Origin of the sequence: Aeromonas sp. s8, from assembly GCF_040907785.1 — a bacterium.
In the GTDB taxonomy this organism is placed as follows: Bacteria; Pseudomonadota; Gammaproteobacteria; order Enterobacterales; family Aeromonadaceae; genus Aeromonas; species Aeromonas veronii.
On the sequence record NZ_JBFOCL010000019.1, the window covers coordinates 113,653 to 160,650 of the forward strand.

Genomic DNA, 46,998 nt, shown 5'->3' on the forward strand with positions numbered 1-46,998 from the left:
GTGGGGCTCGGTTCGCAGAACAGAGTCTTGTGCAACGGCATCAAGAGATTGTTGATGTCATGCGCCTGCCCGGCATCGCCGGCCAGCGCAGCACGACACATGTCGGCCATCTGGGCCGCTGCAATATTGGTGGTGACCGAAATCACGCCATCGCCACCTTGCAGCATAAAATCACAACCAGTGGCATCGTCGCCACTGTAGAGAGCAAACTCCGGCCCGCACAGCTCGCGCAGCAGCGGGGTACGGCTCAAATCGCCGGTTGCCTCTTTCAAACCGATAATGCCGGGAACCTTGGCCAGACGGGCCACGGTCTCCGGTTTGAGATCGCAACAGGTACGACCGGGCACATTATAAAGAATTTGGGGCAGACCACTAGCCTCGGCGATCGCACAATAGTGGCGATAGAGACCTTCCTGAGTGGGCTTGTTGTAGTAAGGAGTCACCGAGAGGCCCGCCACCACGCCGGTTTTGGCCAGTCGCTTTGCCAATTCAATGGCATGGGCAGTATTGTTGGAGCCGCAACCGGCGATGACGGGAATGCGTCCGGCGGCATACTCAACGGTCTTTTCAACGACGGCAATATGCTCCTGCTCGCTCAGGGTCACCGACTCCCCCGTGGTCCCCACCGCAACAATGGCGCTGGTCCCGGCGCTGACATGATAGTCGACCAGTTTGGCCAGACTGGCCCAATCGACTTCACCTGAAGCCAGCATGGGGGTAACGAGCGCAACAATACTACCGCGTAACATGGACTTTTCTCCCGATTTTCAGGGGCGTAATGGTAAAGCTGACCCCTTTGAAAAACAAGGGAGAGAGGGGGCAAGCCGTGATACCATCCGGAACAAAAAGTAATGGACGAAAGTCGGCAGCGTCCCTCAGGGAGTGGTCATCAGGGCCGGAGGGTGGCTTGCCAGCGCGGCTTTCGCAACGAAATAACGGACGAGAGAAGATTTATGACTCACTACCTGGTCGTAACGGCCATCGGCACGGACAGGCCTGGCATCGTCAATGAAGTGACCCGCCACGTCAGTGGCTGTGGTTGCAACATTGTAGACAGCCGCCTTGGCATCTTCGGCAATGAATTTACCTTTATCATGCTGCTCTCGGGCGACTGGAACAGCATGATGCAACTCGAAATCAGCCTGCCCCTGCGTAGCCAGGAGTGGGATCTCATCACCATGATGAAACGCACCGAGCGCCACCAGTCCCTGCAGTATGACGTCCGCGCCAGTGCCGACCTGTTGATCCGCGACGAGCCAGGCATCGTAAGCCAGTGCACCCAGTTCTTCAGCGAACATGGCTGGAACATTCAGGCGATGCAATCCATGACCCTGGAGCAGCAGCCGTTCAACCTGCTGAAGATCAGTTTTCAGCTCAATCTGGCTAGAGAAGGTGAAGTGGAAGGTTCGCAAACCGCCTTCGCCGAATTCTGTCGTCAACTGGGTGCCGAATCGTTCGAGTTTATCGTCAATCGCAAACACGCCTGAGGGCGTTTTACCCGAGGAGACCCCATGCAACCACTACAAGCTGGCAGCCCCGCCCCCGATTTCTCCCTGCCCGACCAGAATGGCAATCAGGTCAGCCTCGCTGGCCTGCGCGGCAAGAAAGTGCTGGTCTATTTCTACCCCAAGGCGATGACCCCCGGCTGCACCACCCAGGCCTGCAGCCTGCGCGATGTGAACGCCGAGCTGGCCGCCCTCAATGTGGTGGTGCTTGGCATCAGCCCGGATCCGGCCAAACGGCTGAAAAAGTTCGAAGAGCGGGACCAGCTCAACTTCACCCTGCTGGCTGATGAAGACCACGCTGTCGCCGATGCCTTTGGCGTCTGGGGCCCGAAGAAGTTCATGGGCAAGGAGTATGACGGCATTCACCGTCAGAGCTTCCTGATCGATGAAGAGGGCAAGATTGCCCACCACTTCGACAAGTTCAAAACCAGCGGTCACCACCAGGTGGTACTGGATTTCCTCAAGGGATAACCCTCCCCTGCGTCATTGAAAGGCCTGCCATGCAGGCCTTTTTTGTCTGGTCAGCCGCCCCTTGCCAACGGATTTTTCTCACCAACTCCCCCGCCCAGATCAAAAAATTCATTTTATATATGGGTTAACGTGACCCCAGAATCATCTTCCAGCGAGATATCCCATGAACATGAGCAACACTGAGCGTTTGATCCTGAGCAACCAGTACGAAATTCTGGCGAAACTCAACCCGGAGAAAGCGGACGTCTACCAGCGCGCCAGCACCATCATCGAGCGCGGCTACTGCCTGCAGATCCTCGAGCTGGAGAAGAGCTTCGGCCATCTGGATCTGGCGACCTGCCAGGAGGTGATCGACACCCTTGAGCTGCACCACGCACTGGCCATCTCATGGGGTAATCTGGATGCCGCCGATCAGGGCGAGATCAATGCCAGTCGGCTGGAGTTCAACGGCTACAGCCGCAGCCAGGAGCGTGAACTGGCTGACTACGTCTGCTTCCTGCTGGAGGTGGACAAGCGCTTCCCCGAGCTCAAGTGCCCGTGCGACGAGCTCTCCAGCGACATCGCCATGCGCGACAAATACCAGCGGATGCTGCAGGTGTGGCGTCAGTGCCCGCGTCAGTACAAGCTCTCCATACAAGAGATCCGCAAAGTGCTGGCTGCCTGATGGCAGGCCACCAGACAACAAAAAGGCGCCACTGGCGCCTTTTTGTATCTGAAACGGGTTATTCGTAGAGAAAGGATTTATCGAGCTGCTGGAAGGCGGCCTTGAGGGTATCGGCCAATTCTTCATAGCGCGGTTGTGACACCAGCTGACGACGGCCACCCTGCTCGTTCATCTTGCCGTTGATCTCCCGATACCAGCTCGCCAGCGACGGGGGTAAGCGGGTGTCGGCACGCTGGCCGAGCCAGTAGTAACCCTGCAGCGGCAAACTGAGCAAAAACAGCACCGAGGTGATGACGGAAGGCCAGTAGTGCAGCTCGCCAAACTGGAACTGCAGCATCACGCTCAGCACCGCCAGCGCGGGAATCACCTTGAGGGCGAACTCAGTCGCCTTGATCACCCGATTTTCAGGAAACATCGAATTGAGCTCGGGACGGCGCGGCCAAAGCGTCATATAATGGCGGCCTTGCTGTAACTTAGTTCCAAAAATGTTCATGCTCATACTACCTCCGAGCGCTTTTTGAACGTACTAACGGCAAAACCTCGACAAAATTTGATGCAAAGTAACAAAGGTTGAGGATGACTTTGTTATTTTTCAACAATCGGGTTATCCTTTGTACGCCCATTTTTGCGTCAAAAGCTTCTTGCTATTGACCTGTCAGGGACGTCTGGATTTCGGGTCTTGTATCACTATACAAGGGGCAAGCAACAGATTGCCAACCCTCATAAGGATAAGTTGAAAGTTTTTGGCCGCACCGCGTCCAACGCATCCGCCTACACAACCCAATCTGCGATAGGATTTATTCATGAGTAAGCTGGTTCTTGTTCTTAACTGTGGCAGCTCTTCCCTGAAGTTTGCCGTCATTGACGCAACCACCGGTGATGACCTGCTGTCCGGCCTGGCCGAGTGCTTCAACCTCGACGACGCCCGCATCAAGTGGAAACTGAATGGCGAGAAAGGCAGTGCCGATCTGGGCGCGGGTGCCGCTCACCAGGAAGCGCTGGACTTCATCGTCAACAAGATCCTGCCGCTCAATCCGGAACTGTCCAAGAACCTGATCGCCATCGGTCACCGTGTTGTTCACGGTGGCGAGCGCTTCACCTCTTCCGTTGTCATCTGCGAAGACGTGATCGCCGGCATCGAAGCCGCCGTTCCGTACGCACCGCTGCACAACCCGGCTCACCTGATCGGTATCCGTGAAGCTCGCCGCGTATTCCCGGCGCTGGCTGACAAGAACGTGGCCGTATTCGATACCGCGTTCCACCAGACCATGCCGGAAGAAGCCTTCCTGTACGCCCTGCCGTACAAACTCTACAAAGAGAACGGCATCCGTCGCTACGGCGCTCACGGCACCAGCCACTACTACATCAGCCTGGAGGCTGCCAAGCAGCTGAACAAGCCGGTTGAAGAGCTGAACATCATCAACTGCCACCTGGGCAACGGCGGTTCCGTCTGCGCCATCAAGAACGGCAAATCTGTTGATACCTCCATGGGTCTGACCCCGCTGGAAGGCCTGGTGATGGGTACCCGCTCAGGCGATCTGGACCCGGCCATCATCTTCTTCCTGCACGACAAGCTGGGCATGAGCGTTGCTGATATCAACACCATGCTGACCAAAGAGTCCGGCCTGCAGGGTCTGACCGAAGTGACCTCCGACTGCCGTTTTGTTGAAGACAACTACGACAGCAAAGAAGAAGCCAAGCGTGCTATGGACGTTTACTGCTATCGCCTGGCCAAGTACATCGGCGCCTACGCTGCCGCCATGGACGGTCGTCTGGACGCCGTTGTTTTCACCGGTGGTATCGGTGAAAACTCCGCCCCGATCCGTGAAATCACCCTGAACAAGCTGGGTCTGCTGGGCTTTGACGTCGATCACGACGCCAACCTGAAGGCTCGTTTCGGCAAGGGTGGCGAGATCACCAAGGCTGGTTCTACCAAGGCCCTGGTTATCCCGACCAACGAAGAGTGGGTTATCGCCCACGACGCGCTGGAACTGGTCGGCGCTTAATTGACGCAGTAACTCGAGGCCGCCCACAGGGCGGCCTTTTCCTGATCCCAAAAAATGAACAAGGGGTATAAAGTGGCACGCACTATTATGCTTATCCCGGTCGGCACTGGTGTCGGCGTAACTTCCGTGAGTCTTGGCGTTGTTCGCGCCATGGAGCGTCACGGTGTCAATGTCAGCTTCTTCAAACCGGTTGCCCAGCCGCGTCCGGGTGAAACCGGTGCCGAGCGCTCAACCGCCGTTATCCGCGCTGCTGCCAACATCAATCCGCCCGAGCCCTTCACCCTCTCCTACGCCGAGAACATGATCAGCTCCAGCAACACCGACATCCTGCTGGAAGAGATCGTTGCCCGCTTCGAAGAGCACGTGAAATCCAGTGGTGCCGAAGTGCTGGTTGTCGAAGGTATGGTGCCGACCGACAAGCAGCCCTTTGCCAACAAGCTGAACTACGACGTCGCCAAGGCGCTGGACGCTGACATGGTATTCGTGACCCACCCGGGCCATGACTCCAGCCAGAAGCTGAAAGAGCGCATTGAGCTGGCCTGCTCCAACTTCGGTGGTGTCAACAACCCCCGTATCGTTGGTTGCGTAATCAACAAGGTTGGCGCACCGGTTGACGAGCATGGCGTAACCCGCCCTGACCTGACCGAGATGTTCGAAGCCCATCACCACGCTTCTGACGCTGCCCACAACCTGGAAGTGCTGCAAGTGTTTGGCAAGAGCCCGCTGCGCATCCTGGGTTGCATCCCCTGGAACACCCAGCTGATCGCCCCGCGCGCCAAGGATCTCGCCAAGCATCTGGCTGCCAAGATCCTGCACAAGGGTGAGCTGGACAGCCGCCGCCTGCAGACCGTGACCTTCTGTGCCCGCTCCATCCACAACATGGTTGAGCACTTCCGTCCGGGCAGCCTGCTGGTGACCTCCGGCGACCGCTCTGACGTTATCGTCTCCGCCTGCCTCTCCGCCATGAACGGCGTCAAGCTGGGCGCCCTGCTGCTGACCGGTAACTATCATCCGGAGCCGCAGGTCATGGCGCTGTGCCAACAGGCCATGGCCACCGGCCTGCCGATCATGATGACCGGTACCAACACCTGGCAGACCGCCGTCAGCCTGCAGAACTTCAACGTCGATATTCCGGAAGATGACCGCGAGCGTATCGAGCTGGTACAGGACTACGTCGCTGGCCACATCGACAAGCACTGGATCGAGTCGCTGACTGTCAGTTCTACCCGTTCCCGTCGTCTGAGCCCGCCGGCGTTCCGTTATCAGCTGACCGAGCTGGCCCGTCAGGCCAACAAGCGTGTCGTGCTGCCGGAAGGCGACGAGCCGCGCACCATCAAGGCTGCAGCCATCTGTGCCGAGCGTGGCATTGCCCGTCCGGTGCTGCTGGGTAACCCGGAAGAGATCCGTCGTGTTGCCGAACAGCAGGGTGTGGTTCTGACCGATCGCGTCGAGATCATCGATCCGGCCGTTGTACGCGAGCGCTATGTGCCGCGTCTGGTCGAGCTGCGCAAGAACAAGGGCATGACCGAAGTGGTTGCCCGCGAGCAGCTGGAAGACAACGTGGTACTGGGTACCATGATGCTGGAACGCAACGAAGTTGACGGCCTGGTATCCGGCGCGGTGCACACCACTGCCAACACCATCCGTCCGCCGATGCAGATCATCAAGACCGCTCCGGGCTCTTCCCTGATCTCCTCCATCTTCTTCATGCTGCTGCCTGACCAGGTGCTGGTCTACGGTGACTGCGCGATCAACCCGGATCCGACTGCCGAGCAGCTGGCCGAGATCGCCATCCAGTCCGCCGACTCTGCTGCCGCGTTCGGCATCGAGCCGCGCGTCGCCATGATCTCCTACTCCACCGGTACCTCTGGCGCTGGTGCCGATGTAGAGAAAGTGCGTGAAGCGACCGAGCTGGCCAAAGCCAAGCGCCCCGACCTCATCATCGACGGCCCGCTGCAGTACGACGCGGCCATCATGGAGAACGTGGCCAAGTCCAAGGCACCGAACTCACCGGTTGCCGGTAAAGCTACCGTGTTCGTCTTCCCTGACCTGAATACCGGTAACACCACCTACAAGGCGGTGCAGCGTTCCGCTGACCTGGTCTCCATCGGCCCGATGCTGCAAGGCATGCGTAAGCCGGTCAACGACCTCTCCCGTGGCGCCCTGGTTGACGACATCGTCTACACCATCGCCCTGACCGGTATCCAGGCTGCCCAGGCTGACGAACAAGCCTAATCAGTGCCTGTCTGAAAAAACCGATCACAAAGGCTGCTCACCCCAGGTGAGCAGCCTTTTTTATTGGTTCTCTTTTGAAGACCAGTGAAACATGCCATCAGTGCAGTGTTGCACAGAATAATGCAATGTGATGTGCCAGAAATGTCTCGAGCGTAGCGCCGCGGGAAAGCGTGCCCACCACCTTTATGATGCATCTAAAATAGATTCAAGATCATACGGTTGGATTTATGAGGGCATTCGTAGTGAAGCGCTTATAGCAAATATTTCGCCATCGGCATGAGGATTTGACCTGTTAGAAATAGCAGTGAAAAAGACCCGTTCGATACGCTATTCATCAATGTGCCACTCGGCAATATCCACATCATGGAGGAATGGAAATGCTGATGAAGAAGCTCTCTGCTGTCATGCTGCTGGCCTGCTTGCCCCTGTTCAGCCAACCCGTGCTGGCCGCAGATAAGGCAACGCCCAAACCAACAACCACGACCGCGGTCGCCAAGGAGTCCGGCAAGCTGAATATCAATACGGCCACCCTTGCCGAACTCACCAGCCTGAAAGGGATTGGTGACAAGAAGGCACAAGCCATCGTCGACTATCGGGAAAAACAGGGAAAGTTCACCTCGGTCGATCAGCTGGCAGATGTCAATGGCATTGGCCCGGCCACGCTGGAAGCCAACCGTGACATGATCATCGTCAAATAACGTCCGAGCTCTGCATATACGAATGGGGTAGCCTGTGGCTGCCCCATTTTTCTTGGAGTATCATGGCCGCACTTTAATCCCGCTGGATAGTTTTCCATGAAAAAGACTCCTCTGACAGTTCGCAAGGCCGTGCTCCCGGTAGCCGGTCTGGGTACCCGTATGCTGCCAGCCACCAAGGCCATCCCGAAAGAGATGTTGCCGGTGGTCGACAAACCGCTGATCCAGTACGTAGTGCGCGAAGCCATCGCCGCCGGGATCAAGGAGATCGTGCTGGTCACCCACTCGAGCAAGAACTCCATCGAAAACCACTTCGACAAGAGTTTCGAACTGGAGGCGACCCTCGAGAAGCGAGTCAAGCGTCAGCTGCTGGAAGAGGTGCAACAGATCTGCCCGAAAGACGTCACCATCATGCACGTCCGCCAGGGGGAGGCCAAAGGTCTGGGCCACGCTGTGTTGTGTGCCCGTCCGCTGATCGGTGACAACCCGTTTGCCGTGCTGCTGCCGGATGTGCTGATCGACGACGTTGCCAGCAACCCCAAGCAGGACAACCTGGCCGAGATGGTGCACATGTACGAAGAGAACCAGATCAGCCAGATCATGGTGGAAGCGGTTCCGGAGAGCGAAGTGGACAAGTATGGCATCGCCGACATCAAGGGCGAGGCCCTGAGCGAGGGGATGTCCCTGCCGATGCAGGCCATTGTCGAGAAGCCGCCCCGTGACGAAGCCCCCTCCAATCTGGCGGTGGTGGGTCGTTACGTCCTCTCCTCCAATATCTGGCCGCTGCTGGAGAAGACCCCGGCCGGTGCCGGTGACGAGATCCAGCTGACCGATGCCATCGCCATGCTGATGGAGCAGGAGCAGGTCAACGCCTACTTCATGAAGGGCAAGAGCCACGATTGCGGCAGCAAGCTGGGCTACATGAAAGCCAATGTGGAATATGGTGTGCGCCATCACGAGCTGAATGGTGAATTCATCGGCTGGCTGAAGCAGTTCGTCAAGCAGTTGTAATCGCTGATAAATCTGTTTTTTATAGACGTATTTAAGGGGCATCAAATGATGCTCCTTTTTCATTTTTGCAACAAAAAATCAATCAAGAGTAAATAAACTCTCAGCAAATCATAATGTTGTAATTTATTCACACATGCTCTATAAGGATTGAGGCGTGTTTCTCGCCCTTGCATAAAAAACTCAAAAAAATATAAGACACAGGTGGAAGTTCCAATGAATAACCCGTCAAAAGGGACCTTTTTAGGTCACCCTAAAGGGCTTTTTTTGCTCTTTAGTACCGAACTGTGGGAGAGATTCTCCTATTACGGCATGCGTGCCGTACTGGTGCTCTATCTGACCGACCTGACTGCCAATGGCGGTCTGGGCTGGAGTCAGGCAGATGCCCTCAAACTCTACGGTATCTATACCGGTCTGGTTTATATCACTCCGCTGATCGGCGGCTGGCTGGCTGACACCTTCCTGGGTCAACGTCGCGCCATCCTGATTGGTGCCGTGCTGATGGCCGCAGGTCAGTTCACTCTGGCACTGCCCCACGCCATGTTCCCGGATATGGTCAACACCATGTTCTACGCGGGCCTCGCGCTGCTGATCGTGGGTAACGGCCTGTTCAAACCGAACATCTCCACCATGGTGGGTGACCTCTATGAAGAGGGCGATCACCGCCGTGATGGTGCTTTCACCATCTTCTACATGGGTATCAACCTGGGTTCCCTGCTGGCAGGCGTGATCTGTGGTGCTGCCGCTACGGCCTACGGCTGGCAAGCAGCCTTCGTCGGCGCCGGTATCGGTATGCTGCTCTCTCTGGTGATCCAGGCCACCATGGCCCAGCGTTTCCTGGGTGACATAGGTCGCGTCACTGCCGCCCAGCGCGCAGCCGCCCTGCGTACTACCGAGCAGAAAGCACCGCTGACCAAGCAGGAAGTGGATCGCATCAAGGTTATTCTGGTACTGGGTCTGTTCACCATCATCTTCTGGGCCGGTTTCGAGCAGGCTGGTGGTCTGATGAACCTCTACACCCAGGAGTATACCGACCGCATGATCGGCAGCTTCGAAGTGCCGACCGCCTGGTTCCAGTCCCTGAACCCCTTCTTCATCATCACTCTGGCACCGGTCGTTGCGGCCATCTGGATCAAGCTCGGCAAGAAAGAGCCGAACTCTCCGGTGAAATTCGCCATGGGTCTGCTGTTCCTGGCTATCGGCTTCCTGTTCATGGTCGGTGCCGTGCTGCAGCAGGGTGGTGACAACACCGTCAAGACCTCCATGTTCTGGCTGGTTGGCGCATACCTGTTCCACACCCTGGGCGAGCTCTGCCTCTCCCCGATCGGCCTCTCCATGGTGACCAAACTGGCTCCGCTGCGTCTGGCTTCCCTGATGATGGGTGCCTGGTTTGGCTTCGTTGCCCTGGCTAACTACGCTGCGGGCTTTATCGGCTCCTTCGTGGGTGAAGCCGGTCCGATCGCCATCTTCGGTGGCATCGCCCTGGCTGCAGTACTGAGCGCCCTGATCCTGCTGACCATGGCCAACCGTCTGGTTTACTGGATGCACGGTGCCGAAGGCCCGGCCAAAGAGCCGCAAGCTCAAGAGAAGAAACTGCAATCCGCCACCGTCTAAACGGTCAGGATTGTAAACAATAAACAGGGCGCCCATCGGCGCCCTGTTTGTTTTAGCTTATTGTCATGCGGCATCAGTGATGACGAACCTGCACATCCAGCGAGCCGCCGCTGTCGCTGCGAAACTGCAGGGCGAACGGTTCATGCCAGCTGCGTTTGTGCAGGGCGTAGTGGCTACTGCGCATCAGGCCAAGGGGCAAGCCGCCGGAGCGCATCAACCAGTGGGGAGAGGTGAGCCCGGCGTTGGCAAACACCAACCCATCATGCTGATCAAACAGCAGCGCCGCCATGGCAAAAGAGTGGCGAAGCCCGGATGCCATCAACTGATGGTTGAGGTAGTCGAGCAACCGGTGCGGCTGGCTCAGCAACCGGCTCTCGTTCTGCTGAAACTGGCGGTAGGGGACATTCATCAAGGATCGCACCAGCGCACCACAAAATGCCGCATCCGCCCCCATGATCGGCAGCTCCATCACCAGCACCAGCAGCTTGTCTTCCACCTTGAAGGTATCGGGAATAAACAACTGCCCCAGCCCCTTGAACGTGACCTGCCAGGGGCCCCACTCCTGCAAGCCCGGCGGCTTGAGCCCCGCCAGCAGGCGGCTGGCTGCCTTGTCGTGGGCACTGAAATAGTCGATGTGATCCATCAGCTCCAGTTGTTGCGCCCGGTTGGCGCTGCCGTTGAGACACTGTTCGATACTGCGCTCGACCAGCGCGTAATCCTCGAGGGGTTTGAGCAGATAGTCCCGCGCACCGGCACGCAAGGCACTGGCGACCGCCTCCATGGTGCTCTGGGCCGAAATGACGATAACCGGAATATGGGGATAGCGCGCAGAGAGGCAGGCGATCACCTCGTGGCCATCCATATTGGGCATATTGAGATCGCAGAGCACCACATCGGGATGGTAGAGGGCCGCCGCCGATAGCCCCTCAATACCATCTTCGGCCTGAAAGACCGTTGCCCCGTCACGTGCGAGGTAACTCACTAACGAGTGGCGAAAAACGGCCTCGTCCTCCACCACCAGGATCCGTAGCCCGGCTTTTGACATCTTGATAAAGCTCTTATTAGTCAATTGGTTATTTAGGTATTAAGACTAGCTCAAAAGTGTGGTCAGCGCGGAAACCCTGCGTCAAAAGTAGACCTCGATCATACGATGGCATCAAGAGAACCCCATCCGCCCGCGCAGCTCTATTCGCTCGGGTGGCCCCACGACTACGACCGCCATCCGAATTGTGCAAGTGGGCGCCATAAGGGATAATGCCCCCCACTCCAGCTCGTGAAGAAGACCATGACCCCAGCCGAATACAGCGCCCTTGCCCACCCAAGATTGTCCCATCCGGCTCGCAGTCTCTACACCCTGCAGCTGCGCCGACTGGTGCTGGAAAATCAGGCTGCCCGGCTCAACTATCCCGAGCTGGGTCGGGCGCTGGCAGTGGTCGATCCGGGTGATCCCTGCGGCTTCTCGTTTCAGGTCAATGCCCGCCAGCTCACCGAGCTGTTCGATGAACTGATGGAGGCGGGCCTGCTGCAGGTCGAGGCTCAGCCCGAGAGTGAGCACTATCATCAGTGCCCGTTCCAGTTGCCGCTGCTGACCCAGAAATTGCGCAGCCCGCTGCCGGAGCGCCCCTTCCAGATGCATCTGCAATGGCGTCCGGACGAAGAGCTGCCCGCCCTCGCCCGTCTGTGCGGGGTGATCGATGCCAGCTATAGCGAAGAGGATCTGGGGGAGTTTATCGCCTACTGGCTGGGGCGCCCCGAGGTGTTCGACTCCCAGCATCAATGGATGCTCAAGTTTATTCGCGCCCTCAAGACCCGCCGCTATACCCGTCGCAAACCGATGGAGGTGCAGGGCTACCAGCAGGTGACGCCGGCCCCGGCAGAGTCGGGCCCCAGCAAACGGGCCCAACAGATGATTGAAGAGGCCAAGCGACTGGCCCAACAGCAGACGCAAGAACCCGCAGCGCAGCAGGAGCCGGATAATGATTGATAGCGGCCCCCGCCTGCAGGCAGAATCAACCCCTTGTCTACCCATCCCTGATCGAGCAGAAGGAGCATTCCATGACTGACCCGCAAGATCCCCTGCGCCAGGAGCTGGAAGAGATCGAAGCCAAGCGCCAGAAGATCGCCAAGGCCAAGCAGGATCACCGTATTCACGACCCGGAATTGAGCCGCCATGTGGGTGGCCTGCTGGAGCGCATTCGTCGCCTGCAACAAGAGACCGGCGGCGGTCAGTATGACTACGAGACCCTGCGCAAGGAGTACGATGCCAAGGCCAACGCCGAGGTGCGCGAGCTGCAGAAGGCAGCCCGTCAGGAGCGGATCCAGAAGCTGATCGCCCAGGCCGACCTCAACCCCGACTGGGTATTTGACAAGATGGATGCCGGTGACCCGGCGCTGCAATATCCCATCGAGACCGCCCGTTACTTTATCAGCGGTTTCGAGCACTGGGAGAAGAGCGGTGGCGGCTGCATGCTGATCTACGGCGACTACGGCACCGGCAAGTCGACCCTGGCGGGGGCGGTTGCGCATGAGCTGATCGCCCGTCACCAGAAATCGGTGATCTTCCAGCAGTGGGCCTCCATCGTCGATCGGCTGTTCTTCAACGTCATCCCCGACCAGGATGAGCGCAACCAGTACCGCCGCGCGCTGGAAGAGGTGGATCTGCTGATCATCGATGAGGTATCGGCCAACCGCGCCAAGATGGCGGAGAGTCAGTCCAGCTTCCTCGGCCACCTGCTGCGCCGCCGTCGCAACCTGTCAAAGAGCGTCATCATCATCACCAACCACACGCCCCAGAGCCTGCATCAGGCGATCGGTGATTTCAGCTATGAAGCGATCAAGGCATTCAATCCGGTGGATATCCACCTGAGCGGTCCCAGCCGTCGCCCCAGCATCGGCAACTACAACGGCTGATGCCTCTCAAAGAGTGCCAGTCGCTGGCGGCTCGCACTCTCTCCTCCCTGCCAGCTCACAAATAGAAACAACTCTCATTTACAGCAGGCGAACAAGCCACTAGGCTAGCCCCTTTTGCCAAGGGAACTCAGCTATGCCAACCACACTGATTTTCGGAGCCAGCCGCGGGCTGGGCCGCGCCTTTACTCATCACGCCCTGAACCAAGGGCACCGGGTCGTTGCGCTGGTGCGCAGCCCCGAGATGGCCATGGCACTGGGGGAGCTGGGAGTTGAGGTGATCGAAGGGGATGCGCTGGATCCGGCTGCGGTGCAGCAGGCATGCGCCCGGGCAGGGCAAGATGCACAGGTCGTCTCTACCCTCGGCAGCTTCCGTCAAGCCGCGCCGGTAGACTATCAGGGCAACCGCCATGTGATCGATGCCATGGATCAGGCAGGCCTGAAACGGCTGCTGCTGGTCACCTCCCTCGGCTGCGGCGACAGCTGGCAATATCTGCCTGAGCGGGCACGCGCCGCCTTCGGTCATGAAGTGCGTCTCAAGAGTCTGGCTGAGAGCTGGCTGCAGACCAGCGCCCTTGCATGGACCATTCTGCGCCCGGCGGGCCTGCAGGATGGCGACGCCACCGGCCGTGCCGAACTGAGTCAGGGCAAGGAAGTACACGGACTGGTGCGCCGCGCCGATGTGGCTGCCCAAGGACTGCGTCTGCTGGCGGATGAGACGGCGGTGGGGCAGATCTACGCCATCGGGGATCCCACGCTCCAGCGTGGCTAAAGCAGCAGTAAAACCGCTTAACCCCACCACATAACAAAACGGTCAGCCCAAGGGCTGACCGTTTTCGCTATACCGCTCACGCCATCTTGCTCGCGCTTGCACCATCCCGCTTAACCGGCGGTGGTCTCACTCTGTACGACCGGCTGACTGGCCACCGGCAGTGACTGCTGCCGCCAACGCAGCAGCAGGCAGGCCAGCGCGCCGTAGAGCAGCGCCAGTCCCCACAGCTGCCACCAGTAACGGGAAACCTGCGAAAAGTCGGCCCCCATCTGGTTGAGGCGCAGAAAACCCTCGATGGCGGGGATAGTGGGCACCCACTGAGCCAGCCAGTTGAGGGGCGCCGGGATCAGCTCCAGCGGCCAGATAAAGCCCGCCAGAAAGACCAGCGGCAGGGAGGAGATCAACACCACCTGAGTCGGCAGATCCCGCCGGGTAAAGATCGCCCCCAGCACAATACCGAACCAGCAGGTCGCCAGCAGGAACGGCAGGGCGAACAGCCACAGCTCCAGCGGATCGGCATGACGGGCGATGTTGTAGTGATCGAAGCAGAAGCCGAGGAAGTAGCTCACCGGCAGCAGGAACAACCCAGCCAGCACCAGAGTTCTGGCCAGCAGCAGCGGCAACACAGGCGCACTTTGCCAATAACCGTGCTCGCCGCGACAGCTACGCTGGTTCTGGGTCGCCCCCAAGATCCCCGCCCCCATCAGCAACACCTGATGGAGGATCAGCACGAATACCGCCGGCACCACGTAATTCACATAGCCCATGGTGGGGTTGAACACCGGTACCACGTTGAGGGCCACCGCGTTCCAGCCCATGGCCGCTTGCGGCAGTGCCTCGCCATGGCTCAGCAGCCGCGCCACCTTCACCTGCGCAGCGAGAGTGCCACCGGCCTGCGCCAACCCCTCGGCAATGGTGCCGTAGACCAGAAAGTAGGAGGCATCACCGGCATAGCTCAGGGTGACGATCTTGCCCAGCATCAGATCCCGATAGAAGTGGTTGGGGATATGCAGGATGCCGCTCGCCTCCCCGGCCATCATCAGCTGGCGCGCCTCGGCCAGCGAATTGCCCCGCGCCACCAGCTTCACCTGCGGCGTGGCATCGGCCATAAACTCCAGCTGACGGGACAACTGACTGCCATCGTCGTTGACCACCACCACCGCCTCTTCCCGCGGCAGCTGATGCAGATAGGGCTGGGGATAGAGAAACGAGTAGAAGATCACCCCGCCAAACAGGGTCAGCATGATGGCGCGATCCGCCAGCAGGGTGCGCAGCTCTAGGCGCAACAGATCGACAAATCCCAACATCACTCAGGTTCCTTCTCGGCGACGGCCACTGCGGCAGATTGACGGGCCAGCTCGGCCTGCTGCTTGTAACGGCGCACCACCAGCAGCAGGGGGAGCAGGAACAGCAGCAGCGCCCCCAATTGCGGCAGAGCGGATGCGAGGGGCAAACCATAGTTGCTCTGGCCAATCTGCAGCTCCACATAGTGAGAGACCGGCAACAGGCTGCGCCAGAAGCGGGCGAAATCCCCCATGGCGCTCACCGGAAAGGTGACCCCCATAAAGGCAAAACCGGGCGCCGTGTAAGCCCCCGCCAGCGACAGGGCGCGGGCCGGATCCCGAATGATGCCGTAAAAGAAGGCCCCCATGGTAACGCAGGCGGCCGAGGCGAGCCCCAGACCCACCACCAGCACCAGCCAGCTGCCGTGCATGGGGTAGGAGAAGCCCTTGAACAGCAGCAGCGTCCAGACTATCCCCCAACCCCAGCCAATCAGCACGTGGGGCAGCAGGGTGCGCCAGAGGCCAAACCAGACCCCGCGAGTGGTCCAGTCCAGCCCCAGCCGATCATTACGGGCCAGTGCATTGAGGCCGAACAGCACCACCAGGATCTGCCACACCGCAGGCAGAATGGCACTCAGCAGAAATTGGGCATAGCTGGAGTTGAGGTTATAGAGCGCAGTGACCTGACTGCTGATAGGCACCGACTGTCCGAGTGCACCGGGCAGCGCCTTGCCATCGGCCATCGCCTCCAGCACGCCCACCTGACCATTGAGAGTCCCTACCACCTGCGCCAGCGCCGAGTTGACCAGCTTGGCGATCAGGATGAACTGGCCGTTGTTGAATACCGTCACCTGCGGCTGGGTGCCCTGACGGGCATCCCGCTCCAGATGGTTGGGGATCACCACCAGCGCATAAATGTCGCCACCGCGCAGAGCACGCGCCCCGGCATCGATGGAGTCAAACTGTTGCGCGACCTTGAGCCCAGCCGAGCCATCCAGCGAGAAGGCAAGCTGGCGCGAGAGCACGCTTCGGTCGAGATCCACCAGCCCCACCTTGAGGTCGCGGGCCAATCCTGCCGAGAAGATCCAGCAGAGGATCCCCATCAGCAGCAGCGGCACCCAGCTCATCAGGGCACGGCTGAAGGGATCCTGCCACAGCAGCCGAAATTCACGTCCCATCAGAGTTCAACCAGCACACTCATGCCAACCCGCAGCCCCTCAACCGGTTGCAGCGGGCGAGCCTCCACCTGGAAGCTCTTCATATCGAAGCCCTGACGGGTATCGGTGGCACGCCAGGTGGCGAAATCCCCCATCACGGCCACATGGGTCACCTTGAAGCGCACGGTCTGATCGCCAAGGCCCGGGATGCGGGCATCAAACTCGGTACCGACCGGGAAGCGGGGCAGCAGATCCTCGCGCACGTGGAACTGGGCCCAGGCATCGCTCATGTCGAGCAGGGTCACCACCGGGAAACCTTGTGGCGCCAGCTCGCCGCTGCGCAGCAACACCTGACTCACTTCACCATTGTGGGGGCTGGTGATGCGGGTATCGGCCAGATAGGCCTCTACCTCAGCAACCGAACCCGCCGCCATCTTGGCCTTCTCGCGGGCGGCGATCTTGGTCTCTTCCCGCGCCCCTTCCAACGCCATCTGGTACTGCTGCCACGCCATCCCTTCGCTGTAGCGGGCGGCTTGCCAGGCAGTCCAGGCCTCGTCGCGTTTTTGCAGGGGCATTACGCCGTCGCGGTACAGGCTGGCCACCCGCTCATAGGTCTTGCCACGCAGTTGGGCGGCAGCCTTGGCTTTTTGCCACTGATCCTTGGCAGCGGCGATCTGCTGGGCACGAGCACCCTTCTCCGCCTCTTGCGCCAGCGCACCCGCAGCAGCTTCACCCGCCTTGGCCTGGCTCAGCTTGGCTTCAATCTCGGGGCTCGCCAGGGTAAAGACCAGCTGATCCTTGGTCAGCTGATCGCCCTTTTTCACCAACACTTCGTCGATGCGGCCCGGCACCTTGGAGGAGACCGAATATTGCTGCGCTTCAATCTGCCCTTGCAGATGCACCGGCTCGGGCTGATAGGCGAGCCAGAAGCGCCAGCCGAGCCAGACCACCAGGATCACCAGCGCCAGCGGCAACAACAGCGGTTTACCCTGGCTCATCTTCTTTTTGATGGGGGGATGGCTCATCACTTCACCTCGACAAACGGGCGACCCTTGGTGGTCGAAACAGACATGAAAAAAGGAACAGACAGGGCCGGGATCATGAGTTCACCTCGATCACCTGACCATGCTGATATTGATTGAAACTGTTCATCTGGCCGGAGAGCGCCAGCAGGCGGGCCAGCGATACCACATATTGATAGGCCGCCGCCGCACGTTGGGTCTTGACCCCCGCCAGCTGGTTTTGGGCATCCACCACATCAAGGGAGGTAGAGAGTCCCTGCCCGAAGGCCTTGTCCCGCAGCAGCACGTTCTCCTCTGCCAACGCCTGGGTGGAAGAGAGGGATTGATACTCCTCCAGCCCCTGCGCCGCTTCGCGCCAGGTCTTCTCTACCAGCAACTCCAGATCCTGACGGGTCTTGGCTTGCAGCAGATTGACTTGCAGCTCGGCACTCTTGGCGGCCTGCACCGTCTCGGAGCGGCCATCACGGCTCACCAGCGGCATGCTGACCCCCACCCCCACCAGCCAGTCCGGCGCGGTCTTGGAGGCGAGCGAATCATCTTCATAGAGGTTGTAGTTGCCGAACAGGAACACCTCAGGGGCATATTTGCCCTGCTCGACCCGGATCATCCCCTTGGCCTGCTCCTTCTTGGCACTGAGCAGCTTGAGACCGGGGTGCACCTCCAGGGTCTGGCTCACCAACCCCTCAAGGCGCGGCAGCTCCTTGTTGACGAACAGGCCGCTGCCCGGCTGGGCATTCGGCAACTTCAGCATGCGGCCAAGGGCCAGCTCGGCGATCTCGAGGCTGCGGCGCGCCTTCTGGGTATCGATGCGGGCCCGATCATAGGCCGACTGGGCGGAGAGGCGCTCCACCCTGGCTATCTGCCCCTGCGCTTCGAGCTTCTTGGCGTGATCCAGATGGTGGGCCAGCCCCTCTTCGATCTCCTGTTTGGTCTGCACCACCTGAGCAGCCAGCACCACGCCGAAATAGGTCTGGGAGAGGCTCTCGAAGGTGGATTGCTGCTTGAGCACCAGCAGTTGCTGCGCCTCGCTCACCTGCGCCTGGCGGATATCCTGCGCCGCATCGATGCGACCACCGGCAAACAGCGGCCAGAGCATCTTGACCGAGCTGGTCACCACATTCTGTTTGGTCAGGGGGGTGACAAATGCGTTGGCCCCGACCCCGAACAGGCTGCCGAGCGCCAGGATCAGATCTTTCTGCTTGGCCAGCGGATTGAGATCGAGGGCATCAAGTGCAATCGGCTGATCAAGATGGGTATAGCTGGCCCCCAGATCCACCTTGGGCAGATACATGTCCTTGGCCGCCTCGCGCAGCTGCTTGGCCCGATCGACCCCGGCCTGCTCGGCAGCCAGCCCTTCATCCTGCTGGATGACCCGGGTCCAGGCTTCGCCAAAACTGATGGTTTGCGCCTGCGCCGACCCCAGCACGGCACCCATCAGACACGGCCAGAGTGATTTAATGAACCTTGACGTCATAGATCCCCAATCCGCTTTTGTTGCATAAATGTTTGGAGCATTTGCTCGACTTAAGCCCGCTATCATAACGCAAAGCGGGCCTGCAAGTGGACTGACAATTATGCAGGCGTCCGACCCGAATGGTACAGCGCTCACTCTCCGGCAATCTGGCCGTTTTTCAATAACTCCAGAATTTGCAAGCCTTGGCGCGACGTTTTTTTCAGAAAAAAATGGCTGACGCTCAAATACTAACCTTTTCTCCTGCCTAAAAAATGCGTAATATACGCCGCCCTAAGCCGATGGTAACCGTGGAATGCAGATAGGTCCCCACACGCTTGAAACTCCCTTGATTGTGGCTCCCATGGCCGGTGTAACTGACCGACCATTCCGTGAACTTTGTTTGCGATTGGGGGCTGGCATGGCCGTTTCCGAGATGCTGCTGGCCAACCCGGATGTCTGGGATACCCAGAAAACCCGGATGAGGATGGATCACTCTGCAGAAGGCGGATTGCGATCGGTCCAGATTGCCGGAGCCGACCCCGAGATGATGGCGTTTGCTGCCCGCTACAACGTGGAGCAGGGCGCACAGATCGTCGACATCAACATGGGATGTCCGGCAAAAAAAGTGAATAAGAAGTTGGCAGGTTCTGCCCTGCTGCGTGCCCCCGATCAGGTCAAAGCAATTTGCCGGGCCGTGGTGGATGCAGTGGAGGTGCCTGTCACCTTGAAGATCCGCACAGGATGGGATCCGGATAACCGCAATGGCGTGGAGATCGCCCGAATCGCCGAAGATTGCGGTATCGCGGCCCTTGCCGTGCATGGTCGTACCCGAGCCTGCCTCTACAAGGGCGAAGCGGAGTACGACACGATCAGGGCGATTAAGCAGGCCGTATCGATTCCTGTTGTCGCCAATGGTGACATCAACAGCCCGGAAAAAGCCCGGTATGTCCTCGACTATACCGGTGTTGACGCCGTGATGATCGGCCGAGCTGCGCAAGGACGACCCTGGATTTTCCGGGAAATCCGTCATTTTCTTGAGACGGGCACCAAGCTGCCGCCTCCCGAGAGGGAAGAGGTTCGCACCCTGATGAACGAGCATGTAACCAACCTGCACCGGTTTTATGGTGCATATCTGGGAGCGCGCATAGCCCGTAAACACGTGGGCTGGTATCTGGATGAAGAAGAGACGGGCCGAGAATTCCGTAAGCACTTCAATGCCCTGGATTGCGCAGACGCGCAACTTGAGGCACTCGAAGCGTATTTCGATGGATTAGGTTAACAAGATAACTAAAGAGCCGACCGAATATGTTCGAACAAACCCTGACTTCTGATGCATTGGTAACAACTACTCACAATCACGCTGCCGAGCCAACCCAGCGCCCCCTGCGTGACTCTGTGCAACAGGCCCTGCGTAACTACCTGGCCCAGTTGAACGGTCAGGAAGTGATTGATCTGTACGATATGGTTCTCTCCGAAGTCGAAGCGCCGATGCTGGACGTGATCATGCAGTACACCCGTGGTAACCAGACTCGCGCTGCCGTGATGATGGGTATCAACCGTGGCACCCTGCGCAAGAAGCTCAAGCGTTACGGCATGAACTGATTGCTGGCCGCGAGCCGCGACGGCGGTTCAAGGCAGATGCGAAAGGCGCCAGGTAGCAATACCTGGCGCCTTTCCTTTATGCTCTTCCCTCCATTTCACCATGACGACCCCGATGAACCGCACTCCCCTGCTGCTGATGGTACTGGTCACCCTGCTGGCCGCTGCCGGCTGGCTCTTCTCGAAAGAGGCGATCCGCGAACTGCCCCCTGCCGCCTTTATCGGCAGCCGCTTTCTGCTGGCCGCCCTGCTGTTGCTCCCCTTGGCTTGGTTGCGTGAACCGCCGCCGACTCGCGCCCAACTGGTGCGCGCTGCCGGTTGCGGCACATTGCTCGGTGCCAGCCTGCTGCTGTGGGTCACCGCCATCAGCCAGAGCGATGCGCTGGGCAGCGGCGCCTTTATCATGAGCGTCGCTACCCTGATGGCCCCGCTGGCCGCATGGGGAGCCTTTCGGGCCAAGCCCGGCCGCCACTACTGGCTCACACTGCCCATCGCCATCGCCGGTTTGCTGCTGCTCTCCAGCAGTACCCACTGGGGCGTGTCGCTCTCGCTGTTCTGGTTTCTGGCGGCGGCCACCACTCTCGGCATCCAGCTTGCCGTCCATCGCCACTTCGCCCAATCCATTGCCCCTACCTGGCTCACCTGTATCCAGCTGGCGATGACCGGCCTGCTCGGCACCCTGCTCTCCCTGCTGACCGAGCAGTGGCCAGAGGCTGGAGTCAGCCACGGCATCTGGGGCTGGTTTGCAGCGAGCGTCTTGATCGCCACCACATTACGCTACTGGCTGCTCACCCACGCATTGAGCAAGATGACTACCGCCCACGCCGCCCTGATGATGCTGCTGGAACCGGTCTGGACTCTGCTGCTGAGCACCCTCTTCTACAGCGAACCCCTCGGCGGCGCCAAACTGGCCGGAGCCGGACTGGTGCTCGGCGCCCTGGTGCTCTACCAGCTTCCCCTGCTGTTGCGCAGTGCACGGCTCAAAACGCCCGTCTGATCCGCGTCACCGCCCTGCAGGACGGTGTCACCATTTCCCTCCTGTTTGCTTATCTTGTCCTGCCAATGATGACGTTCTGTTAACGGCATTTAACCCTTGGTATCCATAGGGTTAAAGGGCATACCCCATGAAAAAATGCCATATGGCCAGCTTGATGAAGGTCACATTCCTACCCCTCTTCGCTCCCTATGATGCCCCCATCATCGGTCTGGGCAATCCTGACGATGGCCACACATGGGAATAACAAGAGAAAAGACTATGCAGCAAACCAGCCCCCTCAAGACGGTCACGGTCAGCATATTGGCAACCGCCATGCTGATCTTTGTGGCCCAGTACCTGATAGGCAAGCAGGAGATCAAGATAGGCATCGCCATCATTCCGATCCTGCCGATGCTCTTTGCCGTCATCATTGGCATGATTGTCTCCGCCAAACCGGTCAAGGATCGCATTCCCGGCTGGAAGCAGCTCTTCACCGAAAAAGAGGAGGGCTTCTGCGGCAAGATGGTGGGCTTCAGCCTGCTGATCCTGGGTACCCAATACGCGGGGATGATCATCCCCAACCTGAAGATGATCCTGAGCGTCGGCGTGCCGTTGTTCCTGCAGGAGATCGGCAACCTGCTGCCAATCCTGATCGCCATTCCACTGGCAGTGAAGTTCGGCTTTGGCCGTCGCGCCATCGGGGCCTGCTCCTCCATCAGCCGTGAGCCGTCGGTCGCGGTGATTCAAGGCAAGTTCGGCACCGGCTCCCAGGAGTACATCGGCGTGCTGGCTATCTACCTGTGCGGCTCCGTTATCGGCACCCTCTGGTTCAGCGTGCTGGGCAGTATCGCCCCGCTCACCGGTCTACACCCGCTGGCGCTGGCTGCAGGCTCTGGTGTGGGCTCAGGCTCCATGCTGAGTGCCGCCTCCGGCGCCCTGATCAACGGTCTCGATGAGGCGCTGGCCCAGCAGGTGCTGAGTATCGCAGCTGCCTCGAACCTGCTCTCGTCTGCCCTCGGGGCGCTGTCCCTCACCTATCTGGGTCTGCCGCTCGCTGAAAAAATCTATGCCCTGACTGCCAAAGGAGAGAAAGCATGAAAAGCATCGTAATGGATATGCGGTTCGTCTTTCTGGCGATCCTGCTGGCTATGTTTACCCAGACCCTGACCACCGGCACTCCACTCTGGCTGATGGGTGACAGCTTCATCGCCATGTCACTGGTGGTGTTCGCTTCGCTGATTGCCAAGCGCTACCTGCCCTCATCCCTGCCGGCGTTTGCCTATGCCACCATCATCGGCATTCTCATCTGCCTGCCGGAAACCCCGGTACGCGGCCTCTTTATCGACGCCGTCGCCAAGATCTCCTTCCTCTCCTGCTGCGTACCGCTGCTGGCCTTTGCCGGTCTCTCGGTGGGTGGTCAGCTGGAAGAGCTGAAGAAGATGTCCTGGAAAGTGATCCTGATCTTCATGATCGTCTCCACCTGCTGCTTCTTCGGCGCCTCGCTGGTGGCCCAGCTCGGCTTCTCCATTCAAGGGATCATCTGATGAACAACATCCACATTGAACCGGCCCTGCTAGCCCTGCGCGACTTCAGTCAGGAAGTGCGCCACCACCTGCACACCATTCCGGAAGCCTCCGGCGTCGAGTTCAAGACCTCGGCCTACTGCCGCGAGCTGATGACAGGCTTTGGCTACCGTCTCACCGACTACCCGGGCTTCACCGGTTTTCACGGCGATCTGGTGGTTGATCCTGTGCTGCCGACCATCGCCTTCCGTGCCGACATGGATGGCCTCGAGATGCACGACATGAGCGACGTTGCGTTCAAGTCGACCCATGAGGGAATGGCCCACAACTGCGGTCACGACTCCCATATGGCGATCGCTCTGACCGCAGCCAAGTTTCTGGCCGCCAACCGCGATCGCCTGCTGTACAACGTCCGCTTTATCTTCCAGATGGCGGAAGAAGATATGCGGGTGCCGGGCGCCGAGAAGATGGTCGAACTGGGCTGCATGAAGGGGGTGGACGAGGTCTATGCCCTCCATAACGACGGCGCCATGGAGACCGGCACCATCAAGTTCAACCACGGTGTGATGTCCTCCTGGGGCTCCGCCTGGACGCTGGATGTGCACGGTATCTCCGCCCACGGCTCGACCCCCCACAAGGGGCTGGATGCCATCCGTGAAGCGGTGCGGATCATCGAGGACATGGACTACATCGTCGCCAAGCGCACCAGCCCGTTCAGCCCGGCGGTGTTTGGCTGCGGCATGATCAACGGCGGCACCATCCCCAACGCCATCGCCGACCATGTGCAGGCGCGCGGCACCATCCGTGCCATGGATGCCGAGACCGACCAGATCCTGAAGAACAGCTTCAAGGAGATCGTGACCCAGAGCGAACTGCGCGGCTTCAAGACCAAGATGGTCTATGCCGGGTATCCGGCGGTCGAGAACCACGCCGATGCCTGCGCCCGTCTGCTGCAAGCGGCCGCCGACGTATTGCCCTCCGAGGGGATCAACGCTCAGGGTCAGCCGATGACCGGCAGCGAAGACTTCAGCTATATGGTCAACGCCTGCCGTGGCCGCAAGGGGGCCATGTTCTTCCTCGGCAGCGGCTGTCAGGCCAAAGGAATCTGCAACTACCTGCATGCGAATCCCTATTACCTCGATGACGACTGCCTGCTGGTCGGAACCCAGATCTTTATCAATCTGGCGACCCGCAGCGCTTAATCCCGCATACCGATAAAACCAGAAGAGAGGCCAAGGCCTCTCTTTTTTTGTTTCTGTATTTTTGCTCTGTGTACGACAAACAACCCGCGGCTAGAGCCACGGCAACTCCGCCATATTGGCGGCGGGCGGCTGGTTGATAAGGTGCAGCTGCACCGTCTCCCGGCCGATATGGGGGGCGTAGAGGTGGATAAAGTCGTACATGTAGTCGCGCAGGTGGGCATGTTTGCGCAGGCAGATGTGGGTCGCGCTCGAGGCGATCAGGTGGTCGATATTGAGGCTCACCAGATCCTCCCGATCCCCCTCGTCGAAGGCCACGCTGGCAATCACCCCGACCCCCATCCCGAGCCGGACGTAGTGCTTGATCACATCGGTATCGGTGGCGGTCAGCACGGTTTTCGGCGAGAGGCCGTGGCGGCTGAAGGCATTGTCCATCTTGGAGCGGCCGGTAAAGCCGAACACATAGGTGATGAGGGGATAGCGGGCCAGATCCGCCATCGACAGCGGCTGGCAGTCGATCAGCGGATGACCGTGCGGCACCACCACGCTGCGTCCCCAGCGATAGCAGGGGACGGCGGCCAGCTCGTCGAACAGGTACATGGACTCGGTGGCGATCGCCATATCCACATCGCCGCTTTGCACCATCTGGGCCAGTTGGGCAGGCGCCCCCTGATGGAGCTGGATCGCCACATCGGGATAACGACGGCTGAACTCGGTGATCACCGCTGGCAGCTTGTAGCGCGCCTGGGTGTGGGTGGTGGCGATACGCAGCACCCCGCTGGTGGCCAGCTGCTCCCCGAGCGACAGCTGGTTGATCTGCTCCACCTGTGCCACCACCCCCTTGGCCAACTCCATCACCTGCTCGCCTACGCTGGTCAAACCGACCAGATTCTTTCCCTTGCGGGTAAAGAGGGCGAGCCCCAGCTCATCTTCCAGCATCTTCATCTGCTTGCTGAGGGTTGGCTGGGAGGTGTAGAGCTTCTCCGCCGTCGCCGAGATGTTGAAGTTATTCTTCACTATCTCGGTAAAGTTCTTGAGCCGGGCGATGTTCATCTGGGCAAGGGATCTCGCTGCTGCGGCCAACAATGCTGGCGTTGATAAGAGAGCGCGGGAGAGACCCGCAGCTAACCGCTGACCATACCACAGCGCGGCGCACGATAATCTGCCCTAGGTCAGAAAGCCGCGAGCTAGTCGCTGGCGAGCTTGATCCCGAGTCCGACAAACAGGGTGCCGATGCCCCGGTTGAGCCAGCGACCAAGACGCTGTGACAACCGAACCCTGTGGCTGGCATAGACGGTGGTAAAGACCAGCAGGTGGCACCAGATGATGCCGTCCAGATTGAAGATGCAACCGAGCAGGATAGAGGCGAGCGCCTTGTCGGGAGCCTCCGGAGCAATGAACTGGGGCACGAAGGCGAGGAAAAAGAGCGCCACCTTGGGGTTGAGCACATTGGTCAGTACCCCTTGCCGGTAAATCTGGCCATAGGAGAGGGCGGGTAAAATAGCCCCCCTCTCCATTGCTCCTGTTGCCTGCTGGCGCAGCAGAGAGAGCCCCAGATAGATGAGGTAGATGGCGCCAGCCAGCTTGATAAGGGCAAACAACTCGGCCGACGCACTGAGCAGGGCCGACAGACCGAGGGCCGCCGCCAGCACATGCACCATGACACCGGTGCCGATGCCAAGGGCCGCGACCGAACCGGCACGCCACCCTTGCGAGCCGCTGCGCAGCATGACCAGCAGGGAGTCCGGTCCCGGCATGATGTTGAGCAGCAGCCCCGAGACCATAAACAGTGCAAGATCATGAATACCGAACATCATCCCCCCCTCGTAAAGCAAAACCAAACAAAGAGGGCTCCGCAGAGCCCTCTTTACTTTCACTCTGCGGCAGCTGACGCGTCATCAGCTGTCCCGCCAGCCATCAGGGCCGCAGCGCCTTGTCCGCCCGCGAGATGCCGCAGACGCCGGAGCGCACCACTTCGATGATCTCGTTGGTCTGGGCGGCAGTCTTGATAAAGGCATCCAGCTTCTCGCTCGTGCCCACCAACTGTACCGTGTACTGCTCGGGGGTGACGTCGACGATCTGGCCACGGAAGATATCCGCCAACCGTTTCAGCTCATCACGGGCCCCACCGGCGGCACGCGCCTTGACCAGCGCGATCTCCCGCTCGATATGCTCCCCTTCACTCAGGTCGCACACCTTGAGCACATCCACCAGCTTGTGCAGCTGCTTCTGGATCTGCTCCAGCACCCGCTCGTCACCCATGGTGACTATGGTCATGCGCGACAGGGTGGGATCCTCGGTCGGCGCCACCGTCAAAGTCTCGATGTTGTAGCCGCGCTGGGAGAAGAGGCCCACCACGCGGCTCAGGGCGCCGGATTCGTTCTCCAGCAGTACTGAAATGATGTGTCTCATCAGGTTCTCTCCGTCTTGCTCAGCCACATCTCGTCCATGGCGCCAAACTTGATCTGCATCGGATAGACATGCTCATCCGGGTCGACCGAGATATCCATGAACACCAGCCGATCCTTCATGGCGAAGGCCTTCTCCATGGCGCTCTCCAGCTCCGCCGGATCGCTCACCGCGATACCGACGTGGCCGTAGGCTTCCGCCAGTTTGACGAAGTCCGGCAGGGACTCCATGTAGGAGTGGCTGTGACGACCGCCGTAGAACATCTTCTGCCACTGCTTGACCATGCCCAGCGCACGGTTGTTAATGGAGATGATCTTGATGGGCACCCCGTACTGCATGCAGGTGGAGAGCTCCTGAATGTTCATCTGCACCGAGCCATCGCCGGTGACGCAGCAGACCACCGCATCAGGGTTGGCAAACTGGGCCCCCATGGCGGCTGGAATGCCGAAGCCCATGGTGCCGAGGCCCCCTGAGTTGATCCACTGGCGCGGTTTGGCAAACGGGTAGTAGAGGGCAGCAAACATCTGGTGCTGGCCCACGTCGGAGGCAACGAACGCCTGACCCTGAGTCACCTTGTAGAGGGTCTCGATCACCTGCTGTGGCTTGATCTGGGTAGCCGACTTTTCGTAGGCAAGGCAGTGACGGGAGCGCCACTGGTTGATCTGGCTCCACCAGTCCGCCAGCGCCTCCTTGTCGTTATCGAAGCCACACTCGCGGATCACTTCCAGCATCTGCTCCAGCACGGTTTCCACCGAGCCGACGATGGGCACATGGGCCTGCACCGTTTTGGAGATGGAGGTGGGGTCGATATCGATATGAACCACGGTGGCATTGGGGCAGAACTTGGCCACATTGTTGGTGACGCGGTCATCGAAGCGGGCTCCCACGGCGAAGATGAGATCCGCGTTGTGCATGGTCTTGTTGGCTTCGAAGGTGCCGTGCATCCCCAGCATGCCGATAAATTGCGGATGGACGCCGGAGAAAGCCCCCAGTCCCATCAGGGTGGTGGTCACCGGCAGATTCAGCAGCTCCGCCAGCTTGGTCACCAGATGATCCGCATTGGCGTTGATGGCGCCACCGCCCACGTACATCACCGGGCGCTGGGCTTCTACCAGCAGCTTGGCTGCCCGCTTGATCTGCCCTTTATGGCCAGACTTGGTCGGGTTGTAGGAGCGCAGGGAGACCGTCTCGGGATACTGGTAGGGGAATTTCTCTTTCGGGTTCTGCACATCTTTGGGCAGATCCACCACCACCGGCCCCGGGCGGCCGCTGGCGGCAATGTAGTAGGCCTTCTTGATGGCCTCGGGAATATCGCTCGCCTTCTTGCACAGGAAGCTGTGCTTCACCACCGGGCGGGAGATACCGATCATGTCGGTCTCCTGGAACGCATCCTCACCGATCATGCTGGTCGGCACCTGGCCGGAGAGGATCACCAGCGGAATGGAATCCATATAGGCGGTGGCAATACCGGTAATGCAGTTGGTCGCTCCCGGGCCCGACGTTACCAGCACAGTCCCCACCTTGCCGGTGGAACGGGCGTAACCGTCAGCCATGTGAACCGCGGCTTGCTCGTGCCGCACCAAGACATGCTCCATCTTGCCGTTTTCGAAGAGAGCGTCATAGATGTCGAGCACTGAGCCACCAGGGTAGCCAAAAACGTGCTCAACTCCCTGATCTTCCAGCGCTCTAACCACCATCTGGGCGCCTGATAACATCTCCATGATAAAGCCCTCCAGGCTTTGCTCCGTTTAGCGAATCCCGCCGACGATGCCGTGCTTCCCGGCACGGCCCGATCCGTTTCTTGTTGTTATCTGAATGCAGATCGGTCCAATTCAGCCCCGTCGACAGTAGAAAAAAAGGATTTTTCCGTCATTCACCCGAAAATAGGGTGAAAAACCAACTTAACCCGCTTCATAACGCTTGTCCACGGCTTTATCTGACCAGAACAGTCATACATTTCAACCGGCTATTAACATTCAATGACTTGCCGTAGCGACCATGAGACAAAAGGGAAGGAAGTCGGGGAATGGCCAGCGGATCATTCCGCAGAGGGGAAAAACAGCCACAAAAAAGCCCACCGCTCAGCGGTGGGCTTGATGCCGAATGATGACTCAGTTGTCCTGATCCGGCTCCGCCAGCCAGATCTGCTGATCCGGATCGGTCTCTTCACTGACCGAGATGCTGACCCCCATATCGAGCAACTCGTGCAGGGTGAGATTGTCAGCCAGGTTCATGACTTCGCCGTTTTCATTGGTAAAGCGCATTTGCTCCGTCCTCTCCTTGGTGGGATCGCCTTTCAGTCTAGTCAACAACGCTCACTTGCGATAACCAGCAACTGGATAAACAGTCGCCCCCATCCAGCTCGCTCAGGCGATCACTCACCTCCTCCGGAAACAGGGTGCGCGCCCAGAGCCGACGTGACAGAGAGGCCACGCTCTCGTCAGCGCCCGCCGCCAGCCAGCGGGCCAGCTCCCCCGCTACATCGGGGTAACAGACTGCCCCCGGCGAGGCGCTGTCGAGCCAGGTACGCACCAGATTGGCATCGAGCACATCCATCAGGGTCGCCAGCCCCATCATCTCGAGCGTCTTGCCGTTGGTCAGCTGCTCGAACTGACCGCCGAGGGGCTTGACCAGCAACTTCTTGCCGAGGGTGAGCGCCTCGGAAGCCAGCTCGAAACCCGCGTTGGAGATGACGCCGCGACAACCGGCCAGCACTGCGATAAATCCGTGCCGCGACGGCGGCTCGAAGCGCAGGTTGCGCCACTGGCTAGGGGTACGAATGGCGGGGTGAAAGCAGACGAAACGCTGCTGGCCAAAGCGCGACAACAGGGCAGCGATCGCCTCGGTCTGCTCGAACGGCAGATAGACCAAGATCTCGCCATTATCCGGCGCGGCGGCGATGGGGTCGATCACCGGTGGCAGCAAGGGGTGACCAAAGTGAAACCAGTGCAGCCCGAGCGGCTGATCCACAGGAGCAAAGTGGCGCATCAGCTGACGGCTGACCCCATCCTCCCCCCAGCGCGGAATGGGCCAGTTGAAGCTGGCCTGATGGCTGACGGTGAGGCTCGGCTTGCCATAGCGGCGGGCGGCATGGGCGGTCAACGGCTCAAAATCGCTCACCACCAGATCGTATTCGCTGCAATCGAGAGACCGCAGATCCCGCCAGAAGGTGAGCGGCGAGGCGGCTTGCAGGGTGCGCCACGGAGAAACTCGCCCCTCGTGGCTGACAAAAGTGAGGCCGGGAAAGGCGCGGTAGGCGCCAAACTCTTCCATGTCGAAGTAGCGGTCGGCGGGGCGGCCGCTGAAGAGATAATCCACCTCGACCCCTGCCGTGCGCAGCGCCCGCGCCAGGGTACGACTGCGACTGATATGACCGTTGCCGGTGCCTTGCACCCCAAACAGTATCCTCATGAGTGGCTCCAGCCGAGCGCCAGCACGGCGCAACCGCCACCCAGCAGGGCACCGGCCACCAGATCGCTCAGGTAGTGTACCCCGAGCAGCAACCGGGATGCCCCCACCAGCGCCGCCCAGCCAAACAGCAGGGGCGCCCAGAGCGGAAAGGCGGTGGCCAGTATGGTGGCCATCAGAAAAGCGGCGGCGGTGTGGCCAGAGGGGAGGCTGTAACGATCGGAAGGAGTGATGAAGACCGGCAAGCCGACCGGCCGTTGCCGTTTCAGGCTGTTTTTCAGCAGCAGATAGAGGGGCAATTCGATGGCGAAGGCTAGCAGCGCCAGTCGCACCAGCTCCCGCTCTGCCTCCCCCTGCCACCAGAGCAGGGCGGCCAGCACGGCGTAAAGCGGACCATCACCGGTGCGGGAAATGAGGCGGCTCACTCTCGCCTGCTGCCGGTTGTAGCCGTGAAGCAGGCAGACCCGGCACACCTGCAGGTCCCATTGCTGGATCTTGTTCATATCCCCTCCTTCCCTGAATTCTGCTTGCAGAGTAAGAAAGCGGGATGACGTTACGTTGAACAAGGGATAACAGATTTATGAAAAAAGGGCCGAATGGCCCTTTTTAATCTCGATATTGCGGCAAAATCAGTGGCTGCCGCGCAGACCGGTCTCCATCAGACGGCAGTTGTGGTCCGCCAGACGGGCCATGAAGTGCTCATCCACTTTCAGGCCAAACACCTGCTCGTAGAGATCTTTCATCACGAATGGCTGCCACATCATGCTGAGGAAGGAGATCTTCAGCATGTCGGGATCCAGGTTGTCACCCAGCTCACCGTTGGACTTCATGGTTTCCAGCAGGGCATCGAACTGCGGCAGCTGACGTTCCAGCAAGCGGTTCAGCACAAAATCCCGGCCCGGGCTCTTCTCGGTCGACAATGCGCTGGAGATGGCAGAGGTCAGCTCGCTGTTGGGCGCCATCACCTGATAGTAGGTGTTGAGCAGCTCGTTGAGGCTGTGATTGCTGTGTTCATCTTGCCAGGCATGATCGAGGGGCTCGGCGACATCGCCCAGCACCGCTTTGTAAAGACCCTCTTTACTGCCGAAGTAGTAGTGGATCATTGCCAGATTGGAGCCAGCAAGCTCCGCGATTTCGCGTGTAGTCACCTTGCTATAGGGAGTATTGAGAAAACGCTCACGGGCGGCAGCAAGCAACTTGTCACGAATGTCAGAACGTCCGACCGGACGACCAGGTCTACGTTTTTCCATTTAACACCTCAGATAATTCAGCCAATGCTGATAAGTCGATCTGGTTGTGCAGAGAATAGAGCACAGCAGGAATGACCAGATAATCGGTCATGGGCCGAATATGGGACAAGGAAATTTGCAATCCTTTACAATCCGATTAAATACGTCAGCAGATTGCCCCTGACCTTCCGTGTTGACACAGCATAAAAATCTCGATATTGGTAAAAGCGTTATCGACTGGAAGGAATAACAACGTCATGCGTATCGCCACCCCGCTACTACTAATCTCCCTAATCGCGTTAACTCGCGCGGGATCCTTGTAGCCGGGCTAAGGCATAGCCGGAATTTACAAAAACCCGTGCACCCTGCACGGGTTTTTTTATGCCGCCGCAGGATGCACGTTACCGAACTTAGGAAGAGGGAAGTCACATGTCAGATCGGGTCATCATATTCGACACCACCTTGCGTGATGGTGAGCAGGCCCTGGCGGCCAGTTTGACAGTCAAGGAGAAGCTGCAGATCGCCCAGGCACTGGAGCGGCTCGGTGTCGACGTCATGGAGGTGGGCTTCCCGGTCTCCTCTCCCGGCGATTTTCACTCGGTGCAGACCATAGCCCGCCACATCAAAAACAGCCGGGTCTGCGCCCTCGCCCGCGCCCTGCCCAAGGATATCGACGCCGCCGGTGAAGCCTTGCGGGTCGCCGAGGCGTTTCGCATCCACACCTTTATTTCCACCTCCTCCATCCATGTGGAGAGCAAGCTGAAAAAGAGCTTCGAGGATGTGCTGGAGATGGGGGTCGGCGCCATCAAGCACGCCCTGCGCTACACCGATGATGTGGAGTTCTCCTGCGAGGATGCCGGCCGCACCCCGATAGACAACCTGTGCCGCATGGTGGAAGCCGCCATCAAGGCCGGCGCCCGCACCATCAATATCCCGGACACCGTGGGCTACACGGTACCGACCGAGTTCTCCGGCATCATCCACACCCTGTTCAACCGGGTACCCAACATCGACAAGGCCATCATCTCGGTGCACTGTCACGATGATCTGGGACTCTCGGTGGCCAACTCCATCGGCGCGGTGCAGATGGGGGCCCGCCAAATCGAGTGCACCATCAACGGCATCGGTGAACGGGCGGGCAACTGCTCGCTGGAAGAGGTGGCGATGATCCTCAAAACCCGCGCCGACCTGCTCGGGGTGCAAACCAATATCCGTCACAACGAAATTCATCGCACCAGCACGCTGGTCAGCCAGCTCTGCAACATGCCGGTGCAGCCCAACAAGGCGATCGTCGGGGCCAACGCCTTCTCCCATAGCTCCGGCATCCATCAGGATGGGGTACTCAAGGCGAAAAATACCTACGAAATCATCACCCCCGAGAGCATCGGCCTGACCCAGAACAACCTCAACATGACCTCCCGCTCCGGCCGCCACGTCATCAAGCACCGGATGGAGTCCATGGGCTACGCCGAGAGCAGCTACGACCTCGATCACCTCTACGGCAAGTTCCTGACCTTGGCCGACAAGAAGGGGCAGGTATTCGACTACGACCTCGAAGCGCTGGCCTTCTTCAGCCAGATCCACGAGGAGCCGGAGCACTTCAAACTGGAGTACCTCGGGGTGCAGAGCGGCAGCTCGGTACTGGCCACCGCCTCGGTCAAATTGAAGGTGGGTCAGGATCTGATCTGCGAAGCTGCCACCGGCAATGGCCCGGTGGATGCGGTCTACCAGTGCATCAACCGCATTACCGGCTATGAGATCCGCATCGATAAATATGCTCTCAAGAGCAAGGGTGAAGGGGAAGATGCCCTCGGTCAGGTCGATATCGTCGCCGAGTACAAGGGGCGCAAATTCCACGGCATGGGGCTGGCCACCGACATCATCGAATCCTCGGCCCACGCCCTGCTCCATGTGATCAACAGCATCTGGCGCGCCGATCAGGTGGCCGAGCAGATGGAACGCAATAACAGCATCAAATCAGAAACCGTCTGAGCAGGACTCGCAGCCACACAGACGGCATGGAATGACAACATCGGGACGGGGAACGTCTGAACCGGGAACCGCGCGCAGCGTCGGGGAAACCGGACAGAGGGATCTCAAAGACAATATCAGGATGGAGAGTGTATGAGCAGTTATCGGATCGCAGTATTGCCGGGTGACGGCATTGGCCCTGAAGTGATGGCCGAGGCCATCAAGGTGCTGGAGAAGGTGCAGGCCAGGTTCGGCCTCGCCTTCGAGTATGATCACCACGACGTGGGCGGCATCGCTATCGACAACCACGGCACCCCGCTGCCGCAAAGCACCATCAAAGGTTGTGAAGCAGCCGATGCCGTGCTGTTTGGCTCGGTGGGCGGCCCGAAATGGGAACATCTGCCCCCCAACGATCAGCCGGAACGTGGCGCCCTGCTGCCCCTGCGCGCCCACTTCAAGCTGTTCTGCAACCTGCGTCCGGCCCGTATCTACACCGGCCTCGAGCAGTTCTCCCCGCTGCGCGCCGACATCTCCGATCGCGGTTTTGACATCGCCTGCGTGCGCGAGCTGACCGGCGGCATCTACTTCGGCCAGCCCAAGGGGCGTGAGGGAGAGGGGGCGAACGAGAAGGCATTCGACACCGAGGTGTATCATCGCTTCGAGATTGAGCGCATCGCCAAGATTGCCTTTGAGTCGGCTCGCGTGCGCCGTGGCAAGGTCACCTCCATCGACAAGGCCAACGTACTCGCCTCTTCCATTCTGTGGCGCGAGGTGGTGACGCAAGTCGCCAAGTCCTATCCGGACGTAACCCTCAACCATATGTACATCGATAACGCCACCATGCAGCTCATCAAGGATCCGTCCCAGTTCGATGTGCTGCTCTGCTCCAACCTGTTCGGTGACATCCTCTCCGACGAGTGCGCCATGATCACCGGCTCCATGGGACTACTCCCCTCCGCCAGCCTCAACGAATCAGGTTTCGGCCTGTTCGAACCGGCCGGTGGTTCGGCCCCGGATATCGCCGGCAAAGGGATTGCCAACCCCATAGCCCAGATACTCTCCGCCGCCCTGATGCTGCGTTACAGCTTAGGGATGGAGGCTGCCGCCCAGGCCATCGAGCAGGCCGTGGCCCAGACCCTGGCCGAGGGTTACTTCACCGCCGACCTGCATCAGGCCAGCGCCCGCCATCCGGTGCAGAGCACGTCCGAGATGGGTAGCCAGATCGCCGCCCGGATCTGAGCCACATAACAGAGAACAAGGAAGAGAGAAGCAATGGCCAAGACCCTCTATCAGAAAGTATTCGACGCCCACGTGGTACGGGAAGTGGAGGGGGAGACCCCCCTCATCTACATCGACCGCCATCTGGTGCATGAAGTGACCAGCCCGCAGGCATTCGACGGCCTGCGCGCCATGAACCGCCAGCTGCGCCGCCCGGATCTGACTTGGGCCACCATGGATCACAACGTCTCCACCACCACCAAGGACATCGCCGCCTCCGGCGAGATGGCCCGCATCCAGATGGAAACGCTGGCCGACAACTGCAAAGAGTTCGGGGTTCGCCTCTACGATCTGAACCACAAATATCAGGGCATAGTCCATGTGATGGGCCCCGAGCTCGGCATCACCCTGCCCGGCACCACTATCGTCTGCGGTGACTCTCACACCGCCACCCACGGCGCCTTCGGCTCGCTGGCGTTCGGCATCGGCACTTCCGAAGTGGAACATGTGATGGCGACCCAGACCCTGAAACAGGGGCGCGCCAAGACCATGCGCATTTCGGTCAACGGCAAGCTGGCCGAGGGCATCAGTGCCAAGGACGTGGTGTTGGCCATCATAGGCCGGGTCGGCCATGCCGGTGGTACCGGCTACGTGGTGGAATTCGCTGGCGATGCCATTGCGAGCCTCTCCATGGAAGGGCGGATGACGGTGTGCAACATGGCCATCGAGCTCGGCGCCAAGGCCGGCATGATAGCCCCCGACCAGACCACCATCGACTACATTCGCGGCAAGGAGTTCGCCCCCAAGGGCGAAGTGCTGGAGCAGGCCATCGCCTACTGGCAGAGCCTCAAGAGCGACGATGGTGCCCGTTTCGATGCCGAAGTGGTGCTGGACGCCGCCAATATCGCTCCCCAGGTCACCTGGGGGACCAATCCGGGCCAGGTGATTGCCGTCAATGAGCCGATTCCGGCGCCGGAATCCTTCAGCGATCTGATGGAGCAGCAATCCGCCCGCAAGGCGCTCGCCTACATGGACTTGCAACCGGGTCAGAAGCTCTCCGACGTTGCCATCGACAAGGTGTTTATCGGGTCGTGCACCAACAGCCGCATCGAGGATCTGCGCGCCGCCGCCGCCATCGCTCGCGGTCGCAAGGTAGCCGCTGGCGTGCAGGCGCTGGTGGTGCCGGGTTCCGAGCAGGTGAAGGCGCAGGCCGAAGCCGAGGGTCTGGACAAGATCTTCATCGAGGCCGGTTTTGAGTGGCGCCTGCCCGGCTGCTCCATGTGTCTGGCCATGAACAACGACCGGCTGCAACCGGGAGAGCGCTGCGCCTCCACCAGCAACCGCAACTTCGAAGGGCGTCAGGGCCGCGCCGGCCGCACTCATCTGGTGAGCCCAGCCATGGCCGCCGCTGCCGCCGTCACCGGCCGCTTCGCCGATATTCGCGCACTGTAAGAGGACATTTCGATGACAGGATTCAAACAGCATAAAGGGATCGTCGTCCCCCTCGACAGCGCCAACGTCGACACCGACGCCATCATTCCCAAACAATTTTTGCAAAAAGTAAACCGCATCGGTTTTGGCAAGCACCTGTTCCACGACTGGCGCTTTCTGGACGATGCCGGCCAACAGCCCAACCCCGAGTTTGTACTGAACCAGCCGCAATTCGCCGGTGCCAGCATTCTGCTGGCCCGCGAGAACTTCGGCTGCGGGTCTAGTCGCGAGCACGCCCCCTGGGCGCTGGCGGACTACGGCTTCAAGACCATCATTGCCCCGAGCTTTGCCGACATCTTCTACGGCAACGCCATCAACAATGGCATGGTGCCGGTGCGCCTGAAGGAGGAGGAGGTTGACGCCCTGTTCCAGCTGGTCGCCGCCAAGCCGGGCATCGAGATCGAGGTGGATCTGGAAGCCAATCAGGTGCGTGCAGGTGAGCTCAGCTTCGGTTTCGAGATCGACGAGTTCCGCCGTTACTGCCTGCTCAACGGCTTGGATGCCATCGGTCTGACCCTGCAGCACGAGGCCGCCATCAGCGCCTTTGAGGCGAAGCAGCCGAGCTGGATTTAACGCGCCAGTTGCAAAAAAACGAGTAGAATCAACAGGGAGCTTCGGCTCCCTGTTTTACTGTCCGCGACGCTTCCCACTTTGGGCCACCGGAACTGGCCCGTGCTACAGGAAAGGATGATGAAGAGACCGACGGCAATTCCTCTGCTCTGTGCCCTGCTGCTTGCCCTGCCTGCGGGTGCCAGCCAAACCAGCTTCAACAACAGCCTCGGCCAGATCAGCGTCGGCTGGCAAGATAGCGAAGGCAAACCCCAGCAGCTCACCTACCGGCTCGAACAGGGCAAGTTGCCGCCCCTTATCGCCTATCGCCCGGCCAGAATGCAGGAGGAGGTGTTGCAGGTGTTGCTGCGGGAGGTGCGCCAGAACTACCCCGAGGTGCAGTTCACCCTCGCCCGTCCCTCGCTGGAGCTGCATCTGAAAAGCCGCAATCAGGACAAGGCGCGCGAGGCGATGGCCTTTCTGCAGTCCAAGCGGAGCAAAGAGGAGCAGGCCTGGCTGACCAAACACTACTTCCAGTACTTCAACACCCCGGACGGGCAACTGGCGGTGAAGCAGGATCATGTGCGCATCGCGCTGGAGAGTCGCAGCGGGCTGGCGCCGCTGGCGGATCAACTCAAGCAGCAGGGCAGCACCGAAACGGAAGCGCGCCAGAAGACCGTGGCCCACATGCTCACCTTTATCCAGAGCATCCCCTATCAGCAGCTCGACAGCCTGAACGGCAGGCAGGGCAAGGGCTTTCTCCCGCCCCGTCAGGTGCTGGAGCAGAACCGGGGTGATTGCGACAGCAAGGTAACCCTGATGGCCGCCATGCTGGCCCAGCTCTTTCCCGAACTGAAACAGGCCATGGTGTTCGTCCCCGGCCATGCCCTGCTGGCTGTTGACCTGCCCGCCAAGCCGGGGGATGTAACCCTCAACTGGCAGGGGCAGAACTACCTGCTGCTCGAACCTACCGGTCCCGCCACCTTGCCTGCAGGCCAAATAGCATCGACCAGCAAAACGCTGGTCGATAGCAAGCAGTTGAGTGTGCAGCCGGTTCAGGAAAAAGGCTAATCCCCTCCCTCTGCCAATGGGGAGAGAGGATTAACCCTGAGGCAGAAACTCTACCGCCAGCAGCAACCCGCTCTCCTCCTCCAGCACCCGGATAATACGGGCATGAGCTTCAAAGGGAGGCAACAGGTTGTTGTTGGTGGCAAGACTGATCCGGATGGGCTGATTGATGTCGAGCTGGTGTTCAGAGACCGCAATCCCCATGCCGTTGGCACTGAGATCCCGGCAGATCCCCTCCAGCACCAGCTGCTGCTGATAGATGGTGACCGGAGCATTGATGACCATGCGCGCAAAGGCACGCCTTTCCTTGGTATTGGTAAGCACGCGAACATCCTCTGTTGGGTGGGCGTCATCTCATGGGTATTGCACAATTGTGCTGGTCTACCCAAAAGAACGTTAATACAATGCGGTTCGTTTCTCAAACGGGGTGCGGTTTACCGCTGAGATTATACCCGTGTACCTGATCCAGATAATGCTGGCGGAGGAATTTGAGGCATGGCGCTCATTTTTTGCGCCCTCACCCGCTGGCACCTCGTTATTAACAAGTAATAGGGAGTGCCACCCATGAAGACCCTGCTGCTGGTCACCACCGGCCTGCTGTCGGCCAATGTGTTCGCCGCCGACACCCTCACCGTCTACACCTACAACTCTTTCACTGCCGAGTGGGGTCCGGGACCCAAGCTCAAACAGGCCTTCGAGAAAGAGTGCGGCTGCACCCTCAATCTGGTTCCCCTCGAAGATGGGGTAGCCATCCTCAACCGGCTGCGGCTGGAGGGCAACCACAGCAAGGCCGATCTGGTGCTGGGGCTCGACGATGCCCTCATCAGCGAAGCCAAGCAGAGCGGTCTGTTCGCCCCCCATCCCGCCAAGCTGGATGGCATCAAGGTGCCGGGTGGCTGGCAGGATGACACCTTCGTCCCCTACGACTACGGCTACTTCGCCTTCGTCTATGACAAAGACAAACTCAAGCAGCCGCCCAAGAGCCTGAAAGAGCTGGTGGAGCGTCCCGACCTCAAGGTGATCTATCAGGATCCCCGCACCTCCACTCCGGGGCAGGGGTTGATGCTGTGGATGAAGTCTGTCTACGGCGACAAGGCGCCTGCCGCCTGGGCCGAGCTTGCCAAAAAGACGGTCACCGTCACCAAGGGGTGGTCAGAGGCCTATGGCATGTTCCTCGATGGCGAAGCGGACATGGTGCTCTCCTACACCACCTCTCCGGCCTATCACCTGATTGCCGAGAGCAAGCCCCAGTATCAGGCTGCCGCCTTCGAGGAGGGTCACTACCGTCAGGTAGAAGTGGCCGCCAAGCTGAAGAGCGCCAAGCAGGAGAAGCTGGCTGACCAGTTCCTGCAATTTATGGTGAGCCCCGCCTTCCAGAACGAGATCCCGACCGGCAACTGGATGTATCCGGTCATCGACACGCCGCTGCCCAAGGGCTTCGAACAGATGATCACCGTCAGCAAACCGCTCGCCTTCAGCGCCGATGAGGTGGCCGCCAATCGCAAAGGGTGGATCCGCGAGTGGCTGCAAGCCGTCACCCAGTGAACCGTTATCTGAAACCACAGGCTCGTCCCCTCTGGTGGTTGCCGGGCAGTGCCGCCACCCTGTTGATCCTGCTGTTATCCCTCGGGCCGCTCGCGGCCCTGCTGTGGCAGGCCGGTTCGCTGGCACCCCGCACCCTGCTCGCAGATCCTTATCTGCGCCATGTGCTGGGGTTTAGTCTGGGGCAGGCACTGCTCTCCACCCTGCTGAGTCTCGGGCTGGCCATTCCGGTGGCCCGCGCGCTGGCTCGGCGCCGCTTCATTGGCCGAACCCTGCTGATCAAGCTGTTTGGTCTCTCGCTGGTGCTGCCGGTCATCATCGCCATCTTCGGTATCGTGGCGGTACACGGCAAACAGGGGTGGCTGCCGCAGCTACTGCGATTACTGGGGCTGGATCCCGGCAACTATCTCTACGGCCTGTTCGGTATCCTGCTGGCCCACGTCTTCTTCAACATGCCGCTGGCGGCCCGCCTGATGCTGCAGAGCATAGAGAGCATCCCCGAATCGAGCTGGCGCCTCGCCAGCCAGCTCGGCATGCGCTCATCCCATATCTTCCGGCTGCTGGAGTGGCCGCTTATTCGCGGCATCTTGCCGGGGCTGGCCAGCCTCATCTTTATGCTCTGCTTCACCAGCTTCACCACAGTGCTGGCGCTGGGAGGCGGGCCGAAATCCACCACGCTGGAGGTGGCCGTCTATCAGGCGCTGCGCTTTGACTTCGATCTCGCCACCGCAGGCGGACTGGCGCTGGTGCAGCTCATCCTGACCGCCGCCCTGCTCGCCCTGCAGCACAAGCTGCAGAGCACCCCGGCCAGCAGGGTGGCCCCCCGTCGTCCCTGCCTGCGGCCGGATCGCCATCAGCCAGGCACGGCCGTGGTGGATCTCCTCTCGCTCGGCATCGGGCTCGCCATCTTTCTGCCACCGTTGCTTGCCATCGTAGTGGCAGGCCTCCACCCCGGCCTGCTGACAGCGCTCACCTCAAGCAAGCTGTGGCAGGCGAGCGGCCAGTCGCTGCTGATTGCGCTGGCGGCAGGCACCCTGGCGACCCTGCTCGGCAGCGGCCTGCTGCTCACCAGTCGCCACCTCAAGGTGCGCACCCGCCAGCGGCGGGCTGCCGCCCTGTGGGAGGCCAGCGGCTCGGTGATCCTGATGATCCCGGCAGTGGTGCTCTCCACCGGTCTCTTCATCCTGTTTATGCCGTTCGCCGATGTGTTCGCCCTCGGCCCCTGGCTGGTGGTGCTGGTTAACGCCCTGATGGCGCTACCCTACGTGCTGCGCACCCTCTCCGCCCCCATGCAGCTGGTGGTGCGCCAATACGACCGGCTGGCGGATAGCCTGGGGGTACGCGGCCTGCATCGCCTGCGACTGGTGGAGTGGCCGCTGCTGCGCCGCCCGCTGGCACTGGCGATGGCGCTGTCGATGATCCTCTCGCTGGGGGATCTCGGCGCCATCGCCATGTTTGGCAGTCAGGAGCTCACCACCCTGCCCTGGCTGCTCTATCAACAGCTTGGCAGCTATCGATTGACCGAGGCAGCCGCCACCGCTCTGCTGCTGCTTACGCTCTGTTTCTCCCTGTTCTGGCTGGTGGAACGGGGGCTTGGAGGAAAACATGCTGAACATTGATACGCTGGTGACCAGCTACCCCGACTGGCGCGTCAGCTTCAGCGCGACCCTGCCCAAGGGAGAGATCACCGCACTGATCGGCCCAAGCGGCGCGGGCAAGTCGACCCTGCTCGGGATGATCGCCGGATTCGTGCCGGTGGAGTCGGGCCGCCTCAGCTTCGATGGCGAAGATCTGCTGCCGCTGGGCCCGGCCGAGCGACCAGTCACCACCCTGTTTCAGGATCACAACCTGTTCCTCCATCTGTCGGTGTTCGACAATATCGCCATCGGCTTGCACCCGGGTCTGCGCCTGAGTGCCGCCCAGCGGGCACAGGTGATCGATGCAGCCGCACGGGTTGGTCTTGGCGAGATGTTAAACCGCCAGCCTGAACAGCTCTCCGGCGGCCAGCAGCAGCGAGTCGGGCTGGCTCGCGCGCTGGTGCGCGGCAAACCGCTGCTGCTGCTGGATGAGCCCTTCTCTGCCCTCGATCCCGCCCTGCGCCGGGAGATGCTGGCGGAAGTGGCGAGGCTAGCCTGCGAACAGGGCATTACCGTACTGATGGTCTCCCACAATCCGGAAGATGCCCAGCTGATTGCCGATCAGGTGCTCTTTGTCGACGAGGGGCGCATCGCCCTGCAAGGCAAGCCGGATATTCTGCAAAATAGCGACCACCCGGGGCTGCTGCGCTACCTTGGCCAATAGCCCTTGGGAGTAAAGACTGCGCCATGATCAAAAAAGGGAGGCCGATTGGCCTCCCTTTGTATCTGGAAATATTCATTTAAATCAGAGGTTTTCCTCGGCGAACGAAGCCAGTCGGCTGCGCACCACGCCATTGAGGAAAATGTTGGCACTGCCGTCAAAATCCTTGAAACGCTCGACGATGTAGGTGAGACCCGAGGTCACAGGGCTAAGGTAGTTGGAGTCGATCTGGGCCAGGTTACCGGAGCAGACGATCTTGGTACCCTCGCCGCAGCGGGTGATGATGGTCTTGATCTGGGACGCGGTCAGGTTCTGGCACTCATCCAGCAGCACGAAGGTGTTCTGGATGCTGCGCCCGCGCATGAAGTTGACCGATTTGAACTGGATGTTGGCCTTCTCCATGATGTAGCTGAGCGAGCCGCTCATGTTCTCGTCCTGCTTGTGCAGCACCTCCAGGGTGTCGGTCACCGCCGCCAGCCAGGGCATCATCTTCTCCTCTTCGGTGCCGGGCAGGAAGCCGATGCTCTCGGCAATTTCTGGGGTATTCCGGGTGACGATCACCTTCTCGTAAATGCCCTTCTCAATCACCAGCTCCAGCGCAGCAGCCATTGCCAGTAAGGTCTTGCCGCAACCGGCCGGGCCAGTCAGGATCACCAGATCGATGTGCGGATCGAGCAGTGCATCCAACGCCATCCCCTGATAGACATTCTTGGGATGGACACCCCACGCCTTGCGGGACATCAGCCGCTCGCGGCCCAGATCCTTGATGCGGATCTTGCTGCCATCGTGGCTGAGCACCCGGGCTGCGAAGAAATTCTCTTCATCCACCAGATACTGGTTTACGTGAACTCCCTCCAGCAGATTGGCATCGATCACATGGATGGTGTCGCGGCCGTGGGTCTCGCTCTCGCACTCCCCAACCCGCTCCCAAAAGCTGCCGGGCACAACCTGAAAGCCTTTAGCCAGCAGGCGGATATCGTCGATCAGCTGGTCGCTACGGTAATCTTCAACGTGAGCAAGCCCGGCCCCCTTGGCCTTGAGGCGCATGTTGATGTCTTTAGTGACCAGCACCACCTGACGCTTCAACTCGTGCTTTTGCAGATAGAGGGCCGCGTTGATGATGCGGTTGTCGGCCTCCTTGTCGGTAAAGACCTCGGCATCCTGCGGCAGATGGTGATCGCTGAAGATGCAGATATTGCCGCTCGCTTCGCCAGCCAGCGGCACGCCCTGGGTGATCTGATCCGGGGTTGCATCGCGGAACACATCTTCCAGCGCACGAATGGCCACCCGCGCGTCGCGGCTGACATCCTTGTTGCGATCCTTGATGTTATCGAGCTCTTCCAGCACCGTCATGGGGATGAGCACGTCGTGCTCTTTGAAGGAGTAGATAGCGAGGGGTTCGTGAAGCAGAACGTTGGTATCCAGGATAAACAGCTTTCGGTCCGTATTGTCCATAAGCATCCTCCTTGGCACTGAAGGGCCACGTGTGTGAATCTCAGATGTCATTGAAACCACACGGCCGTGACAGTTTTATTACCCTCAACGCTACGCCCGATTTTACTATCGCGCAACAAATCACTGGGCCGCCTGATTTGATTGCACATAAAAACAGCAATAAAAAGACCGGCACTATGGCCGGTCTTTTTTCTATCGTTCAACTACTTGGGCCTGTCTGTCAGCCGCACTTGGAGTCGCCGCAGTTAAGGCAGGTCATGCAGCCATCCTTCAGCACCAGCGCTTTGGTGTGGCACTTGTAGCAGAGCGCGGCATTGGCCGGAAAACCACTGCTCGCCTCCTGCTCTTCGGCTTCCTGAGCCGCCTTCAACTCGGCTTGCTTCTCGGCCAGAAACGCCTGCTGATGCTCGTCCAGTCCCGGCGCCTTGAGCATGCCGATCTCGGTGAGATGGCTCTCGATCACGTTGCCAATTTCGGCGATCAGCGACGGCACATACTTGCCCTTGTTCCAGTAGCCGCCCTTGGGATCGAATACGGAACGCAGCTCCTCGACCAGGAAGGTGACATCCCCACCCTTGCGGAATACCGCCGAGATGATGCGGGTCAGCGCCACGATCCACTGATAGTGCTCCAGGCTCTTGGAGTTGATGAAAATCTCGAACGGACGGCGAGTTTCGTGAACCGTGCCCTCGTTGAGAATGATGTCGTTGATGGTGATGAACAGTGAGTGCTCGGAGACATGCTCCGGCGTCTTCAGCTTGTAGGTGGTGCCCATCAGCCGCTCCGGGCGCAGCACGGTTTCGTGCATGTGCACCACGTCATCCTGCGCAGAGAGATCTTCTTGTGGCTCATCCTTGGTACGCACCTTGTAGGCGACGATTTTCTTGTCGATCTTCTTGACCATAATGTCGTTCTCAGAATTTACCGTAATAGCCTTCTTTCAAGGCGTCGTAGAGGTTGGCGGCAGTGTGCAGCTCACCATCGTATTCAATCTCTTCGTTCCCCTTGACGGAGATGACGGAGCCATCCTCCAGGGTGAAATCGTACAGGGTGTTCTCCAGATCCTTCTCCTTCACCAGCACGCCCTGGAAGGCTTCCGGATTGAAGCGGAAGGTGGTGCAGCCCTTGAGGCCGGAGTCCGAGGCATACATGTAGATGTCCTTGAACTGCTCGAACGGGAAATCGGTCGGCACGTTGGCGGTCTTGGAGATGGAGGAGTCAATCCAGCGCTGAGCCGCCGCCTGAATGTCCACGTGCTGGGCCGGGCTGATGTCATCGGCAGTAATGAAATAGTCCGGCAGACGGCTCGCCTCATCATCGGCATAGGGCATGGCGGCCGGATTCACCAGCTCGCGGTAGGCCAGCAGCTCGAAGGAGTAGACATCGACGCTCTCCTTGCTCTTCTTGCCCGGCTTGATAACGTTGCGGCTGTAGTGGTGGGCAAAGCTCGGCTCGATGCCGTTGCTGGCGTTGTTGGCCAGTGACAGCGAGATGGTGCCGGTGGGCGCAATACTGCTGTGATGTGTGAAACGCCCACCCACTTCCGCCAGCTCGGCGACCAGCGCAGGATCCACCTCGGCAACCTGCTGCATGTAACGGCTGTAGCGTGCGTGCAGCACCTTGCCCTTCACCTTGTCGCCCACCTTGATGCCATCAGCCGCCATTTCCGGGCGCAGACGCAGCATCTTGCCGGTCACTTCGAACTCCTGCTCCATGATGGGGGCTGGGCCCTTCTCCTTGGCAAGACGCAGGGACTCCTGCCAGCCGGTCATCGCCAGCTCCTGGGATACCTGCTCGGTAAAGGCTACGGATGCCGCAGAGCCGTACTTGATCTGCAGCATGGTGAGGGTCGAACCAAGACCCAGGAAACCCATGCCATGCCGGCGCTTGGCTGTGATCTCCTCGCGCTGTTTGGCCAGTGGCAGTTGGTTGATCTCCACCACGTTGTCGAGCATGCGAGTAAAGATGGCCACCACCTTGCGAAACGCCTGCCAATCGAATGCCGCGTTTTCAGTAAAAGGGTCGCGCACAAACTTGGTCAGATTGACCGAGCCCAGCAGACAGGCACCGTAGGGCGGCAACGGCTGCTCACCACAGGGGTTGGTCGCGCGGATCTCTTCACAGAACCAGTTGTTGTTCATCTGATTGACCTTGTCGATCAGGATGAAACCGGGCTCTGCATAGTCATAGGTGGAGGTCATGATGACATTCCACAGCTTGCGGGCTGGCAGGGTCTTGTAGACCTTGCAGGCGACCTGCCCCAACTCGTTGAACACGACCCCTTCCTTGTTGGGCCAGTCGGCCCATAGCACCTGAGCGGGATCGTCCAGCCCAATGCCATCCTGCTCCACCTCTTTGGCGGTGTAGGGGAAGATCAGCGACCAGGGGGCATCCTCTTTCACCGCCTTGACGAAATCTTCGGTGATGAGCAGAGAGAGGTTGAACTGACGCAGGCGGCCATCTTCACGCTTGGCCTGTATAAACTCGATCACATCGGGATGGCGGATATCCATGGTGCCCATCTGGGCGCCGCGACGGCCACCGGCTGACGAGACGGTGAAACACATCTTGTCATAGATATCCATAAAGGAGAGCGGGCCGGAAGTGTAGGCACCGGCACCGGAGACAAAGGCACCGCGCGGGCGCAGGGTCGAGAAGTCATATCCGATGCCGCAACCGGCTTTCAGGGTCAGACCGGCCTCGTGCACCTTGCCAAGGATATCGTCCATCGAATCTTCGATGGTACCGGAAACAGTACAGTTGATGGTTGAAGTGGCAGGCTTGTGCTCAAACGCCCCGGCGTTGGAGGTGATGCGGCCCGCCGGAATGGCACCATTGCGCAGCGCCCACAGGAACGGCTCATACCAGGCCTCCGGTTCCAGCTCCTGCTCTGCCAACGCACGGGCTACCCGCTGGTAAGTCTCATCGATAGAGCTGTCGATGGGAGTGCCATCCTTGCTCTTGAGGCGATACTTGCTATCCCAGATCTCGAGGGACGTTTCCTGCATGGGGATAAGGCGGGAGCAAAGCTCACTCTCCAGCACCGGGTTCGATTTAGCCATATTCAATCAACCTTATGTGAATGCATCAACATCATGACAACAGCAGAAAACACAACCGATAGTGCCATACAAAATTAATGACACAACATATAGTATACCTGATGCCATGAGGGCGCCGATTCTAACCTAAAAAAATGCCCCGGCCAGCAGATTTCTGGGCCGAGGCACTTAACAGATTAATTTGTTGAGAGATTTAACACTCAGAGATAGATCAGGGCTTCTTGACGTAAACGGTCGGTGTTTCACCCGCCATATTCAAATAGAACTCGTAGACGCCATCAGCATCTGGTGAGAACTTCATGTCCTCATACTTGGAGCAAGGGTTGACCGGCACCGCCTCACCATCCAACACGGCAACACCATCACTCGGGCTCTTATAGCCAAAGTTGGTACCGCAGCTCCAGCCTGAATCAGCAAACTTGAACTTGTAGGGGGCCCACTCTTTCTTGAGGGTGCCTTTGGCCATATAGAGCTTGTCGGCCACCTTGACTACCTTGCTTTCATCAGTGGCCATCCAGTCGTTCATCTCCCCGCGCAGGTAGATGGACTTGCCACCGAAATCGCCGTTGTCTGCCCCAGCCTGCTCTGCACCACCATTGGATGCGCAACCGCCTAATACCAGGGTTCCCGCCGCCAGCATCATCGTTACTGTTCTTTTGAACATGGGTCTATTCCTTAAATTATTGTGATTCCTTGGTCCATCAATATGGACTGAAGAATTAAACCAGAGGAGACATCACAAGAAAGGTAGAGGCATCACATTCTGTACTTTTTGTATCCAACACATTGAATTGGTGAGCAAATATCGAACAGAAAAAGAGGTCTTTTTGGGGCTTTAGAAGGGTAATCAATGAATGACAAGAAGGGGGAAGTCTAATAATCCGGCGACGTGATGAATTGCAGGCAATAAAAAACCCCGCTCATCGAGCGGGGTTCTTAAATTTGGTGCCTGGCAGTGTCCTACTCTCGCATGGCGAATGCCACACTACCATCGGCGCTACCGCGTTTCACTTCTGAGTTCGGCATGGGATCAGGTGGTTCCACGGCGCTATGGCCGCCAGGCAAATTCTTAATCTGAAAAGCTGACGTGAATAACGATGTTGCTCGTGGCCTGTCGTTATCACTGAATTAGTAGTTCGCTTGGTATTTGCTACAAGCCTTAGAACACTTCTTGGGTGTTGTATGGTTAAGCCTCACGGGTAATTAGTA

At 59.5% G+C, this 46,998-nt stretch carries 45 protein-coding genes, 1 rRNA gene and 1 riboswitch (1 of these 47 only partly in view); of the genes, 25 read left to right on the forward strand and 21 right to left on the reverse strand.

The window, feature by feature from the left end:
* Positions 1 to 749, reverse strand: partial view of a 4-hydroxy-tetrahydrodipicolinate synthase gene (dapA, locus tag AB5Y86_RS07120; RefSeq protein ID WP_005349232.1) — the 5' portion only. It extends 139 nt beyond the left edge of the window; only the first 749 of its 888 coding nucleotides appear in the window; its start codon is at positions 747 to 749; the stop codon falls past the left edge of the window.
* 204 nt (positions 750 to 953) lie between these two features.
* Here dapA and AB5Y86_RS07125 point away from each other — a divergent pair, with 204 nt between their 5' ends.
* From AB5Y86_RS07125 to AB5Y86_RS07135, 3 genes are all read left to right on the forward strand, one after another.
* The gene (locus tag AB5Y86_RS07125; protein ID WP_005349229.1) at positions 954 to 1,487 is read left to right on the forward strand and encodes a glycine cleavage system protein R; all 534 of its coding nucleotides are present in this window, start codon (positions 954 to 956) and stop codon (positions 1,485 to 1,487) included.
* Between the two features lie 24 nt (positions 1,488 to 1,511).
* Positions 1,512 to 1,976, forward strand: a complete 465-nt coding sequence (gene bcp / locus AB5Y86_RS07130; protein WP_204382183.1) for a thioredoxin-dependent thiol peroxidase — start codon at positions 1,512 to 1,514, stop codon at positions 1,974 to 1,976.
* Positions 1,977 to 2,139: 163 nt separating this feature from the next.
* Complete coding sequence (locus AB5Y86_RS07135; protein ID WP_005341125.1) at positions 2,140 to 2,640, forward strand: YfbU family protein; 501 nt, start codon at positions 2,140 to 2,142, stop codon at positions 2,638 to 2,640.
* Between the two features lie 58 nt (positions 2,641 to 2,698).
* Here the strand turns inward: AB5Y86_RS07135 and yfbV are convergent, their stop codons facing one another.
* A complete protein-coding gene (gene yfbV / locus AB5Y86_RS07140) occupies positions 2,699 to 3,139 on the reverse strand; it encodes a terminus macrodomain insulation protein YfbV (protein ID WP_005339116.1) in 441 nt (146 codons plus the stop codon).
* A 304-nt stretch (positions 3,140 to 3,443) separates the two neighbouring features.
* Here yfbV and AB5Y86_RS07145 point away from each other — a divergent pair, with 304 nt between their 5' ends.
* The 5 genes from AB5Y86_RS07145 (at position 3,444) to AB5Y86_RS07165 (ending at position 10,198) form a co-directional block, all read left to right on the forward strand.
* Positions 3,444 to 4,646, forward strand: coding sequence for an acetate kinase (locus AB5Y86_RS07145; protein WP_005349210.1), 1,203 nt, complete (start codon positions 3,444 to 3,446; stop codon positions 4,644 to 4,646).
* A 54-nt stretch (positions 4,647 to 4,700) separates the two neighbouring features.
* Positions 4,701 to 6,881 (forward strand): phosphate acetyltransferase, encoded by a 2,181-nt coding sequence (gene pta, locus AB5Y86_RS07150; protein WP_005339119.1) that lies wholly within the window; start codon positions 4,701 to 4,703, stop codon positions 6,879 to 6,881.
* Positions 6,882 to 7,258: 377 nt separating this feature from the next.
* Entirely contained in the window at positions 7,259 to 7,579 is a 321-nt protein-coding gene (locus AB5Y86_RS07155; protein WP_368192476.1) for a ComEA family DNA-binding protein, read from the forward strand.
* A gap of 96 nt (positions 7,580 to 7,675) precedes the next feature.
* Entirely contained in the window at positions 7,676 to 8,587 is a 912-nt protein-coding gene (gene galU, locus AB5Y86_RS07160; RefSeq protein WP_115521678.1) for a UTP--glucose-1-phosphate uridylyltransferase GalU, read from the forward strand.
* 213 nt (positions 8,588 to 8,800) lie between these two features.
* The gene (locus tag AB5Y86_RS07165; protein ID WP_021231963.1) at positions 8,801 to 10,198 is read left to right on the forward strand and encodes a peptide MFS transporter; all 1,398 of its coding nucleotides are present in this window, start codon (positions 8,801 to 8,803) and stop codon (positions 10,196 to 10,198) included.
* A 73-nt stretch (positions 10,199 to 10,271) separates the two neighbouring features.
* Here the strand turns inward: AB5Y86_RS07165 and AB5Y86_RS07170 are convergent, their stop codons facing one another.
* Positions 10,272 to 11,243 (reverse strand): response regulator, encoded by a 972-nt coding sequence (locus AB5Y86_RS07170; protein WP_103250458.1) that lies wholly within the window; start codon positions 11,241 to 11,243, stop codon positions 10,272 to 10,274.
* Between the two features lie 240 nt (positions 11,244 to 11,483).
* Between AB5Y86_RS07170 and AB5Y86_RS07175 the strand changes: the two genes are divergently transcribed.
* The 3 genes from AB5Y86_RS07175 to AB5Y86_RS07185 all read left to right on the forward strand — a co-directional run bounded on the left by AB5Y86_RS07175 (position 11,484) and on the right by AB5Y86_RS07185 (position 13,877).
* Complete coding sequence (locus AB5Y86_RS07175) at positions 11,484 to 12,182, forward strand: DnaT-like ssDNA-binding domain-containing protein (RefSeq protein WP_005349201.1); 699 nt, start codon at positions 11,484 to 11,486, stop codon at positions 12,180 to 12,182.
* Between the two features lie 71 nt (positions 12,183 to 12,253).
* Positions 12,254 to 13,108, forward strand: a complete 855-nt coding sequence (locus tag AB5Y86_RS07180) for a DnaA/Hda family protein (protein ID WP_005349200.1) — start codon at positions 12,254 to 12,256, stop codon at positions 13,106 to 13,108.
* A 133-nt stretch (positions 13,109 to 13,241) separates the two neighbouring features.
* The gene (locus AB5Y86_RS07185; RefSeq protein WP_368192477.1) at positions 13,242 to 13,877 is read left to right on the forward strand and encodes an NAD(P)-dependent oxidoreductase; all 636 of its coding nucleotides are present in this window, start codon (positions 13,242 to 13,244) and stop codon (positions 13,875 to 13,877) included.
* 110 nt (positions 13,878 to 13,987) lie between these two features.
* Here AB5Y86_RS07185 and AB5Y86_RS07190 read toward each other — a convergent pair whose 3' ends face one another.
* From AB5Y86_RS07190 to AB5Y86_RS07205, 4 genes are all read right to left on the reverse strand, one after another.
* Positions 13,988 to 15,184, reverse strand: a complete 1,197-nt coding sequence (locus AB5Y86_RS07190; RefSeq protein WP_368192478.1) for an ABC transporter permease — start codon at positions 15,182 to 15,184, stop codon at positions 13,988 to 13,990.
* Complete coding sequence (locus tag AB5Y86_RS07195; protein WP_368192479.1) at positions 15,184 to 16,338, reverse strand: ABC transporter permease; 1,155 nt, start codon at positions 16,336 to 16,338, stop codon at positions 15,184 to 15,186. Before AB5Y86_RS07195 ends, AB5Y86_RS07190 begins: the two co-directional genes overlap by 1 nt.
* Entirely contained in the window at positions 16,338 to 17,342 is a 1,005-nt protein-coding gene (locus tag AB5Y86_RS07200; RefSeq protein WP_368192480.1) for an HlyD family secretion protein, read from the reverse strand. Before AB5Y86_RS07200 ends, AB5Y86_RS07195 begins: the two co-directional genes overlap by 1 nt.
* A 73-nt stretch (positions 17,343 to 17,415) precedes the next feature.
* Positions 17,416 to 18,813, reverse strand: a complete 1,398-nt coding sequence (locus tag AB5Y86_RS07205) for a TolC family protein (protein ID WP_368192481.1) — start codon at positions 18,811 to 18,813, stop codon at positions 17,416 to 17,418.
* Between the two features lie 292 nt (positions 18,814 to 19,105).
* Here AB5Y86_RS07205 and dusB point away from each other — a divergent pair, with 292 nt between their 5' ends.
* The 6 genes from dusB to AB5Y86_RS07235 all read left to right on the forward strand — a co-directional run bounded on the left by dusB (position 19,106) and on the right by AB5Y86_RS07235 (position 24,092).
* Positions 19,106 to 20,071, forward strand: coding sequence for a tRNA dihydrouridine synthase DusB (dusB, locus tag AB5Y86_RS07210; RefSeq protein WP_019445016.1), 966 nt, complete (start codon positions 19,106 to 19,108; stop codon positions 20,069 to 20,071).
* A gap of 26 nt (positions 20,072 to 20,097) precedes the next feature.
* Positions 20,098 to 20,394 carry a DNA-binding transcriptional regulator Fis gene (fis, locus tag AB5Y86_RS07215; protein ID WP_005309538.1) on the forward strand — a complete coding sequence of 99 codons (297 nt, stop codon included), beginning with the start codon at positions 20,098 to 20,100 and terminating at the stop codon, positions 20,392 to 20,394.
* 112 nt (positions 20,395 to 20,506) lie between these two features.
* On the forward strand, positions 20,507 to 21,388 hold the full coding sequence (locus tag AB5Y86_RS07220; protein ID WP_005349188.1) for a DMT family transporter: 882 nt from the start codon (positions 20,507 to 20,509) through the stop codon (positions 21,386 to 21,388).
* Positions 21,389 to 21,646: 258 nt separating this feature from the next.
* Positions 21,647 to 22,465: a DUF3100 domain-containing protein gene (locus AB5Y86_RS07225; protein ID WP_005339140.1), complete on the forward strand. Its 819-nt coding sequence runs from the start codon at positions 21,647 to 21,649 to the stop codon at positions 22,463 to 22,465.
* Positions 22,462 to 22,911, forward strand: coding sequence for a hypothetical protein (locus AB5Y86_RS07230; RefSeq protein WP_033114935.1), 450 nt, complete (start codon positions 22,462 to 22,464; stop codon positions 22,909 to 22,911). The genes AB5Y86_RS07225 and AB5Y86_RS07230 overlap by 4 nt, the downstream gene beginning before the upstream one ends.
* Positions 22,911 to 24,092, forward strand: a complete 1,182-nt coding sequence (locus tag AB5Y86_RS07235; RefSeq protein WP_368192482.1) for a M20 family metallopeptidase — start codon at positions 22,911 to 22,913, stop codon at positions 24,090 to 24,092. The genes AB5Y86_RS07230 and AB5Y86_RS07235 overlap by 1 nt, the downstream gene beginning before the upstream one ends.
* Positions 24,093 to 24,182: 90 nt before the next feature.
* On the opposite strand, the gene AB5Y86_RS07240 is transcribed toward AB5Y86_RS07235, so the two are convergent.
* The 8 genes from AB5Y86_RS07240 to AB5Y86_RS07275 all read right to left on the reverse strand — a co-directional run bounded on the left by AB5Y86_RS07240 (position 24,183) and on the right by AB5Y86_RS07275 (position 31,156).
* Positions 24,183 to 25,142, reverse strand: a complete 960-nt coding sequence (locus AB5Y86_RS07240; RefSeq protein WP_368192483.1) for a LysR substrate-binding domain-containing protein — start codon at positions 25,140 to 25,142, stop codon at positions 24,183 to 24,185.
* 134 nt (positions 25,143 to 25,276) lie between these two features.
* Positions 25,277 to 25,903 (reverse strand): LysE family translocator, encoded by a 627-nt coding sequence (locus AB5Y86_RS07245; protein WP_368192494.1) that lies wholly within the window; start codon positions 25,901 to 25,903, stop codon positions 25,277 to 25,279.
* Positions 25,904 to 26,006: 103 nt separating this feature from the next.
* Entirely contained in the window at positions 26,007 to 26,501 is a 495-nt protein-coding gene (gene ilvN, locus AB5Y86_RS07250; protein ID WP_005311605.1) for an acetolactate synthase small subunit, read from the reverse strand.
* On the reverse strand, positions 26,501 to 28,219 hold the full coding sequence (locus AB5Y86_RS07255) for an acetolactate synthase 3 large subunit (RefSeq protein WP_005339146.1): 1,719 nt from the start codon (positions 28,217 to 28,219) through the stop codon (positions 26,501 to 26,503). Before AB5Y86_RS07255 ends, ilvN begins: the two co-directional genes overlap by 1 nt.
* Positions 28,220 to 28,609: 390 nt before the next feature.
* Complete coding sequence (locus tag AB5Y86_RS07260; protein WP_005341188.1) at positions 28,610 to 28,762, reverse strand: hypothetical protein; 153 nt, start codon at positions 28,760 to 28,762, stop codon at positions 28,610 to 28,612.
* A 37-nt stretch (positions 28,763 to 28,799) separates the two neighbouring features.
* Positions 28,800 to 29,909, reverse strand: a complete 1,110-nt coding sequence (locus AB5Y86_RS07265; protein WP_005349173.1) for an MJ1255/VC2487 family glycosyltransferase — start codon at positions 29,907 to 29,909, stop codon at positions 28,800 to 28,802.
* Positions 29,906 to 30,409, reverse strand: coding sequence for a phosphatase PAP2 family protein (locus AB5Y86_RS07270; RefSeq protein WP_005349171.1), 504 nt, complete (start codon positions 30,407 to 30,409; stop codon positions 29,906 to 29,908). Before AB5Y86_RS07270 ends, AB5Y86_RS07265 begins: the two co-directional genes overlap by 4 nt.
* Positions 30,410 to 30,535: 126 nt before the next feature.
* Positions 30,536 to 31,156 carry a TetR/AcrR family transcriptional regulator gene (locus AB5Y86_RS07275; protein ID WP_005349170.1) on the reverse strand — a complete coding sequence of 207 codons (621 nt, stop codon included), beginning with the start codon at positions 31,154 to 31,156 and terminating at the stop codon, positions 30,536 to 30,538.
* 408 nt (positions 31,157 to 31,564) lie between these two features.
* On the opposite strand from AB5Y86_RS07275, the gene leuA reads away from it, so the two are divergent.
* The 5 genes from leuA (at position 31,565) to AB5Y86_RS07300 (ending at position 37,435) form a co-directional block, all read left to right on the forward strand.
* Positions 31,565 to 33,127, forward strand: a complete 1,563-nt coding sequence (gene leuA / locus AB5Y86_RS07280; RefSeq protein WP_346202298.1) for a 2-isopropylmalate synthase — start codon at positions 31,565 to 31,567, stop codon at positions 33,125 to 33,127.
* A 132-nt stretch (positions 33,128 to 33,259) separates the two neighbouring features.
* Entirely contained in the window at positions 33,260 to 34,345 is a 1,086-nt protein-coding gene (leuB, locus tag AB5Y86_RS07285; protein WP_368192484.1) for a 3-isopropylmalate dehydrogenase, read from the forward strand.
* A gap of 33 nt (positions 34,346 to 34,378) precedes the next feature.
* Positions 34,379 to 35,776: a 3-isopropylmalate dehydratase large subunit gene (leuC, locus tag AB5Y86_RS07290; RefSeq protein ID WP_368192485.1), complete on the forward strand. Its 1,398-nt coding sequence runs from the start codon at positions 34,379 to 34,381 to the stop codon at positions 35,774 to 35,776.
* A 12-nt stretch (positions 35,777 to 35,788) separates the two neighbouring features.
* Positions 35,789 to 36,388, forward strand: coding sequence for a 3-isopropylmalate dehydratase small subunit (gene leuD / locus AB5Y86_RS07295; protein ID WP_042031829.1), 600 nt, complete (start codon positions 35,789 to 35,791; stop codon positions 36,386 to 36,388).
* 117 nt (positions 36,389 to 36,505) lie between these two features.
* Positions 36,506 to 37,435, forward strand: a complete 930-nt coding sequence (locus tag AB5Y86_RS07300) for a hypothetical protein (RefSeq protein WP_005358183.1) — start codon at positions 36,506 to 36,508, stop codon at positions 37,433 to 37,435.
* A 30-nt stretch (positions 37,436 to 37,465) separates the two neighbouring features.
* Here AB5Y86_RS07300 and AB5Y86_RS07305 read toward each other — a convergent pair whose 3' ends face one another.
* Positions 37,466 to 37,756, reverse strand: a complete 291-nt coding sequence (locus tag AB5Y86_RS07305) for a PilZ domain-containing protein (RefSeq protein WP_368192486.1) — start codon at positions 37,754 to 37,756, stop codon at positions 37,466 to 37,468.
* Between the two features lie 89 nt (positions 37,757 to 37,845).
* A riboswitch (TPP riboswitch) is annotated at positions 37,846 to 37,936 on the forward strand.
* A gap of 60 nt (positions 37,937 to 37,996) precedes the next feature.
* On the opposite strand from AB5Y86_RS07305, the gene thiB reads away from it, so the two are divergent.
* The 3 genes from thiB to thiQ are packed head-to-tail and all read left to right on the forward strand — an operon-like array spanning position 37,997 to position 41,275.
* Positions 37,997 to 38,977, forward strand: a complete 981-nt coding sequence (gene thiB, locus AB5Y86_RS07310) for a thiamine ABC transporter substrate binding subunit (protein ID WP_368192487.1) — start codon at positions 37,997 to 37,999, stop codon at positions 38,975 to 38,977.
* Positions 38,974 to 40,593: a thiamine/thiamine pyrophosphate ABC transporter permease gene (thiP, locus tag AB5Y86_RS07315; protein ID WP_368192495.1), complete on the forward strand. Its 1,620-nt coding sequence runs from the start codon at positions 38,974 to 38,976 to the stop codon at positions 40,591 to 40,593. Before thiB ends, thiP begins: the two co-directional genes overlap by 4 nt.
* On the forward strand, positions 40,580 to 41,275 hold the full coding sequence (thiQ, locus tag AB5Y86_RS07320; protein ID WP_128815406.1) for a thiamine ABC transporter ATP-binding protein: 696 nt from the start codon (positions 40,580 to 40,582) through the stop codon (positions 41,273 to 41,275). Before thiP ends, thiQ begins: the two co-directional genes overlap by 14 nt.
* 81 nt (positions 41,276 to 41,356) lie before the next feature.
* Here thiQ and AB5Y86_RS07325 read toward each other — a convergent pair whose 3' ends face one another.
* The 5 genes from AB5Y86_RS07325 to rrf all read right to left on the reverse strand — a co-directional run bounded on the left by AB5Y86_RS07325 (position 41,357) and on the right by rrf (position 46,851).
* The gene (locus tag AB5Y86_RS07325) at positions 41,357 to 42,727 is read right to left on the reverse strand and encodes a PhoH family protein (RefSeq protein ID WP_005339173.1); all 1,371 of its coding nucleotides are present in this window, start codon (positions 42,725 to 42,727) and stop codon (positions 41,357 to 41,359) included.
* Positions 42,728 to 42,947: 220 nt separating this feature from the next.
* Entirely contained in the window at positions 42,948 to 43,631 is a 684-nt protein-coding gene (locus AB5Y86_RS07330) for an NrdJb (protein ID WP_204477725.1), read from the reverse strand.
* Between the two features lie 10 nt (positions 43,632 to 43,641).
* Positions 43,642 to 45,789: an adenosylcobalamin-dependent ribonucleoside-diphosphate reductase gene (locus AB5Y86_RS07335; protein WP_368192488.1), complete on the reverse strand. Its 2,148-nt coding sequence runs from the start codon at positions 45,787 to 45,789 to the stop codon at positions 43,642 to 43,644.
* A 211-nt stretch (positions 45,790 to 46,000) separates the two neighbouring features.
* The gene (locus AB5Y86_RS07340; protein ID WP_368192489.1) at positions 46,001 to 46,453 is read right to left on the reverse strand and encodes a pullulanase; all 453 of its coding nucleotides are present in this window, start codon (positions 46,451 to 46,453) and stop codon (positions 46,001 to 46,003) included.
* Between the two features lie 283 nt (positions 46,454 to 46,736).
* Positions 46,737 to 46,851, reverse strand: a 5S ribosomal RNA gene (gene rrf, locus AB5Y86_RS07345).
* Positions 46,852 to 46,998 lie beyond the last annotated feature (147 nt).

What these genes read in the sequence shown, in the direction of transcription:
- thiQ (WP_128815406.1), top strand. Translation starts at nt 40,580, where the DNA reads ATGCTGAACATTGATACGCTGGTGACCAGCTACCCCGACTGGCGCGTC.
- yfbV (WP_005339116.1), bottom strand. Translation starts at nt 3,139, where the DNA reads ATGAGCATGAACATTTTTGGAACTAAGTTACAGCAAGGCCGCCATTAT.
- AB5Y86_RS07135 (WP_005341125.1), top strand. Translation starts at nt 2,140, where the DNA reads ATGAACATGAGCAACACTGAGCGTTTGATCCTGAGCAACCAGTACGAA.
- AB5Y86_RS07185 (WP_368192477.1), top strand. Translation starts at nt 13,242, where the DNA reads ATGCCAACCACACTGATTTTCGGAGCCAGCCGCGGGCTGGGCCGCGCC.
- AB5Y86_RS07260 (WP_005341188.1), bottom strand. Translation starts at nt 28,762, where the DNA reads ATGCGCTTTACCAATGAAAACGGCGAAGTCATGAACCTGGCTGACAAT.
- AB5Y86_RS07330 (WP_204477725.1), bottom strand. Translation starts at nt 43,631, where the DNA reads ATGGTCAAGAAGATCGACAAGAAAATCGTCGCCTACAAGGTGCGTACC.
- AB5Y86_RS07235 (WP_368192482.1), top strand. Translation starts at nt 22,911, where the DNA reads ATGAACAACATCCACATTGAACCGGCCCTGCTAGCCCTGCGCGACTTC.
- fis (WP_005309538.1), top strand. Translation starts at nt 20,098, where the DNA reads ATGTTCGAACAAACCCTGACTTCTGATGCATTGGTAACAACTACTCAC.
- galU (WP_115521678.1), top strand. Translation starts at nt 7,676, where the DNA reads ATGAAAAAGACTCCTCTGACAGTTCGCAAGGCCGTGCTCCCGGTAGCC.
- pta (WP_005339119.1), top strand. Translation starts at nt 4,701, where the DNA reads ATGAACAAGGGGTATAAAGTGGCACGCACTATTATGCTTATCCCGGTC.
- AB5Y86_RS07165 (WP_021231963.1), top strand. Translation starts at nt 8,801, where the DNA reads ATGAATAACCCGTCAAAAGGGACCTTTTTAGGTCACCCTAAAGGGCTT.
- AB5Y86_RS07300 (WP_005358183.1), top strand. Translation starts at nt 36,506, where the DNA reads ATGAAGAGACCGACGGCAATTCCTCTGCTCTGTGCCCTGCTGCTTGCC.
- dusB (WP_019445016.1), top strand. Translation starts at nt 19,106, where the DNA reads ATGCAGATAGGTCCCCACACGCTTGAAACTCCCTTGATTGTGGCTCCC.
- leuA (WP_346202298.1), top strand. Translation starts at nt 31,565, where the DNA reads ATGTCAGATCGGGTCATCATATTCGACACCACCTTGCGTGATGGTGAG.
- thiB (WP_368192487.1), top strand. Translation starts at nt 37,997, where the DNA reads ATGAAGACCCTGCTGCTGGTCACCACCGGCCTGCTGTCGGCCAATGTG.
- AB5Y86_RS07335 (WP_368192488.1), bottom strand. Translation starts at nt 45,789, where the DNA reads ATGGCTAAATCGAACCCGGTGCTGGAGAGTGAGCTTTGCTCCCGCCTT.
- AB5Y86_RS07230 (WP_033114935.1), top strand. Translation starts at nt 22,462, where the DNA reads ATGAAAAGCATCGTAATGGATATGCGGTTCGTCTTTCTGGCGATCCTG.
- AB5Y86_RS07190 (WP_368192478.1), bottom strand. Translation starts at nt 15,184, where the DNA reads ATGTTGGGATTTGTCGATCTGTTGCGCCTAGAGCTGCGCACCCTGCTG.
- ilvN (WP_005311605.1), bottom strand. Translation starts at nt 26,501, where the DNA reads ATGAGACACATCATTTCAGTACTGCTGGAGAACGAATCCGGCGCCCTG.
- AB5Y86_RS07265 (WP_005349173.1), bottom strand. Translation starts at nt 29,909, where the DNA reads ATGAGGATACTGTTTGGGGTGCAAGGCACCGGCAACGGTCATATCAGT.
- AB5Y86_RS07180 (WP_005349200.1), top strand. Translation starts at nt 12,254, where the DNA reads ATGACTGACCCGCAAGATCCCCTGCGCCAGGAGCTGGAAGAGATCGAA.
- AB5Y86_RS07205 (WP_368192481.1), bottom strand. Translation starts at nt 18,813, where the DNA reads ATGACGTCAAGGTTCATTAAATCACTCTGGCCGTGTCTGATGGGTGCC.
- AB5Y86_RS07255 (WP_005339146.1), bottom strand. Translation starts at nt 28,219, where the DNA reads ATGGAGATGTTATCAGGCGCCCAGATGGTGGTTAGAGCGCTGGAAGAT.
- AB5Y86_RS07325 (WP_005339173.1), bottom strand. Translation starts at nt 42,727, where the DNA reads ATGGACAATACGGACCGAAAGCTGTTTATCCTGGATACCAACGTTCTG.
- leuC (WP_368192485.1), top strand. Translation starts at nt 34,379, where the DNA reads ATGGCCAAGACCCTCTATCAGAAAGTATTCGACGCCCACGTGGTACGG.
- AB5Y86_RS07195 (WP_368192479.1), bottom strand. Translation starts at nt 16,338, where the DNA reads ATGGGACGTGAATTTCGGCTGCTGTGGCAGGATCCCTTCAGCCGTGCC.
- AB5Y86_RS07275 (WP_005349170.1), bottom strand. Translation starts at nt 31,156, where the DNA reads ATGGAAAAACGTAGACCTGGTCGTCCGGTCGGACGTTCTGACATTCGT.
- AB5Y86_RS07145 (WP_005349210.1), top strand. Translation starts at nt 3,444, where the DNA reads ATGAGTAAGCTGGTTCTTGTTCTTAACTGTGGCAGCTCTTCCCTGAAG.
- AB5Y86_RS07270 (WP_005349171.1), bottom strand. Translation starts at nt 30,409, where the DNA reads ATGAACAAGATCCAGCAATGGGACCTGCAGGTGTGCCGGGTCTGCCTG.
- AB5Y86_RS07240 (WP_368192483.1), bottom strand. Translation starts at nt 25,142, where the DNA reads ATGAACATCGCCCGGCTCAAGAACTTTACCGAGATAGTGAAGAATAAC.
- AB5Y86_RS07155 (WP_368192476.1), top strand. Translation starts at nt 7,259, where the DNA reads ATGCTGATGAAGAAGCTCTCTGCTGTCATGCTGCTGGCCTGCTTGCCC.
- AB5Y86_RS07220 (WP_005349188.1), top strand. Translation starts at nt 20,507, where the DNA reads ATGAACCGCACTCCCCTGCTGCTGATGGTACTGGTCACCCTGCTGGCC.
- AB5Y86_RS07200 (WP_368192480.1), bottom strand. Translation starts at nt 17,342, where the DNA reads ATGAGCCATCCCCCCATCAAAAAGAAGATGAGCCAGGGTAAACCGCTG.
- bcp (WP_204382183.1), top strand. Translation starts at nt 1,512, where the DNA reads ATGCAACCACTACAAGCTGGCAGCCCCGCCCCCGATTTCTCCCTGCCC.
- AB5Y86_RS07245 (WP_368192494.1), bottom strand. Translation starts at nt 25,903, where the DNA reads ATGTTCGGTATTCATGATCTTGCACTGTTTATGGTCTCGGGGCTGCTG.
- AB5Y86_RS07225 (WP_005339140.1), top strand. Translation starts at nt 21,647, where the DNA reads ATGCAGCAAACCAGCCCCCTCAAGACGGTCACGGTCAGCATATTGGCA.
- AB5Y86_RS07125 (WP_005349229.1), top strand. Translation starts at nt 954, where the DNA reads ATGACTCACTACCTGGTCGTAACGGCCATCGGCACGGACAGGCCTGGC.
- AB5Y86_RS07340 (WP_368192489.1), bottom strand. Translation starts at nt 46,453, where the DNA reads ATGTTCAAAAGAACAGTAACGATGATGCTGGCGGCGGGAACCCTGGTA.
- AB5Y86_RS07170 (WP_103250458.1), bottom strand. Translation starts at nt 11,243, where the DNA reads ATGTCAAAAGCCGGGCTACGGATCCTGGTGGTGGAGGACGAGGCCGTT.
- AB5Y86_RS07175 (WP_005349201.1), top strand. Translation starts at nt 11,484, where the DNA reads ATGACCCCAGCCGAATACAGCGCCCTTGCCCACCCAAGATTGTCCCAT.
- leuB (WP_368192484.1), top strand. Translation starts at nt 33,260, where the DNA reads ATGAGCAGTTATCGGATCGCAGTATTGCCGGGTGACGGCATTGGCCCT.
- leuD (WP_042031829.1), top strand. Translation starts at nt 35,789, where the DNA reads ATGACAGGATTCAAACAGCATAAAGGGATCGTCGTCCCCCTCGACAGC.